General features: G+C 43.9%; 51 protein-coding genes and 1 pseudogene (2 of these 52 running past the window's edge). 16 read left to right on the top strand and 36 right to left on the bottom strand.

What is annotated here, in order from left to right; translation table 11 throughout:
• Positions 1-5,890: the 5' portion of an S-layer homology domain-containing protein gene (locus tag MKY99_RS12770; protein WP_339270862.1), read on the bottom strand. 2,174 nt of this gene lie to the left of the window's left edge; only the first 5,890 of its 8,064 coding nucleotides appear in the window; it begins with the start codon at positions 5,888-5,890; its stop codon lies off the left edge, out of view.
• 774 nt (positions 5,891-6,664) lie between these two features.
• Here MKY99_RS12770 and MKY99_RS12765 point away from each other — a divergent pair.
• Positions 6,665-7,501, top strand: a complete 837-nt coding sequence (locus tag MKY99_RS12765) for a sulfurtransferase (protein ID WP_339270860.1) — start codon at positions 6,665-6,667, stop codon at positions 7,499-7,501.
• A 763-nt stretch (positions 7,502-8,264) separates the two neighbouring features.
• Here the strand turns inward: MKY99_RS12765 and MKY99_RS12760 are convergent.
• Positions 8,265-8,948: a hypothetical protein gene (locus MKY99_RS12760; protein WP_339270858.1), complete on the bottom strand. Its 684-nt coding sequence runs from the start codon at positions 8,946-8,948 to the stop codon at positions 8,265-8,267.
• Between the two features lie 636 nt (positions 8,949-9,584).
• Between MKY99_RS12760 and MKY99_RS12755 the strand changes: the two genes are divergently transcribed.
• The 5 genes from MKY99_RS12755 (at position 9,585) to MKY99_RS12735 (ending at position 15,124) form a co-directional block, all read left to right on the top strand.
• Positions 9,585-9,767, top strand: coding sequence for a hypothetical protein (locus MKY99_RS12755; protein WP_339270856.1), 183 nt, complete (start codon positions 9,585-9,587; stop codon positions 9,765-9,767).
• 611 nt (positions 9,768-10,378) lie between these two features.
• Positions 10,379-11,038 carry a response regulator transcription factor gene (locus MKY99_RS12750; protein ID WP_234532949.1) on the top strand — a complete coding sequence of 220 codons (660 nt, stop codon included), beginning with the start codon at positions 10,379-10,381 and terminating at the stop codon, positions 11,036-11,038.
• Between the two features lie 2 nt (positions 11,039-11,040).
• Positions 11,041-12,444 (top strand): HAMP domain-containing sensor histidine kinase, encoded by a 1,404-nt coding sequence (locus tag MKY99_RS12745; RefSeq protein ID WP_339270854.1) that lies wholly within the window; start codon positions 11,041-11,043, stop codon positions 12,442-12,444.
• A 61-nt stretch (positions 12,445-12,505) separates the two neighbouring features.
• Complete coding sequence (locus tag MKY99_RS12740) at positions 12,506-13,588, top strand: hypothetical protein (protein ID WP_339270852.1); 1,083 nt, start codon at positions 12,506-12,508, stop codon at positions 13,586-13,588.
• Positions 13,589-13,735: 147 nt separating this feature from the next.
• On the top strand, positions 13,736-15,124 hold the full coding sequence (locus MKY99_RS12735; protein WP_339270850.1) for a deoxyribodipyrimidine photo-lyase: 1,389 nt from the start codon (positions 13,736-13,738) through the stop codon (positions 15,122-15,124).
• Here the strand turns inward: MKY99_RS12735 and MKY99_RS12730 are convergent.
• Positions 15,119-16,129 (bottom strand): phosphotransferase, encoded by a 1,011-nt coding sequence (locus tag MKY99_RS12730; RefSeq protein WP_339270848.1) that lies wholly within the window; start codon positions 16,127-16,129, stop codon positions 15,119-15,121. The genes MKY99_RS12735 and MKY99_RS12730 overlap by 6 nt on opposite strands.
• Before the next feature lie 335 nt (positions 16,130-16,464).
• Between MKY99_RS12730 and MKY99_RS12725 the strand changes: the two genes are divergently transcribed.
• Complete coding sequence (locus MKY99_RS12725; RefSeq protein WP_339270846.1) at positions 16,465-18,741, top strand: DEAD/DEAH box helicase; 2,277 nt, start codon at positions 16,465-16,467, stop codon at positions 18,739-18,741.
• Between the two features lie 23 nt (positions 18,742-18,764).
• Here the strand turns inward: MKY99_RS12725 and MKY99_RS12720 are convergent, their stop codons facing one another.
• The 7 genes and pseudogenes from MKY99_RS12720 to MKY99_RS12690 all read right to left on the bottom strand — a co-directional run.
• Complete coding sequence (locus MKY99_RS12720) at positions 18,765-18,950, bottom strand: hypothetical protein (protein WP_042187647.1); 186 nt, start codon at positions 18,948-18,950, stop codon at positions 18,765-18,767.
• A gap of 115 nt (positions 18,951-19,065) precedes the next feature.
• On the bottom strand, positions 19,066-20,319 hold the full coding sequence (locus MKY99_RS12715; protein ID WP_339270844.1) for an MFS transporter: 1,254 nt from the start codon (positions 20,317-20,319) through the stop codon (positions 19,066-19,068).
• A gap of 233 nt (positions 20,320-20,552) precedes the next feature.
• On the bottom strand, positions 20,553-21,317 hold the full coding sequence (locus MKY99_RS12710; RefSeq protein WP_042187644.1) for an ABC transporter permease: 765 nt from the start codon (positions 21,315-21,317) through the stop codon (positions 20,553-20,555).
• Positions 21,314-22,258, bottom strand: a complete 945-nt coding sequence (locus MKY99_RS12705; RefSeq protein WP_339270842.1) for an ATP-binding cassette domain-containing protein — start codon at positions 22,256-22,258, stop codon at positions 21,314-21,316. The genes MKY99_RS12710 and MKY99_RS12705 overlap by 4 nt, the downstream gene beginning before the upstream one ends.
• An 11-nt stretch (positions 22,259-22,269) precedes the next feature.
• Positions 22,270-22,623 (bottom strand): DUF1048 domain-containing protein, encoded by a 354-nt coding sequence (locus tag MKY99_RS12700; protein ID WP_052404266.1) that lies wholly within the window; start codon positions 22,621-22,623, stop codon positions 22,270-22,272.
• Positions 22,616-22,945, bottom strand: a complete 330-nt coding sequence (locus tag MKY99_RS12695; protein WP_042187640.1) for a PadR family transcriptional regulator — start codon at positions 22,943-22,945, stop codon at positions 22,616-22,618. The genes MKY99_RS12700 and MKY99_RS12695 overlap by 8 nt, the downstream gene beginning before the upstream one ends.
• Before the next feature lie 276 nt (positions 22,946-23,221).
• Positions 23,222-23,569, bottom strand: a pseudogene (locus MKY99_RS12690) (BlaI/MecI/CopY family transcriptional regulator); the annotation flags it as partial.
• Positions 23,570-23,752: 183 nt separating this feature from the next.
• Between MKY99_RS12690 and MKY99_RS12685 the strand changes: the two are divergent.
• Positions 23,753-25,243 (top strand): 4-hydroxyphenylacetate 3-hydroxylase N-terminal domain-containing protein, encoded by a 1,491-nt coding sequence (locus MKY99_RS12685; RefSeq protein ID WP_339270839.1) that lies wholly within the window; start codon positions 23,753-23,755, stop codon positions 25,241-25,243.
• 169 nt (positions 25,244-25,412) lie between these two features.
• On the opposite strand, the gene MKY99_RS12680 is transcribed toward MKY99_RS12685, so the two are convergent.
• Entirely contained in the window at positions 25,413-26,576 is a 1,164-nt protein-coding gene (locus MKY99_RS12680) for an MFS transporter (protein WP_339271616.1), read from the bottom strand.
• A 325-nt stretch (positions 26,577-26,901) separates the two neighbouring features.
• Here MKY99_RS12680 and MKY99_RS12675 point away from each other — a divergent pair, with 325 nt between their 5' ends.
• A complete protein-coding gene (locus MKY99_RS12675; RefSeq protein ID WP_339270837.1) occupies positions 26,902-27,483 on the top strand; it encodes a TetR/AcrR family transcriptional regulator in 582 nt (193 codons plus the stop codon).
• Between the two features lie 119 nt (positions 27,484-27,602).
• Positions 27,603-27,980 (top strand): PilZ domain-containing protein, encoded by a 378-nt coding sequence (locus MKY99_RS12670; RefSeq protein WP_339270835.1) that lies wholly within the window; start codon positions 27,603-27,605, stop codon positions 27,978-27,980.
• 112 nt (positions 27,981-28,092) lie between these two features.
• Here the strand turns inward: MKY99_RS12670 and mnhG are convergent, their stop codons facing one another.
• From mnhG to MKY99_RS12635, 7 genes are all read right to left on the bottom strand, one after another.
• A complete protein-coding gene (gene mnhG / locus MKY99_RS12665; protein ID WP_339270833.1) occupies positions 28,093-28,497 on the bottom strand; it encodes a monovalent cation/H(+) antiporter subunit G in 405 nt (134 codons plus the stop codon).
• Positions 28,472-28,765, bottom strand: coding sequence for a Na(+)/H(+) antiporter subunit F1 (locus MKY99_RS12660; RefSeq protein WP_042187626.1), 294 nt, complete (start codon positions 28,763-28,765; stop codon positions 28,472-28,474). The genes mnhG and MKY99_RS12660 overlap by 26 nt, the downstream gene beginning before the upstream one ends.
• Positions 28,765-29,238: a Na+/H+ antiporter subunit E gene (locus MKY99_RS12655; RefSeq protein ID WP_042187625.1), complete on the bottom strand. Its 474-nt coding sequence runs from the start codon at positions 29,236-29,238 to the stop codon at positions 28,765-28,767. Before MKY99_RS12655 ends, MKY99_RS12660 begins: the two co-directional genes overlap by 1 nt.
• Positions 29,239-29,243: 5 nt before the next feature.
• On the bottom strand, positions 29,244-30,722 hold the full coding sequence (locus MKY99_RS12650; RefSeq protein WP_076282806.1) for a Na+/H+ antiporter subunit D: 1,479 nt from the start codon (positions 30,720-30,722) through the stop codon (positions 29,244-29,246).
• Complete coding sequence (locus tag MKY99_RS12645; RefSeq protein WP_076282807.1) at positions 30,719-31,057, bottom strand: Na(+)/H(+) antiporter subunit C; 339 nt, start codon at positions 31,055-31,057, stop codon at positions 30,719-30,721. Before MKY99_RS12645 ends, MKY99_RS12650 begins: the two co-directional genes overlap by 4 nt.
• Positions 31,057-33,921, bottom strand: a complete 2,865-nt coding sequence (locus MKY99_RS12640; RefSeq protein WP_339271614.1) for a Na+/H+ antiporter subunit A — start codon at positions 33,919-33,921, stop codon at positions 31,057-31,059. The genes MKY99_RS12645 and MKY99_RS12640 overlap by 1 nt, the downstream gene beginning before the upstream one ends.
• 126 nt (positions 33,922-34,047) lie before the next feature.
• Positions 34,048-34,686, bottom strand: coding sequence for a universal stress protein (locus tag MKY99_RS12635; RefSeq protein WP_256716289.1), 639 nt, complete (start codon positions 34,684-34,686; stop codon positions 34,048-34,050).
• 343 nt (positions 34,687-35,029) lie between these two features.
• Between MKY99_RS12635 and MKY99_RS12630 the strand changes: the two genes are divergently transcribed.
• Positions 35,030-35,362: a metalloregulator ArsR/SmtB family transcription factor gene (locus MKY99_RS12630; RefSeq protein WP_339270830.1), complete on the top strand. Its 333-nt coding sequence runs from the start codon at positions 35,030-35,032 to the stop codon at positions 35,360-35,362.
• An 18-nt stretch (positions 35,363-35,380) separates the two neighbouring features.
• Positions 35,381-35,914: an SRPBCC domain-containing protein gene (locus tag MKY99_RS12625; protein ID WP_339270828.1), complete on the top strand. Its 534-nt coding sequence runs from the start codon at positions 35,381-35,383 to the stop codon at positions 35,912-35,914.
• A 100-nt stretch (positions 35,915-36,014) separates the two neighbouring features.
• Here the strand turns inward: MKY99_RS12625 and MKY99_RS12620 are convergent, their stop codons facing one another.
• From MKY99_RS12620 to MKY99_RS12600, 5 genes are read right to left on the bottom strand one after another with little or no spacing between them, the layout of a single operon-like run.
• A complete protein-coding gene (locus tag MKY99_RS12620; protein WP_339270826.1) occupies positions 36,015-36,758 on the bottom strand; it encodes an alpha/beta hydrolase-fold protein in 744 nt (247 codons plus the stop codon).
• 20 nt (positions 36,759-36,778) lie between these two features.
• Entirely contained in the window at positions 36,779-37,579 is an 801-nt protein-coding gene (locus tag MKY99_RS12615) for an alpha/beta hydrolase-fold protein (protein ID WP_339270825.1), read from the bottom strand.
• Between the two features lie 19 nt (positions 37,580-37,598).
• Positions 37,599-38,636, bottom strand: a complete 1,038-nt coding sequence (locus MKY99_RS12610) for an iron ABC transporter permease (RefSeq protein WP_231573437.1) — start codon at positions 38,634-38,636, stop codon at positions 37,599-37,601.
• The gene (locus MKY99_RS12605; RefSeq protein ID WP_156113104.1) at positions 38,629-39,645 is read right to left on the bottom strand and encodes an iron ABC transporter permease; all 1,017 of its coding nucleotides are present in this window, start codon (positions 39,643-39,645) and stop codon (positions 38,629-38,631) included. The genes MKY99_RS12610 and MKY99_RS12605 overlap by 8 nt, the downstream gene beginning before the upstream one ends.
• Before the next feature lie 13 nt (positions 39,646-39,658).
• Positions 39,659-40,672 carry an ABC transporter substrate-binding protein gene (locus tag MKY99_RS12600; RefSeq protein WP_339270822.1) on the bottom strand — a complete coding sequence of 338 codons (1,014 nt, stop codon included), beginning with the start codon at positions 40,670-40,672 and terminating at the stop codon, positions 39,659-39,661.
• A 210-nt stretch (positions 40,673-40,882) separates the two neighbouring features.
• Here MKY99_RS12600 and MKY99_RS12595 point away from each other — a divergent pair, with 210 nt between their 5' ends.
• Positions 40,883-41,035, top strand: coding sequence for a hypothetical protein (locus MKY99_RS12595; protein ID WP_339247634.1), 153 nt, complete (start codon positions 40,883-40,885; stop codon positions 41,033-41,035).
• Between the two features lie 608 nt (positions 41,036-41,643).
• Here the strand turns inward: MKY99_RS12595 and MKY99_RS12590 are convergent.
• The 4 genes from MKY99_RS12590 to MKY99_RS12575 form a co-directional block, all read right to left on the bottom strand.
• Positions 41,644-43,716 carry a M56 family metallopeptidase gene (locus tag MKY99_RS12590; protein WP_339270819.1) on the bottom strand — a complete coding sequence of 691 codons (2,073 nt, stop codon included), beginning with the start codon at positions 43,714-43,716 and terminating at the stop codon, positions 41,644-41,646.
• Entirely contained in the window at positions 43,716-44,078 is a 363-nt protein-coding gene (locus MKY99_RS12585) for a BlaI/MecI/CopY family transcriptional regulator (protein ID WP_339270817.1), read from the bottom strand. The genes MKY99_RS12590 and MKY99_RS12585 overlap by 1 nt, the downstream gene beginning before the upstream one ends.
• Before the next feature lie 141 nt (positions 44,079-44,219).
• Positions 44,220-44,669 (bottom strand): hypothetical protein, encoded by a 450-nt coding sequence (locus tag MKY99_RS12580; RefSeq protein ID WP_339270815.1) that lies wholly within the window; start codon positions 44,667-44,669, stop codon positions 44,220-44,222.
• Positions 44,670-44,697: 28 nt separating this feature from the next.
• Entirely contained in the window at positions 44,698-45,036 is a 339-nt protein-coding gene (locus MKY99_RS12575; RefSeq protein WP_042187604.1) for a winged helix-turn-helix transcriptional regulator, read from the bottom strand.
• Positions 45,037-45,210: 174 nt separating this feature from the next.
• Here MKY99_RS12575 and MKY99_RS12570 point away from each other — a divergent pair, with 174 nt between their 5' ends.
• Positions 45,211-45,939 carry an SDR family oxidoreductase gene (locus MKY99_RS12570; RefSeq protein WP_339270813.1) on the top strand — a complete coding sequence of 243 codons (729 nt, stop codon included), beginning with the start codon at positions 45,211-45,213 and terminating at the stop codon, positions 45,937-45,939.
• Positions 45,940-46,031: 92 nt separating this feature from the next.
• Here the strand turns inward: MKY99_RS12570 and MKY99_RS12565 are convergent, their stop codons facing one another.
• Complete coding sequence (locus MKY99_RS12565) at positions 46,032-46,853, bottom strand: DUF2785 domain-containing protein (protein WP_339270811.1); 822 nt, start codon at positions 46,851-46,853, stop codon at positions 46,032-46,034.
• Between the two features lie 214 nt (positions 46,854-47,067).
• On the opposite strand from MKY99_RS12565, the gene MKY99_RS12560 reads away from it, so the two are divergent.
• Positions 47,068-47,856, top strand: a complete 789-nt coding sequence (locus MKY99_RS12560; RefSeq protein WP_339270809.1) for a tyrosine-protein phosphatase — start codon at positions 47,068-47,070, stop codon at positions 47,854-47,856.
• Positions 47,857-47,942: 86 nt separating this feature from the next.
• On the opposite strand, the gene MKY99_RS12555 is transcribed toward MKY99_RS12560, so the two are convergent.
• The 6 genes from MKY99_RS12555 to MKY99_RS12530 form a co-directional block, all read right to left on the bottom strand.
• A complete protein-coding gene (locus tag MKY99_RS12555) occupies positions 47,943-48,665 on the bottom strand; it encodes a sensor domain-containing protein (RefSeq protein ID WP_339270807.1) in 723 nt (240 codons plus the stop codon).
• Between the two features lie 126 nt (positions 48,666-48,791).
• The gene (locus MKY99_RS12550) at positions 48,792-49,931 is read right to left on the bottom strand and encodes a toxic anion resistance protein (RefSeq protein WP_339270805.1); all 1,140 of its coding nucleotides are present in this window, start codon (positions 49,929-49,931) and stop codon (positions 48,792-48,794) included.
• 24 nt (positions 49,932-49,955) lie between these two features.
• Positions 49,956-51,644, bottom strand: a complete 1,689-nt coding sequence (locus MKY99_RS12545; RefSeq protein ID WP_339270803.1) for a VWA domain-containing protein — start codon at positions 51,642-51,644, stop codon at positions 49,956-49,958.
• Between the two features lie 13 nt (positions 51,645-51,657).
• Positions 51,658-52,443 (bottom strand): hypothetical protein, encoded by a 786-nt coding sequence (locus MKY99_RS12540; protein ID WP_339270801.1) that lies wholly within the window; start codon positions 52,441-52,443, stop codon positions 51,658-51,660.
• A 186-nt stretch (positions 52,444-52,629) separates the two neighbouring features.
• A complete protein-coding gene (locus MKY99_RS12535; protein WP_339270799.1) occupies positions 52,630-53,865 on the bottom strand; it encodes a molybdopterin-dependent oxidoreductase in 1,236 nt (411 codons plus the stop codon).
• A gap of 45 nt (positions 53,866-53,910) precedes the next feature.
• Positions 53,911-54,789, bottom strand: coding sequence for a LysR family transcriptional regulator (locus tag MKY99_RS12530; RefSeq protein WP_339270797.1), 879 nt, complete (start codon positions 54,787-54,789; stop codon positions 53,911-53,913).
• A 113-nt stretch (positions 54,790-54,902) separates the two neighbouring features.
• Between MKY99_RS12530 and MKY99_RS12525 the strand changes: the two genes are divergently transcribed.
• Positions 54,903-56,192: an adenylosuccinate synthase gene (locus MKY99_RS12525; protein WP_339270795.1), complete on the top strand. Its 1,290-nt coding sequence runs from the start codon at positions 54,903-54,905 to the stop codon at positions 56,190-56,192.
• A gap of 117 nt (positions 56,193-56,309) precedes the next feature.
• On the opposite strand, the gene MKY99_RS12520 is transcribed toward MKY99_RS12525, so the two are convergent.
• Both MKY99_RS12520 and MKY99_RS12515 read right to left on the bottom strand, forming a co-directional pair.
• Entirely contained in the window at positions 56,310-56,498 is a 189-nt protein-coding gene (locus MKY99_RS12520) for a hypothetical protein (RefSeq protein ID WP_076121390.1), read from the bottom strand.
• A 189-nt stretch (positions 56,499-56,687) separates the two neighbouring features.
• Positions 56,688-57,671, bottom strand: the 3' portion of a protein-coding gene (locus MKY99_RS12515) for a stalk domain-containing protein (RefSeq protein WP_339270793.1). Its footprint extends 204 nt past the window's final position; only the last 984 of its 1,188 coding nucleotides appear in the window; the start codon falls outside the window, past its right edge; its stop codon occupies positions 56,688-56,690.

Genomic DNA, 57,671 nt, shown 5'->3' with positions numbered 1-57,671 from the left:
TACCCCTAATGGCTTTGGCCACTGTATCGGCTAAAGTCCAGGCTCCCTTCGGATTCGGATGAATCTTATCCGGGAAGTCGCTGCGGCTTCCGGCTGTGGCCGCGTTCACGTCGATCAGGGTTGCGCCTGTCGCTTCAGCCGCCTGCCGGATCAGAGGAATGACCCCGTTTTGCAGGACGGAGTTGACAATGCCATAAGCCTGGTTCGGATCATCGTTGAACACTGCCGGTGGCAGATTGACAAAGACCTTCGGATGACTTGGCAGTGCCTGATACAATTGAATCAGCTCTTTATAATTGCTCAGAAACTGGTTCTGCCCCTCCTTCCAGTTCCAGGATTTCGTGTCATTGGTACCAAGCTGGATAACCACGACGTCTGGAGCATAAGTCTGGCTGGCCGCAAATGCTGATTCGTTCCAGTATGGATCGTCGCCGTCCTTTAGCAGCGTGCGGCCGCTGACACCGAAGTTCTTGACTACAAAGTTGCTCCCGAGCAGCGACTGGAGCTGTGCCGGATAACTCGTTACCCCGGCATATTTCAGCCCAGCACCCGCTGTGATGCTATCGCCGACCGCCGCCACCTTGTGTTGACCTTCCGGACGGTTCTTCTCCGGAATTTTTTCCGTATACGTGGCGGGAATTTCATCCGACGGATATTCGGCGAAGTACAGATCGTCAAAATAATAAGTGCCGGGATTCCACTCCGACAACCGGATTTCCTTCAGACTACTGATATCTGCAGAGGTCTTCATCAGCGGAAGAAACACTTTCGTCCACTGCCCCTTGACTGAACCGACATCGGTCCAGTTATTCACGGAGACCGTGCCGTCTGTATCCACAAAGGTAACGTGGACGGTATTCGACCCCTGCATATCCTTAACATAGAAGGCCAGATAATTGAAGCCGGAAGCATCTATGGAAGCTGCGTCGCCCTGGGGCTTAATGATGACAGATTGCTTATCCGCTCCCGGTGAGCCGCCGTCTCCAGTGACTTCCAGCTTCACACTTCCCGTTCCTCCAGGATTGACCCCGAATGTCCGGTCCACCATCGCGGTGGCATTCACACCCTGGCCGACCTGCACATCTGTCTCCTCAAAAGACTGGAACCAGCCACTGGAACCTATAGGATACGAAGCGGGCTCCGCACCGGTCTTGTAGGTTGCTGCGAAAAAGTTGTCGACCCATAGCTGCTCAGAAGCGTTCATTCCGATCCTGATCTGGGTAATCGCCAGCGTATTCAACTTCCGGCCGGACAGTGGAACGCCCTGCGCCTTCAGAAGCGGAACACTCAGCCGCGTCCATGCATCTTTCACCGTCTTCCCTTCCGTCTCCGTTGTCCAGGAACGCCCCTCGGCATCCACGAGCGTAATGGAAAGAGGTCTGTCCCCCACGCTGTCCTTGGCGTAGAAGTTCAGGTAATTGTAGCCTGTCAGATCGCTGTTGATCGCGCCGCCCTGCGGAACAAATGAGACATAAATCTCGTCCGCTCCGGAACCGGCTGTGATCTTGAGACTCTTCGTGCCGTTGCCTGCCGCGCTGTCTGCTGCTGATTCCAGCTGCAGCTGAGCGGATGAAGATAAATAACCCCTGCCCGACTCAAAGCTCTGGAACCAAGTCGAAATCCCAGCCGGCTTCGGCTGCGTTCCAGCCGAAATCCGGTTATACCTGTTATACCGATCCGCCAGAATATCTTTCACCTGCTTCGGCGTTGTCCGGTCCATATGATACAGACCCATCGTCTGCAGGCCCGTAATATTGGTATACCAGTTATATGCGGTCCACCAGGCCGCGCCGCTCAATAGTCCGTCTGGGTTCGGTGTTCCGTCCTCCGCCCGGGTAGCTGTGCGGGCAAAGGCATTGAAGGTGCCGGTGAACAGCGTCGTCTGCCTTGTGTCCGAGGCGGTTTCGTCACCCGACCAATAGCCGTACTCTGTGGCGATAATCGGCTTACCCGGATGCAGCGCATGTATGGCCTCAATTTCCTCCTGTGTCTCCAAGTCAGTATTCGCACCGTAGAATGCGCCGAAATACATAGTCATTCCGATGATATCCGCCGGGGAATGCGAATGGTCGCTCACGCCTTTGTACGGATTCGCCACAGCCGACTGGCCAACCAGTCTTGTTCCGTCGATAGCATGTGCAGCGTCGCGCAGCTCTTGGATAAAGTTGACACGCTCCAGTTGCCCGCCTGACTCATTGCTGACTCCGTCAAACCAGACGGAAGGACGGTTATAATTACTGAAGATCATTTCCTCCATCATTTGCTTGGCCTGGCCCCGCTGCCGCTGCAGGTCGAAGGCTTCTCCACTGAACCAATAGGCCGGAATTTCCTGCCAGATGGCCAGGCCGATCCGGTCGGCATACTGATAGGTTGGCAGGCTGTGCGGAAAATGTCCAGTTCGGACGAAATTGGCTTTCAGCTCCTCCCTGATCTTCAGCAGGTCGCTGTACCGGGTAGCATTATCCAGCGAAGGTCCTTTGTCACTACTGTCCTCCGTATAACCGACCCCGGTGAGGAAAGGTGCCAACTCTCCGTTCAGCTTAAGCTGTACACCTTCCGCTTCCAATGTACGGATACCGAACTGGGTATAGAAGGTGTCCGTTACTGCTCCACCGGTCTTCTGCTCTACCTTTAAAATATACAGATTCGGTTCAGACGGACTCCACAGCTTCGGCTCAGGTACTTTCACCTCGATTGTTTGTACCGCCTGCCCGTTGACCGGAACCGTAAATATGCTTCCTTGTGCCGCGACAGCTTCCGTACCCGTCAGGTCCTGCGCATATTCGCTGAGCTGGTTACCCTCTCCAATCTCCGCTTCATAGACTGTATAGGACAGCTGAACCTGCTTCAACGTTTTTCCCGTATGATTCAGAAAGGTGCGGACCGACAGTTGTCCATCCGTATCCAGCGTACGCACATCACTGCGCACCACATAGGTTTCCGGCATAAATTCAACATAGGCGTCCCGCAGAATTCCTGTGTAGTTGAACCAGTCAGACGTCGCGTACGGCAGTATTTCCCCGTTATTGAACGTGTCCCATTTCGGATTGTCGACCCGCACAGCGACTACATTGTCGCCGCCGTAGTTCAATAAACCGGAAACGTCCAATGCGAATGGTGTGTAACCACCCTGATGCCCGCCCGCATATTGTCCATTGATCCACACATCCGCAAAATAGTTGACGCCAAGGAAAGTAAGCTGTGCTGGCTGCCCCTTAAGAGAGCTACTCACCTCAAAATGTTTGCGGTACCATACACCTCCCTGATAACCCGATTTGTCACTCTTGTTTTCCGGACCACTTAGTGATTCGTAAACCACACCCTCATCCTCCGGGAGAGGCAGCGTCTTGCCGGTCCAGCTAGAGTCGTTGTAACCAATCTCCTGTCTGCCGCCCGCCTCTTCCTCAAGACCGGCAGTTCTGGCGCTGTCCCGGGGTGCTGCTGACAGCTTGGAATCCAGGGTGGTTCTTTCTTTTTTCCAGTCCCCGTTTAAAGAGAGATACGTTCTGTCCTGCTGCTTCTCGAAAGAACCCAACGGCAGATTGCTAGAATAGGGCATCGCTTCGCCGTTCACATCCTTCAGTACCAATTGCGTAAAGCCGGCATTCGGGAAGCCTGCGCTTTCGTTTTTACTGAAATAAAATTCATCCAAATAATAGGTCCCCGCTTTCACCGGTGTCACCGTCACTGCACTAAGGCGTGCAAATTGGAAATTCGCGCCCTTGTCCAAAGGTATAACGATCCGATTCCAGCCGTCTGCTGTCGTCTCTCCCGTCCGCCAGTCTACCGTTTTGCCGCCAGCATCCTTCAACTGTACGGACAGCGTCTGACCGCCATGCTCATCCCACACATAAAAGATCAGATGGCTGAAATTAGTGGCGTCGAACTCCGGCTGATAGTCGTATGGCAGGTTCTTGTCCGGAGACTCTTCGAGCGCCTGCGGCCTGACGGCTATACCATTCATGGCAGGGTTGGACGAATCCTGGGACAGCACAGCCCGAATGCTGGCTGAGTTGTATGCACTCGCCGACTTCTCCATGCTGAGCGCAGTATTCACCCCGGTACCGGCCGTAATCCCGTACCGTCCGTCCTGCCCTCTCGTCTCGAAACTCTGATACCAGACCGCTCCGATATTCTGAGTTCCGCTGATGAAGCCTGCCAGCACATCGTCTTCGGCCATGGCAAAATACATATCATCGAGATAATATACTCCGGCATTGTAAAAGCCGACTTCGACCGATACGATCTTTGTCAGATCAATCTTCGAGGCTCCTTTCAGCGAAAGCTGCATTTTGACCCATTTATTCTTGGTCGAGCTGGAGGTTCCCCACGTATCCCAAACGCCCCCGTTGGCATCCTTGATCCGGAATTCCACTCCATTACTTCCCTGGGTGTCCTTCAGATAGAAAGCAAGATATGAATAAGCCGACGCATCGAACGTACCGCCTTCTTTAGGCTGTACGCTCAAATAACTTCCGGCCGTATAAGGCCAGTCATTTTTGCTCGTTGTGACCATGACACCGGCTATGCCCGCTGCGTTGGCTATTTCACCTGAGGCTTCGGCGGTGGTGGCACTACCAGCAGAGTAGCCGGTTCTGCTCTCGAAATCATTGAACAAGGCTGTGCGCTCCGGCTTAAAGGCAGGCGAAGGATCTGTTTCGTTCTGGGCCAGATAAAGATCATCGTAGTAGTACACATTACCGTAACCCCAGTACGTTCCGAGCTCAATCTGCTCCAGTCTGGACAAATCAATTTTCGATTTGTCCAACTTTACGGTCATTTTCACCCATTGCTTCGACTCCGTCTTGACCGCTGCGTTTGTTTCCGTATCCCAGACCCCGCCTTCGGCATCCTTGAATACAACATGAATACTGGATCCGGCTGCCGCTGTCGTATCCTTGACGTAGAACAACAGATAACTGAAGGGGGAAGCATCCATATACGTCGCACCGGATACGGTCAAGCCGCCTTCAGGTTTAATTCCGGCTCCATAAACGCCGGTGTTCCAGGCTTCGTTCCGTTCCTTCCCTTCCCCGTCCATATAGGTGTTCTGCATCATTTTAAGACTGCCGGAGCTTGAGGAATAAGCAGCAGCAGCAGTGACACGCTGGGCGACCGTCGCGGTTCCCTGACCTGCCAAGCCATAGCTGCCATCACTGCCGGGTTGTTCGAAGCTCTGGTACATGACAGGCGCCGATGGCTCCACGCCATCATCCGGATAAGCGGGCGGCGGAGCGGTAGCAGAGTTAGCAAAGTACAGCTCGTCAAAATAATAGATGTTGCCCCAGCCCCAATACTCGCCCAGCGAAATGGAGACAATCCGCGAAAAATCGAGTTTTGTCTTATCGAGTGGAATCGAAAGCCTCGTCCACTCATCCTTCACGGACAGCGCCTGGTCCGTATTGGCATTCCATTCTTTCCCGTCTGCATCCCTGATGACAACATTCGGGTTATGAACATCGGCGTCCAGAATGTAAAAATTTAAATAGTTATAGGCAGAAGCATCATAATAGGTCTCTTCGGTAACTGTATCCTTCTGCGGCGATACCGTGAATCCGTAAACAGCGGTGTTCCAGGCTCCGCCGCCTGGATTATTGTCGTTCGTCTGGATCAGGCGAACACTTCCCCGACTTCCGCCTCCCGGTGTCCGATTTGTAACCGACGCTGTTGAAGAGATGCCAACGGCAGAAATTCCATAGGTCCCCCCCTCTCCTGCATGCTCAAAGTTCTGATACCACTTGCTGTCTGTCTGCGTCTGCGTCTGCGTTTGCGTCTGCGTCTGCGTCTGCGTTTGCGTTTGCGTCTGCGTCTGCGGTAGCTTCTCCTGCGCGTAAGCTATATCTTGTGCCATTCCCCCGAACACGACTGGAAACAGCAAAACCAGTGCCATGGCCGCCGCGAAATATTTGTTAAACCCCCGCTTTCTATTTACCGATGTACTTATGGACTGCATAGATGACTCCTTTCGACTCTCAATAATTGAAATCGATTTCATTTTCAAGATAAAAAAAGAAAATAGAATTATGTTTCATTCCTTCCTCTTTCAAAATATATAAAACAGTTTGAGCGAATAAGGCATCCAGTGCAATATGACTCATTGGACTTTTGTTTATCTTGAAATCGATTTCATTTTCAAATAAAAAAAAGATAACCTCCTTTCCATTCCTTCCCTCACTATAACCTGTATACAGTTGAAGCAAATAAGCAACGATTGTAATCGATTTCAAATCTATTATAAGAAGGCTCCAATAAAAATGTCAACGCTTTCTTTGATGTTTTCATACATACACTTTTTGAGCCAAGTGGATCAGCTTCCTTATGGATTTCCTTAATTTAAACCCGAAGTATTGGACTACTTTCGGCAACTTCTATTAGCGCTGAGTTATTCTTCGTTTTATAGTTCTGAAAAATCTAATAATACTTGTAAAACTGAGTTTATCTACAGATATAAAGTGATTTGGTTTTGTTCAGAATCTAGCACTAGAACCCAACCATGACTCACCCCGGCGCAGGTTCACACCATACAGCGCACTGGTAGCTTGCCTTCAGGATATCGTTTGATCTAATCACTTGAGGACGCAGTTTAAGCTATAAGCTTAAGGTGCGTCCTCATTTATTTTCCGCTATAATGACTCCATACATATTAATAGAAAGAAGGTATCTTATGGAACCAATCGTTTCTACCCGTTGGCTGCTTGCTCGGTTATACGAACCTGAACTGGTTATAGTCGATTGCCGTTTTTTACTTACGGATCCGGAAGCTGGGCGTAAAGCCTATACGGAAGATCATATTCCGGGCGCAATCTATTTTCATCTAGAAGAACAACTCTCCGCTCCAGTAAGCGCACACGGTGGACGCCACCCACTGGCTGAGATCTCGAAGCTAACCACCGTTCTTAGCAAGGTTGGCATTAACAGAGATAGTATTGTCGTTGCTTATGATGATCAAGGTGGTGCCTACGCTTCCCGTCTGTGGTGGATGCTTAAATATTTGGGGCATGAACGTGTGTTTATAATGGATGAAGGCTACTCTGCTTGGAAAAAAGCATCCTTCCCCGTCAGTGATCATCAAGCGGTTAGGATTCCTAGCCAGTATGAAGCAGATGTTCAGAAGAAGATGCTTGCTAGCATGGAAGATGTGCAAAATGTAGTTAACGACGGTCGCGCACTATTGATTGATTCCCGCGAGTCCCGTCGCTATGAAGGGCTGGAAGAACCGATTGATCCGAAGGCAGGTCATATTCCTGGGGCGATCAATAAGTTCTGGAAAGAAGTGCTGGATGAGCAAGGACGCTGGAAATCAACTGAGGTGCTGAAAGAGCATTATGAGGGAATTGATCCTGAGCAAGAAATTATCGTGTACTGTGGTTCAGGTGTAAGTGCCTGCCCGAATGTGCTCGCGCTCGGAAAAGCTGGGTATAGGAATGTGAAATTGTATGCGGGTAGTTGGAGTGATTGGATTTCTTATGAGGAGAATCCGGTGGCGATAGGAGAAGAATAGAATAAGAACCCGTTCGCGGATTCTTGTGATTCCCTGGAAATCAAAAACCCGATTTACCAGACTGGAAAAATACATTTGCCTCGTTTATGGTACCGTTGGCACATGTATGCGGTTTTTCGCATACATTTGGCTCGTTCAGCTTGGCAGTGGCACATTGTATTTGGTTTTCCGCATACATTTTCCTCGTTTACCTACCGTCGGCACATTGTGTTCGGTTTTTCGCATACATTTGGCTCGTTCAGCTTGCCGGCGACACAATGTGTTCGGTTTTTCGCATACATTTGGTTCGTTCAGCTTGCCGGCGACACATTGTAATCGATTTTTCGCATACATTTGGCTCGTTTACCTACTGTCGACACATTGTAATCGATTTTTCGCATACATTTGCCTCGTTTAGCTTGCCCGTGGCACATTGTATTCGATTTTTCGAATACATTTGGCTCGTTTACCTACCGTTGGCACATTGTGTTCGGTTTTTCGCATACATTTGCCTCGTTTACCTACCGTCGGCACATTGTGTTCGGTTTTTCGCATACATTTGGCTCATTTATGTTACCTTTGGCACTTTGTGTTCGGTTTTTCGCATACATTTGGCTCATTTACGTAACGGCGGCACATTGTATTCACTTTTTCGCATACATTTGGCTCGTTTACCTACCGTCGGCACATTGTGTTCGGTTTTTCGCATACATTTGCTCATTTACGTTACCGACGGCACATTGTATTCGATTTTTCATTCACATTCTCACGACGGCCTTCATCTTCAAACTAAATCTGGACTTTGTAGCGTACCAATATATTCATAGTAAATGATCCGCTGAGATGAACCTCTTGCCACCGGGCGAAATTTTCCTTTATCCACCAGCTGACGGCAGTATTTAATGATCGTCATCGTGTGCAATTCCAGTTCTCTCGCGGCATCAGCCGGGCGAAGGACTCGATGGTGCCGGATGGCTGCCCGCATCAGATCGCGCTCGATTCTGGAATAGGCTCTCTCAACGGTTGTCTTCGCAGACTTTTCTGCTAACAAATAAGAAAAGAGAATGTTCCGCAGCGCGGAGAGAATGAAGGATGGATTTTCTTTTAGCTCATCCAGCGAGATATAGAGCACCGTGCAGTCTTGAGACTGTAGAAAAAGCCCGCGGTTCAAGTCCATCCGGTATTTGCTACGATCCGTTCCATGTGAGCCATAGTCCATGATCTCAAATGCAATACGCGAGGCTCCGATCTCCCACAAAATATCCACAAAATAGGATCTGCCGCGCCAGTCCTTAACTTCATATTCTGGGTGTAATCCGTGAAAATGTCCGGCTAGAGGCCACCACACCCGCTCGACAAACAAGCGGTTTCCGTAACCATGACCGCGTTTAAGTGCATCGAGCCGCTCTCCCTTCCTTTGTTTAAGATGATTACATAACCATTCATTATGCTCCCTCTCGAAACCCATTACCTATCCCCTCGCTCTGCAACGAAATATGTTTTTAATCATACAAAACCCCGCCTCTATTCCAAAAGGAAAGGAGACGGGGCATTCTTTGCCTCGTTTGGTTTTATCTATACATAGTGTGCCACATTATCATTAGAATGCACAATAGGAAATCGGCAGGTCCCTATTAATACATTTTCACATGGAATATTTTTACTGTTTTTGTGTTTTCTTTCCGTTTTCATCAACTCGCCGCCCGAGGGTAATATCGCTGGAGAAGGCCCGATACACGATTATACAACGGCATGCAGTAAGTTAGAGTGATTGGGTTTCGTATGGGGATTACTGTTACTCTTGAGGAAGATTAAAGTTAAAAGCGCGTGCTTGATTTCTGGTTAAACGTTTATAAGAAAGAGAAGCAACTGTCAGCATACCGGAGTATCTGGCCGCACTTCTGCGAAACGGTCCGCTGAGGACTCCCGTTCCATTCTAAGTAGTGCTCACCCTATCTGAGGACGGTTGGTCCGCGTTGGGTTCGACCAGGATTTTCTGTATAATGGTAAACGTTACGTCGGATGTGATGTTAAACGCACGAAATGACAAGTAAACAAAGTCCATCCGGCGTTTGAAACCACGAACTGGAAAGGATGAAGTAAATTGAGTTATACGGAACTGCTGGAACGGAAGAGCGAAATCTTGAAGAAAACGGTCGAGAACTGGGTTTTGAAAGAAAATCGCGACGGACTGAACCTTCAAGAGGCTCATATTTACCAGAATATACTCAAGGAATTTCATCAGAACGAACATGAATTGAATGGTACGAGACGAGGAAGCAGTTAAGCGTCAGGCAACGGATCCACGGAAAAAGAAGACACTGTAACAGCTCGCAAACATGAGGCGCAAACGGCTTGATCTCAGAAGACGTACGCGTATGAATATGAGAGGCTGCCCGGGAAGTTTGGGCAGCTTTTTACGTACAATCAATTCGCTGCCCGCCTCCGAAGCAAACGCTCTAAAATCCAGACGTTCGTATAATCCAGCAACCTGAGGATATCGCTCTATGACATTAGCCTTTTCTGTGCCAAGTATAAATTAGAGTACAGAGCTAGCTCCTGTGCGTCACGACTGCCCGTATGTGCTGGCGGTCCTGGTGGTGGCCCGTATACCTCACACTGGAGTTTCTCAGATATATTCGATATCAACAATTTATATTTGTAAATATTTTCATGATAGATGGAAGACACAATACAACAGTTTGTTAATTTTGTTAAGGTAACGGTTCGTAATGTATGGATTCATTTCTTTCTTTTTTGACCACATAATTTTCTATCCTATTAGGTATTAACGCTTGATGAAACTACCAACCTTCTGGACAATCCTTCCTCTAGTTGTATATAGTGTATAACGAAAGTGGCACTTAGTGAGCAAGGTACTAGGAGGAGAAATACGAAATGGCAAACATATTGGTAGTAGAAGATGAAAGAGCGATTAATGATTTAATTACAATGAATCTCAAGCTGGTTGGACATACATATAGCAAGGCTTACCGTGGACCGGAGGTTTTCGAAATTCTGGAGCGTGAAAAGACTGATTTGATTCTGCTGGATGTTATGCTTCCGGAATTGGATGGTTTTGAGGTGATGCAGCGGATTGCACATATGCAGGTTCCAGTGATTTTGATCACCGCCAAGAATTCTTTGGCTGACCGCATTAAAGGCTTCGAGCTGGGCGCGGATGATTATATCATTAAACCCTTTGAAATCCTTGAATTGCTGGCAAGAATCAATGTAGTCCTGCGCAGGGGTGAAAAAGGCACTTCCAGCTTCATTTGCGATAATGTTGAGGTGCGTTACCTGGAACGGCAAGTTTTAGTAGATCAGACACCGGTTGATTTGACCGTTAGGGAATTCGAGCTGCTTGAGGTATTAATTCGTAACCGGAATATTGCATTGTCGAGAGAAAAGCTGCTGGAATTGGCGTGGGGCTATGATTTTGAGGGCGACACCCGCACCGTGGATGTTCACATCCGGCAGCTACGTAAAAAGCTGGGCTGGGAAGAACGGATCAAAACCATTTTTAAGCTAGGCTACCGCCTGGAAGTTCAGAGCTAATCATGAGATTCTGGCATAAGATTCTGCTGTCGGTACTCGCTCTCTTTATTGCCGCTCTGGATGTAAGTGTCATTATGGTGATGAAAAAAAGCTGGCAGCTAAACATGGACAGTGAAATGCAGAGAGCATCCAGTGAGCAATTGTTAATTGCCAACAATATTTATGAGAACCTTAATTCTATTCAAGCGCGGGGAACGGCATTGACCCCTATTCTACTGGCCAGCGTCTCTGAGTCCTATGGAGATTACTACCGTAAGCAGGGAATCTATTTGCAGCTATGGGAGAACGACCGAATGATTTACCCTCCCCAAAAAGGACAATTCGGGAAATCTAATTTGGGAAAAGGCGATCAGCCTGTATCCTCAGACGAACGCTCTATTCAGCTCTCCACTCAGCTTCCTGCTCCTTACCAGCATTTGCTGCTTGTCTATCAGCGTGATATCAGTGAGCTCTTCAACAAGCAACAGGAACTGAACCGCTTTTTTGTAATGATTAACTGGATCGTGGGACCCGTTCTGCTGCTTCTTCTTTATCTTCTAATCCGGCATCTAAGCAAGCCGCTAAAGCTCCTGTCAGAGACCAGCAAAACAATCGCCGAAGGCGACTATACGAAACGGGTGCAGCTGCGCAGCAAAGATGAATTTGGCGAACTGGCCTTGAACTTCAACCGGATGGCGGAGGCCGTGGAGCAGAGGGTTACGGAACTCTCAGACATGGCTGAAGAGAAACAAAGGATGGTAGATAATTTGGCCCACGAGTTGCGCACGCCTTTGACCAGCATGCAGGGGTTCGCCGAGTTTCTGACCACGGCCAATATTGGACAGGAAGAACAGCAAACTGCGGGTGGCTATATTCTTAGTGAAACCCTTCGTCTCAAGAATCTGGCCTTCAAGCTGCTGGATTTGTCTGTCCTCCGGCATCAGCCGTTGGCACTTCAGCAGGTGAATATTTCGGAACTATTTCAAGCTATCCAACAGACGGAGCGCCCAAAATTGACGGATGCTGGCATAAGATTTCATATCCAACATACGATTTCAAATGTCTGGGGAGATCCCGATTTACTAGCTTCATTATTGGTAAATCTGGTTGAGAATGCGATTCATGCCTCCAAGCAAGGCAGCGAAATCCACATGCTGGCCTATGAGCTGGATGGAGAAGCCGTGCTAGAAATCCGTGATACGGGAACCGGAATCACCGCAGAGATGGCTAAACGTGTGTTTGAACCTTTCTATCGGGGAGACCAGGCTCGTTCACGTGAATATGGCGGCGCTGGCTTAGGATTATCCTTATGTCGGCAAATTGCTGAAGCGCATAAGGCCAGACTGTCCTTAAACTCTGTCCTCGGCGAGGGAACTAGCATCAGACTCTTTTTACAACTCTATAACAACTGCCCTCCTACTCTATAACATCTTTGGATTAAGGTTAGGAAGATTCATCATCATCCGATCCCAATGGAGGTTAAATTAAATGAAGAACAACAAGATTTCCGCTACACTCGCTGTACTCTTGTTCTCTGGAAGCGTGCTGGCGGTGAGCGCAATGATTGTCCCAGGATTTGTGAACACCACCGCTGCCAAGAGCATTTCTGCAGTACAAGACTCGGGCAATCTAGCCTTGAACAGCAGCAAGGCACCCGTACTAAAAGTAGAAGCAGAAGCACCGGTATCTACTGTGAACAGAGATCTAGAGCAGCTGATGACCCAAGAAGAAATGCAGCAAATTTATGATTTTGCGGACAAGCCCAATAACGAAATTATCACCATCGGAAGGGAGATGACCGAGGATGAAATAAACCGGAGGCTGATATTGGAAGACCAGTATGTGTATGACGGCCTTCGTCCCAAGCAGCTGTTCCCGTTAAAATCGGGACAAGCGGAGTTTTATTTTGACTTGGAGAAAAACACGCTCAAGTATCCCAATCGGACATTGACTGACGAGGAACTGTTACAATATATTGACTGGTTCTACCGAGAGGCCTATGCCTTGTCCAAGCGGAATATTGTAACCCCTCCAGACACAGGGAGTTTGAGCCAGACCAACGCCGTTACCATGGCCGCTTCAAGTGTGCGAAAAATATTCGGAGCTGACGTCTCCAAGCTTGAAGTAAAAGCAAGCCAAGGAGAATCCATGCTATCTAAGAAAAAGACCTGGATGGTAATATTCACCCCTTATAAAACCAACACCTTAAGAGGACAAGGTAAGGAATTTTGGCAATATACCGTAATAATTGATCCCTCCACCCGGACGGTAGTAGATACGACAGCAGCTAATTTTTCACTCACAAGAACCCCAATCAATGCTGAAGCTGCCATCGCTGTCCAAAAGGATGCAACCTGGATTAACGAGGCTACAAAAATAGTTACAGACAGACAAGGAGAAACCCGGAAAATCGCCACGGCTTCCCTTACAGACACTGACGTAAATAATAAGCGCGGTATGGTAGCAGTCAAAATGTTGCTCGAAGATGGCAGCAGTTATACTGCAGAGTTACGCTACCCAGATCAGACTCTTCGGTGCCTCATCTATGAAGAAGCAGAAGCTGCCAAATAGGGTTATTTTAGCGGTTCAAGCAGCTCTACAACATATTAGCAAGATCATATTTCCGATGTTAATTATTCTGATTTTGAGCAAGGACGATGGGAAATCCTTATAAACATGCGATTTTTCCCCTCTGATAATAGAAAGGAAATATTTCTAATGATTCTCTTCATTCACCGCAAAGATCTGCGGACTAGCGATCTTCCAGCCTTTGAGGCTATACGTTCTTCTGGCACTCGCAGCCTACATCTGTTGATTTTGGAGCCTTTTCTACTGCGAAAACAACGCTATCTTGAGCATAGCGGGGTAAACTTTCTGACGCAGGTCTCAAGACTTCAGCAGGAATACGCCACTGAGGGCAAGCAGCTACATATTCTTTATGGCGAGCCTGATATTATTGTCAAGAGGCTGAGCGAAACCTACCCAATTCAGGAATTGATGGTTCATGCCGATTACACCCCTTATGCATTAAAAAGAGACATGAGCCTGCGTGATACATCGGCTGCACTCGGCATCCATTTCAAAATTTTTCACGACAGCATGCTTTGTGATCTGGAAGACTTCATGGATTGTTGCGGGCGTCGAGAGCCCTTCAAGGTATTCACACCGTTCTACCGCCGCTGGCGCAGCTACTTGGCTGAGCGCTTTCATCCGCCTTATTCTTCGACCTTGGCTGATCTGTCAACGTCCACACTGGACGATAAGATTGCCGAAGATTTCAAGATTCCTGAGGAGATTACACTTCAGTTTGAAAAGCTAGTGCCTTCAAGAAAAAAGATGGATGTACACGATACTCTTGAGCAATTTATAGACTTGCATTTACGGGATTATCATGTGAACCGTGACAGGTATGCACAGGTGGGCACCAGCCAGATCAGCCGGCACCTCAATACGGGTACCATTTCAGCGCGTACTGTGTATACTCGGCTGGCGGAAGAAGAAATCGGCGGGGAAGAATGGCTGCGACAGCTGGCCTGGCGGGATTTCTATCTGTATCAGGCCCGGCTCGATGCTGATTTCTTCAGCTATGAGAAGGTGTATGATTTGAGCATGCTGGGTACGAAATACTTTGAGGCTTGGTCTTCGGGCAGAACTGGCATTCCTGTAATCGATGCCGCCATGACCCAACTGAACACAACCGGATGGATGCCGAACCGGCTGCGAATGATTACCGCAATGTTTCTTACCAAAAATCTGGGCTGTCCATTTATTTACGGAGAGCGTTACTTCAGGCTGAAGCTTAGCGATTATGATAATGCGCTGAACCGTGGCGGCTGGCTGTGGAGCTCCTCGCTCGGATTCGATGCCTCCCCTTACTTCAGGATCATGAATCCGGTGACCCAGTCCCAGACTCATGACCCGAGCGGAGATTATATACGCACCTGGCTGCCAGAGCTGGCAGTTTTGTCCGATAAAGCTATCCATCTGCCTAGACCATATGCCATCGTTGATCTTAAGCAGTCACGGGCGCTGGCGATTGAGGTGTATAAAGAAATCCTGAACAGCAAGGGAGCGGCGGTTCATCCTAATCACGGAAATGAGCTATAGCCTGCATGCGCTTCCCTGCTCTTCTTGCAATATTACTAGAATTTCTGCAGTTCCTGCAGACAGCTGGACTAAATCTACGGACAGCCGTTTTGTCTGCTCATGAAGTACCCGGGATTCATCGGTACCCTCCAGATAACGGGTGACAAAATGAAGAAAGACATCGATTTTTCTCAGCAGCATTAACACTGGAATGGCGTTGATTTCGGCTGGGGTGAGGCGGATACTACGGCTGAAGCCCCGGCAGAACTCACGAATCATCTTCTTCTCCTCCGCATGCCCAAGCAGCCCGGATAGAATAACCGCTAACTCCATGACCCGCAAATCATATGTACAGAACTCAAAATCAAGCAGCGAGGATACCTGCCCCGTGTCTTCTATATTTACCAAAAGATTAGAGGCATTCAAGTCACCGTGTACAAGTTGGTGAGGCAGTCCCTCCAGTTCATTCAGAGAACCTGTAATATTTCTATAAGCTCTGTAGAGCATCACTAGCTCAGCCCCCAGATCCTTAAAAGGTTCCGGCGGATTCAGGCACAGCTCCCGGATGACCTCTCCACTGCATAATGGATAGGACGTCCGCAATTCATAATATGGCCGGTACACCGGAGTAAGACCGGGATCAATAACTGATAGGACTTCTGATAAAATACCCGTCACCTCTCCAAAGGATTCTAGGTAGGAAACCTCTTCCTCCACAGGTGAATCACCATCGATATATCGGAACAAGCAGGCGAATTTGCCACTCTCCCTTAACTGAATCATAGTTTCACCGGTAGTCGTTAGAATAGGAACAGGTACTTTGAAAGGCAAAGCTCGTGTTCCAAGCTGCTCCAGCACAGTATGCTCGAACTCAATCTTGTTTCTGTCCTTATGTGTATCATATATTCGAAGGACCGCGCGTTTCCCGTTATTTTCCACAAAATAAGTTGTGTTGTTCCAACCTCCACTCCGCTTCTGTAGCGTACCACTCCATTCTGGCCAAGCTTGACTTACTATAGTTTCCACAGCATATGCCTCTCTCTCATAAGTCTATCAACTCATAGGCAATTGTAAAAGCAGCGTATGCCTGTGTCAAATCCCCAAAATCGGATTCAGGAGCCTGTATGCACCTCTTGTACTTTTCTGCTAGAGAATTGAAATTATCCACCTAATAACAACTTAAATAAGTTGGCGATGAATGCTTAGAGTTTTAAGTTTTACGTTATGCTATTCATGATTTGTCCAAATTGCATTTAATAGAATATTTTGGTAGATTGAATCCAGGAACTTGTTAACCGACTGATCAGCGCAAATATTGTTCAAAACTAAGCGTATTTCTACCGAGGGGAGATCAGATTTCTATGAATATAGCCGTCAAATTGATGCAAAAATTCAAAGACCGCGATACCCAGAATAAGCTGAAAGTTTATCAGGACAAAGTGGAGCTTATCAGAAAACGGAATTTGGAAGCATGGGACGATGGGCAGCTTCTAGCGGAATCCCTCCGGCTACAAACGGAAGCAAAATCAGGTACACCTTTGGATGAGCTGCTTATCGCTGCTTATGCGTTAGTATGCGAGGCAGCGAAGAGAAAGCTTGGATTAAATCCTTACGATGTCCAGATCATGGCTGCCATCGCTCTGCACGAGAGATTCTTGATCGAGCAGCATACCGGTGAAGGAAAAACACTTTCTGCTGTTATGCCTGCATATCTAAATGCACTGACTGGCAAAGGCATTCATGTGCTGACTTTTAACGATTATTTAGCCAAACGGGATGCGGAATGGATGGGCCCGATCTATCGTTTTCTCGGATTAACGGTAAACTCGGTTCAAGCGGGCATGAGCCTGTCCGAGAAACAGGAAGCATACGCCAAGGATATAACCTATGTTACGGCCAAAGAAGCGGGATTCGATTACTTGCGCGACACAATTGCACTCAACGAAGCCGATACCGTGCATCGTCCTTTCCACTACGTCATCGTCGACGAAGCGGATTCGCTGCTTCTCGACGAAGCTCGGGTGCCGCTAGTCATCAGCGGTGATTCTCCCTCTTCCAGGAGCGACGGCTTTCGTTTCGCAGAAGTAGCTCGGCAGCTCAAGCGAGATGAGCATTACGACTTCGACGAGTTCCAGCGGAACGTTTACTTAAATGAAACAGGCGCTGCGCAAGCGGAATCGCTGTTGGGATGCGGCAATTTGTACGATAGCCATAACAGTCACTTGCTGACATCATTAAATTGCGCGTTGCATGCAGAATCGTTATTAAAGAAAGACGTCGATTACATCGTCCGGGACGGAAAAATCGAGCTGATCGAAGAATATACCGGCCGAGTGGCGGAGAACCGGTATTTGCCGGACGGGCTTCAAGCCGCGCTTACGGCAAAAGAAGGGCTGTACTCCATAGCCGGCGGGAAAATTCTCGGGACGATCACCATTCAACACTTCATCAGCCTGTATCCGCAGATTTGCGGAATGACGGCTACCGCTCATGCATCCGCAATGGACTTCGAAGATATTTATGCGCTGCAGGTGCTGCAAATTCCGCCGAACCGGCCAAACATCCGGATCGACCATCTGCACCGGATTTATACCCATAAAGAAGCCAAACTTATGGCACTCGTACAAGAAATCTCATCCGTCCATAGGACGGGACGTCCAATTCTCATTGGTACGTCAAGCGTCGAAGAGTCTGCCATACTGGCAGAGGCACTAGCGGTTGCTGGCGTACCTTGCCATGTTCTAAATGCGAAAAACGATGCGGAAGAGGCAAACATCATCGCCAAAGCGGGAGAAACCGGTGCAGTGACGGTGTCTACAAATATGGCGGGACGCGGGGTCGACATCCGGCTCGGCGGCGTCGACCCCGCGCAAGCGGAGGTAATCGCCAAGCTAGGTGGGTTGTACGTAATTGCCACCCATGTGAACGAAAGCGTGCGGATCGACGATCAGTTGCGCGGGCGTTCCGGACGCCAAGGCGACCCGGGAGCTTCCGTTTTTTATGTAAGCTTGGAGGACGAGTTACTGCTTCGCTTCGGCATCCATAAAGCTGTTCGCGCTCCCAGACAGGATGAGGCTCTTGAAGAGTCGGGGCTCAGCAGCAAGATCACAAGTATTCAGCGGATTGTTATGGGCCAAAACTTCGATATCCACAAGGAACTGAACTGTTATTCGGATATGGTGGAGGATCAGAGGCGAATTCTATACGCGGAGCGGCTGCGAATTTTGAAAGGCGAGCAGCCGTTGAGCCCAGCGGAGCAGCGGGTACGGCTTTTTTATATCGACGAATTCTGGGCTGACCATCTTGCATACGTTTCTTACCTTCGTGAAGGCATTCACTTAGAGAGCCTTGCCAGCCGCAATCCAATCGATGAATTTCATGCGCAAATCACTGAAGCCTACGAGCAAATTCCTTCTAAAATAAATGTCGCGTCACAAAATATGCTTGAAAAGCTCGGAGGTTCAAATGATCCGGCAGAGTGGGAAAAGTTCGGTCTGAAAAGCCCTGCTTCCACCCGGACTTATATTATCAACGATCAATACCTACAGAGTAAGCGAACCTCATGGACCGGAACGACCGTATTTGCTTATTGGCTTCGCACGGTTGCGAGGCCGATATTCAAGCTGTCAAAATATTGATGCAACGATGGGGCGGTTAGCCCCTACTCCTCTAGCTCATCCAGCTTCGCTTCCAATTCAGCCAGCTTGCGATTCGCTTGATCCAATATCTCCTGTTGTTCTGCGGTTTTTGCTCGTTTTATTTCTTTTTTGATGGCCATAATCTGCTGTTCCAAATAGAGAATTTCAGCTTCATTTCCTGCGTTGTTCCACATCTGTGAATAAGTCATTGTCGGTCTCCTTTTTTCTAATTAAGAAAAGCCTTCCACAAAGTTCAATCGAACTTTAGGAGAGCTTCTTTTTTTATCTACACAAGGGTTTCAAGTTCTCGCTTCTAGCAAAATTCTACTCTTGTGATGCTTCCTGTATTAAAGGCATCCCAGCTTCAACTAAACGTTTGTTTCGAATGAAGATAATGGACAGTATTACAGTTAACACCCCTGTTCCAACAAGGAGCCATTCAATCTCAATTACATCCGCGAGCGGACCAAATATCAGCATTCCGATTGGCATCATGGAAGTCGATATCATACCAAAGACTCCGAATATGCGTCCCAAGTAATCCGGATCTACCTTCTCTTGTAGCATTACGGTTGTCGGTGTATTAAAGACGGGCATAGCTACGCCGAAAATAGCCATCATAACCAAGTAGATCCAAAAAACAGGTACAATACCCAAAGCGAACGTACATACACCCATAATTAAGCTAGCAAAAGTCATCGTATATACTTTGTTTCGAAAGCCGCCCCATGAAGCAATAATTGCTCCGCCAGCCATCATACCGATAGAAAAAGCAATTTCAATGGCTGTTAATCGCCAATAATCATCTCCGAAGCTGCGTGTCACTTGTAGCGGTGTTAAAAATGCAGCCGGTGCCATCAATACGAAGAAAAAGGCGAAAAAAATGAAAAAAGTTTTGAGAAAGCTGTGGTTTTTAATATAGCTTAAACCCTGTTTAAAATCGTCCAAATAACTTGTCGTTAGTTTATCAGTCGCTTTTTTATGCAACGGTATTTTCAAAAAGAAAGATAATGTAAAGATCGCTATCGCCGCTGTGATAACATCGATAAAGAAAATGACCTCAATTGTTGCCAATGAAAGCAATGACGCGCTAACGATAGGTGCAACAAACATCATTAGTGCTTGAAGACTTCCGTTAATCCCATTTACTTTCGTCAGCTTATCCTCTGGTACAATTTGAGGTAATATTGCCCCAACCGCAGGTGATTGAACCCCAGCTCCGAGCGCACGAACTGCAGCAATGGCGAACAACAACCATATCTCATCATAACCAAGCAAAAATGTAATGGCTAAAATCAGTGTAACAAAGGCAATCATGGCATCTGCTATCATAATAAGATATTTCCGGTTGAAACGGTCCGCCCATACACCTGCAAACGGTGATAATAAAAAGGTAGGAATGAATCCACAAATAATAAATAATGTCATCATCATACCTGATTTTGTTGTAAGCGTAACGTACCACATAATAGCATATTGAACTAAAGCAGAACCGAATAACGAAAATGTTTGACTACTTAGAAAGATAATTATATCCCGTTTCCAATGTTTTTTGTTTTGTGCTTCGTTTGGTATCACTATAACTTACTCCCCCATTTTTAAAAAATATCATTCATTCCCCATTCGCCTATTAAAATTAATTACCAAATCCGGTACTTCTAATTCTATGTACAAAAATTTTATATAAATCACATTTCTAGAATAGCACAGAAATATTCACCCCACCATTCAGCCAGCATCTTAAAATTAGCCTGTGCACACAAAGAGCCGGTATCCCCCTCTTTCGAGAAGCCACCGGCTCTTTTTTACGTCTATTTCATTCTCCGTTTATACACTCGCATTGCGGAAGCCCAGAAAAACGCAAGTATTGCTAAACTCCATAATACCGCCACAAGCGTAGTTTTATCTGCCGTTCCTCCGAGTAAAAGAGAACGAATACTCTCGATAAGCGGTGTCATGGGCTGATATTCTGCGAATACGCGTATAGCCGAAGGCATGCTGTCGGTCGGCGCAAAGGCAGAACTAACGAATAAAAGTAACATCAAAATGTAAGAAAACACTCCTGCTCCTTCGAATGATTTAGCAAGCAAGCCGAAGGTGACGGCAATCCAAGTAAACGCAAGTACGCTAAGCAACAAAATACCAATGGCTAATACCCAGCCGAGCACATCCGCTTTCGGCCGAAATCCCATTCCGAAGGCAACAAGGAAAATGGCAAGCAAGGAAATGACGTTAAAAACTAATGAAGCAACCACATGACCGCCTAGAATAGAAGCTTTTGCGATCGGCATGGAGTGGAAACGCTCGAATATGCCTTTCGTGAGATCGTTATTGATACGAAGAGAAGAATAAGCCACGCCACTAGCAATGCAAAAGAGCAATATTCCGGGCACAATATAATTGATATAGCTTACATCACCGGTGTTCATCGCTCCGCCAAAGATGTAAACAAAGAGCAGCATGATCATGATTGGCATGGCTATGACGGTAATAATCGTGTCGATGCTACGTGTGGAATGGCGAATGACACGCCCACTCATTACGGCGGTATCGCCTAGAAAATGAATGAATTTCATCGGGAGTCCTCCTTTTTGCTAGTGACGATCGCGAGAAAAACATCCTCAAGCGAGGGCAGTTTCTGCGCAAACTCGGCAATTTCTATGTCAGCTTCCGCTGCTTTCGTTAGCAGACGCATCATCTGTCTCGTACTTCCGTCTGTAATGACGGATAGCGTGAGATTGTTCAAATCTGCAGTCGCGTTAAATTCCTTTAACAGATCTTGTGCTTGATTTAGCGTTGTTTCATTGTCGAATCGAAGCTCGATATGACCCTTAGGCAATCTATTTTTTAGCTCTGCGGGACTGCCGCTTGCCACGATATGACCTTCGTGTAAGATCGCGATTTGATCGGCTAGATGGTCAGCTTCCTCTAAATACTGTGTAGTTAAAAAAACAGTGACACCTGATCTCGCTAAATCCTTGATCATATCCCACATAGCAAGACGCGCTTGCGGGTCAAGTCCGGTGGTCGGCTCATCGAGAAAAATGACCGAAGGGTTACCCAGTAAGCTCATGGCCAAATCCAAGCGCCGACACATCCCTCCGGAATACGTGGAGATTCGGCGATCAGCGGCATCGAGCAAGTCAAAACGACGTAATAACTCCAAGGCTTGTTTGTCAGGATCGGGCAAATGGCGGAGTTTGGCCATCATTCGCAGATTCTCGCGTCCGGTCAGGATATAGTCAGCGGTGACGCTTTGTCCTGTCAGGCTGATCTCCTTACGTACTTGCTCTGGTTGCTTAGTTACGTCGTCTCCATTAATCTTTGCGCTTCCGTTGTCGGGCTGGAGCAGGGTGGCAAGAATTTTGATCATAGTGGTTTTACCCGCGCCGTTGGACCCTAGAAGAGCAAAAGTTGAACCCTTCTGAACAGTGAAGTCCACCCCCCGCAACACTTCCACGTTCTTATATGATTTTTTGAGGCCTAATACTTCAATCGCCCAATTATTCGATGTCATCCTAATCCCCCCTATCTTCCAAGTTTTTTGTGAATGGACTCGTTCATTTTGGCTCGCATTTTCCCTGTCCAAGTCTGAGCGGAAACGTCCTCGAGCAGCCCGTCACAGAACGCCATTACGTCATTCCCTACGATCTCCAGAACATCTCGACCTTCAGCAGCTCCCATCTCAAACATGTCAAGCATTTCGGGAAACAGGTTAATAACGCTAGAATCGTTAGTTGAAAAGTTCAGCATGTAGCGCGATGCGATATTGTAAACTTCTCGGTAATCGTTCGGGAGCGCTTTTGAACGTTTTACGCACTCTTTATAAGCCTTTTTTTGTTCACGTAAATCTTTAAATTTAGCGAGCATGTTCTTATACACGGCTATCCTCCTTCAGTTGGGTAAGTCTTGACGAAACATATCCCCATTTCTCCCAAAACATGGACAGTTCCCGCCATCCCTCTTCATTTAAACTATAAAATTTCCTTGGTGGTCCTATTTCGGACGGTTTTTTCTCGATATCGACGAGTTTATTTTTTTCTAACCGTATCAAGATGGTGTAGACCGTTCCTTCAACAACATCTTCGAAACCGAGCGCATTTAGCGTTTTTACGATTTCATACCCATAGGTTTCTTTCCGGCTGATGATTTCAAGTACACAGCCTTCCAAAACTCCTTTCAGCATTTCTGTTAGGTTATCCATTAAAATCCTCCAATGCTACTCTGTATTGCTTAGTACCACTATATAGTAACACCGAGTAGTGGAATTGTAAATAGGAGGAAAAGCGGATTACTGAAAATAAATACGACAGTAGTAGGGACTGGATTTGGTATGAGTGGAAAGCATTTGCTTTTAGTCAGTAACAATAAAGAAAGCCCGCGCTGGGCACGGGCTTTCTTTATTGTTACGAGGTTCTTCTACATCGACATAACTATTTATACGGATCAGCAATTTCTTCCCATTGACCAGTGAAGACATCAATTCTTCAATATCTTCTCGGGACAGCTTCTCATTCTGTAAAAAGTTGACTAACATCGGGCGCATCGTTCCACCGTAGATCCGCTTCAGAAAAGATTGTGTCTCCGATTGGACGCATTCCTCTTCCCGCACCAGTGGGTAATATGAATACACTCTTCCTGTCTGGTTGTAACCGATAGCCCCTTTCTCCGTCAGACGCTTAATCAGCGTCCGAACCGTTTTTGGGTTCCAGTCCCGGTTGCCCTCCAGAGCTTCAACAATCTCTCCTGCCGTACGCGGGGCTCCAGTCCACAGCACCTTCATTACTTCCCACTCGGCATCCGAGATTTCTGGAATTTCCGCAGACATAATCCTATCCGCCTTTCTTTCCATTGTATGACTATTTTGGGGAGATAATTGTGAATATCCTCTTTTTTATAGTTTAAATTAAGGTTGGCCCCTTCACTGACCCGGTGTATGGACAATGTACAAGAAGTATTATGATTACGTACATTAAAAATATTAATACAACTCTCCAAAGAGGTGGAACGTGTGCCTATTAAAAATGGTAATCAATACATCGAACGAATCGACCGGCAAAATATCAATATCTGGTACAAAGGGACGCGTATCGAAGGACCATTATCCAAACATCCTGCATTTCAAGGCCTCATACAAACACAAGCCGAAATGTACAACATGCAGTGTGACGAACGTTATTTAGCGCAGATGACCTACCCTTCGCCTGATACTGGAGAGCTTGTTGGTCTATCTTTTCTCCCACCCAAAAGTGTTGATGATTTAGAACGTCGAAGAAAAATGATTGAACTCTGGTCAAACAGACATCACGGTTTTTTAGGACGCTCCCCAGATTATATGAATACAGCAATCATGTCTTTGTTTACTGCAGCCGATATCCTTGAGGACCTTCATCCGAAATATGCTGAGAACCTCAGGAGATACTATGCCTACTGCCGAGATCATGACATTACTTTATCCCACGCATTCATCCAGCCACAAGCAAGTAAAATATCCGGTCAGGTTGATGCCACAGAGGATTCTATCGCTGCTAAAGTCGTAGAACTCAAGGACGAAGGGATGGTTGTGACTGGTGCTTTTATGATGGCAACACAAGGGGCTACATGCGATGAAATGCTAGTATTCCCTACGCCTTCACCATCCCTTGTAGATGATGATAATCCCTTCGCATTTGCCTTTGCAGTACCTAATGATCTGCCTGGGATGACTTTTTTTTGCCGTGAAAGTTACTCAGCCCCATCTACTTACGACCATCCCGTAAGTTCTAGATATGAAGAAATGGATACACTTGTTATATTTGACCGCGTACTCATCCCTCATGATCGAATATTTTATTACGGAGATGAGATCTACTGTGCCCGATTGTTCGGTGAGAGTCACTTTCATACCCATATTGGTCACCAAATCATCACCCGCTATATTGCTAAGACTGAGTTCTTTCTCGGTGTGCTAGAATCTTTGGCAGAAGAACAAAATGCTGAGCTCGAGTCCTTCACCATTCTGCCGATTTCAAGAATACTGACGTTTCTAGAAACATTCAAAGCGTTAAGACTCGCTTCTGAAGTAGGAGCATCCCACGATAAATTTGGATTTCTTGTTCCTGACAAAGGCCCCCTTCTAGCTTCAACCATTCACTTTTCAGAGTTTTATCCGAAGATGGTTGAAATGGTTCAAAATCTCAGTTCTAGCGGGCTTATCATGATCATCTCTGAATCGGACTTCAGTTCAAGTGCCGGTTCATACCTCCATCAGTATTTGAAGGGTAATGTCTCGGATGCGCGGTACCGAAATGCCTTATTCCGGGTCGCATGGGAACTGGGAGCGGGTGCATTCGGTGGCCGCCAAACCCAATTTGAGCGGTTATTTTTTGGGAATTCAGAAACAATGGCCTGGCGTATGTACAATAGCTACGATAATCATGAATACTTCCGTCAAATCATTCACGAATTTATTTCACCAGAAGACCCCCTCCCTAATTCAACAACAGATGTAGTTTCTAATTGAGCTTTCTTTTTGTATATTTTTCATGTTGAATTGAACTTTTCGAATTGCTCCCACGGCCAGGTGACATGAAATACTATAGCCCTGGCTGGAGCGTTAAGACTTAGAAATCGCACCTAATTATACGAGATCAGTGTTACAATTTTTTCAGCACGAATACTCCTCCCTTCAGTTACTCCTTTGTTAATAACCAAAAAAGAAGAGCCAGAGCACTCACAATTGCACCTAACAAACTCACTCCGTTCCAGCCAAAGTAAACATAGATACTCGTAGATGCGATCGACCCAGTGGCGCTGCCAATGGAATAAAAAATCATGTAACCGGCAGTAAGCCTACTGCGTGCCTCAGGTCGCAAAGTAAGGATCATGCTCTGATTGGTGACATGCACGGCTTGTACTGCAAGATCAAGAAGGATAATACCAACGATTAATGCAATAAGAGAATGTTGAACATAACTTATTGGCAACCATGATATGAGCAAAAGAATCAAGGCTACACCTGTGGTCTTCTGCCCTAAACCCCGATCGGCGAGGCGACCTGCTCGCGCTGCTGCTAACGCGCCTGCAACACCTGCGAGACCAAACGCTCCAATCGCAGTATGTGAAAGAGAAAACGGTGGGGCGCTGAGAGGTAATACTAGAGATGTCCATAATATACTGAAAGCAGTAAAAATCATCATGGCTAGTGCAGCACGGATTCTAAGAGTTCGTTCCTGAGCAAACAACGTGAACATTGAACGAATCAGCTGTAGGTAAGATAATGATTCTCTTTTATGCTCATAATGTGGCAACACCCGAAACAATACACATGCCATGATTAGTGTTAATGCCGCGGAAACAAGGTAGACAGAACGCCAACCTGCTAAATCCATTAATACGCCAGCGAAAGTTCGCGCCAGTAGAATACCAATTACGATTCCACTTGTCACAACACCAACGACACGCCCACGTTCGGCTGGAGCAGCCAAAGTTGCCGCGAATGCAACGAGCGTCTGTGTCACTACGGCTAGAAACCCAACCGCTGCTATACCTATGAATAACACTTTACTGCTGGTGGCAGTACCAACGACAATTAAAGCCAATACGGATAGAAGCATCTGTCCAGCGATCAGCCAACGCCGATTTAATAGATCACCAAGAGGCACTAGTAATAACAGTCCAAGTGCATAAAAAATTTGAGTGATTGTAATAACAAGTCCAACGAATGAATGAGAAATACCAAACTCGTTCGAAATAGCGTCCAATAAAGGCTGAGCATAATAAATGTTAGCAACAACTATTCCGCAGGCGATGGAAAATAAAAGTGCCACATTACGAGATATTATTGATACAGGCACTGGTTCTGACGCTCTAAGCCCCCCTCGTACTTTTTCAGTTTTTTTGACTGTTTGATCCGCTATAATAGCTTTCGATTCCTCAACAGATTCCCCCAAAGATAACGCCTCCTGATTAACTTTTATCAAATTCATACATTACATACCAATCAGTACGTAAATACGTTTGACAAATATAACTCTAAAAAAAGATAACTGTCAAGAGATTAACTTATAGAACAACCAAAAATTAAAATCTGACTATTTATACGTTCATTTCTTATTGACATAATAATATTCAAACCATAAAATAATATCATACTGTTCGATATGAAAAGAGGGAGTTACTATGGCTCGACCACGTGAATTTGATGAGGAGAAAGCATTGGATGCAGCTATGCAAGTTTTTTGGGAAAAAGGGTTCGAGGCTACCTCTTTAAGCGACCTGACATCAAGAATGGGTATTCAGCGGCCTAGCATCTACTCTACCTTCGGAGATAAAAAAGGACTATTTGAAGCTGCGTTGCGGAAATATACGAGTTCTCATGCTGCCTATGTTCGTAACAAGCTTCAAAACAATTCTTCTGTTAAAGAGGCATTCCGTGACTTTTTCGAAAATATAGTGGCAAAAGAATATGGACAACATCCGAACTGGGGATGCTTTTGCATTAATTCGATGGTTGAACTTTCACCCCACGATGAGAAATTTGAGCTCCTGACAAGAGAACACCAGATGTATCTCTCGGTAATATTTCAAGAAACGATTGATCGAGGTTTGCGCTCAGGTGAGCTTGATTCAACTATTAACGCAAAAAGTTTAGCGCAGACACTAGTCATATCATTAATTGGACTTACTGTGATCATGAAATCCCGTCCTGAAAGATCATTTGTAGATAATTCTGTAAAAGAAATACTTACATTGTTACGATAGAATCAAAAATTAGGTATGCAGCTTTTGTAACTTCGAAACTTTAATATGTTTAATAACTCTTCACTAATCCTGTTTTCCTGTCGATAATTTATAGTAGATGGGAAAGTATGGAGGAGCATATGAACACTAATCGCAGAACTGAACCTTTTCGATATACCCTTAAAGAACCTGTAACCCTTGATCTTCATATTCTTAGTATTAACGGAATCCAGGTTCCTTCTAAGCCTGTAAGAGCTGTACTGTTCAACATTAGTCGAACAGGCTGCCACTTATCGTTACCCCTCAACATTAATCCAGAAAATAACCTAGTACGGATTGGTATGGAAATGAATCTTACGGATGAATCTATTTACTTAGAAGGAGTTCTAAAATGGAATAGAGAACAGCAGGACTGTTTCCATTACGGTATTCAATTAGACATACCTGAAGCAGACATTGAGTGTCTTCCGAGGGTGCTACGTAGGCTCGCTGGAGAAGGTAAAATATTGGTTCGTTGAGATGTTAACAAAAGAATAGTACTCCATTAATAAAAAACAAACCCGCGTGTAGACGCGGGTTTGTTACAGTTTTTGCTGCTGTTATTGAAAATCAAGATAATTTCTAACACTTCTACATTTGTTCTTGAGGTATATCTCGTTCAGGGGTTACCGGTATAACTTGCTCTTTCTCCAGCACCTCTTTTAAATCATCCTGAATTCTTCGATCCCAATGAGGAACACCCGAGCGATATGCCGCTCTGCCTGTTAGGTGGGCGGATAAAGGTGCAGTTATAAATACAAAGACAATTCCTAGTAATAGCTTTGCACTAATATGATTCTGAAAAAATGCAAAATATAGAAATGCCCCAACCAAGACACATAAAACACCGAGAGTGGCACTCTTCGCGGCAGCATGTGATCTTAGATAAACATCAGGTAGCCGTATCAAACCAATAGCACTAACGGCGCTAAGCAATGCCCCTACAAGAATTAACAAGGCAAACAGCAACTCACCTGTAGTCTTGATCATTTCCATTTTCTAGCACCACTCCCTTTTCGATATATCTGGCAAAGGCTGTCGTTCCAATAAAGGAAAGAATTCCAATCAATAAAATAATTTCTATAAAAGCCTGCGTTTGGAGAAAGACAGATAACACGGCCACCATTGCTAGCAGATTAATTCCAATCGTATCTAGTGCAGCGACTCGGTCAGGTAAAGAAGGTCCTTTCACCAAACGCCAAGCACATACGCCTATAGCTAAAGCCATGATCGTAATGGATAGCATAAGAATAAAATGAATCATTAGCGGGTCACCTCCAGTATCGCTCGCTCAAAGGTATCACGGATATTTGCTCTGAACTGCGCAGGGTCATCAACATCCATAGCGTGAATATACAATGTCCGATTATCATCCGACACTTCAAGCACCACCGATCCAGGAGTGAGGCAGAGCATCGTGATTAACGTTGCCACTTCCCAATCTGATTTCAGCTCTGTAGTATATTTGAGGATAGCTGGACGTATATTAAGCTCCGGTCTTAGAACGGCTTTTACCACTACATAACTAGAAACGACCAGCTCCCGCAGCAGCAACAGGATTAGCTTAATGATCGCCCACACTTTTCCAAGATATAACCTGGGCCAAAAGCGTCGCATTCCGAGCAGAATGAGTATACCGAGCAGGAAACCAATGACGAAACGTGGCCCAGTCCAATCATTGTGCAGAAACATCCACAGGAATGCTATCATGAAATTCAATAATAGTTGAAAAGCCATAGTATCTACTCCTTCATGACAGCGTTAATGTATAATGCTGGATCGGCCAGTACGGCTCCGGCTTGGCTGACATATCCGTTTACCGTCTCAGCACCTACACCCATCAGAATTACAATCGCGAACAGAACAGCTGCCGGTGCCATCATAGCTTTATAATGAAGCGGTTTGACTTGTTCTTCCCTTTTCTCGCCACCCCAGAATACCTGCTGGAATACCTTGATCAAGGAATATAACACTATGAAGCTTGATGCAAGTGCAATTAGTGCCAGAGCCACATGATTCTGTCCAAATCCGCTACGTACCATCATCACTTTTCCAGCGAAACCACTAAGTGGTGGAACACCAACCAACGCCAAAGTCAGTACGAAGAACATCCAGCCGGTCCACGGATAGCGTCGAATTAAACCACCCATTTCTTTTAAGCGGTCGGTTCCCGATGCTGAGATAATCATCCCGCCCAGGAAAAATAATAATGCTTTGGCAACCATGTCATGCATTAAATAAAACACTACACCATTTAACGAATCCTGAGTCGCGACAGAAATCCCAAAAGCAATAAATCCAACACTGATGATGATATTATAATTAAAAATCCGCCCCAGATCGTTGTAAGCCAGTGCACCGATTGCACCAAGGATCATCGTCGCTCCCGCCATCCAGGCAATCAGTGAATGGGTGAGTCCCGGTTCTTGAATAAAAATCAATGTAAAGGTACGTGTAATGGCATACAATCCCACTTTCGTTAACAATGCTCCAAACAGTGCTCTAACAGCCACAGGTGGTGCACTATAAGAATCCGGAAGCCAGAAAAAGAGCAACAAACCTGCCTTTATCGAAAATACGATCAGCAGCAGGACCGCAATGACGTTCATTACACCGCCTTGTCCCGCCTCTGCTACACGCATAGATAGATGTGCCATATTCAGTGTTCCTGTCGCGGCATATAAATAAGCAAGCGTTGCTACAAACAAGGAAGAGGAAATCACGTTAACTAATACATATTTTAACGTCTCTCTCAGTTGACCTTTGGAGCCACCAAGTACAATTAAAGCGTACGAGGCAACTAACAGGACCTCAAAGCAGACGAACAAATTAAACAAATCTCCGGTGAGAAAGGAGCCAAATACCCCAGTTAATAGAAAATGGAAAAACGGATAGTAATAAAACCTTTCTCTTTCTTCCCCAATGCTGGCGAAGGAAAAAAATAGACATGCCGCACCAACAATAGCACCGACTAGCACAAGTAAGGCCGCAAACATATCGGCAACAAACACAATGCCATAAGGTGGAAGCCATCCACCCATATATAGGGTCTGGATGCCCTTTGTACTTACCTGGTACACAATGATTCCAGAAACCAAGATATTTAAAAACACACTGACGGCACTGATAATACGTTGCAGATCCACTCGTTCTTTTAGAAAAATCAGTATAACTGCCGTAAAGGCCGGAATCAGCAGAGGCAGCACTAGCAAGTTGTTCATTGTTGTCTCTCCTCCTTGGTTCCTTCCACATCATCCGTGCCCGTCGAACGGTAAGTCCGGTATGCCAAAACAATGAAGAATGCTGTTACTCCAAAACTAATTACAATAGAGGTCAAAATGAGCGCCTGCGGTAACGGATCTACATACGCCTCCGCTTTTTCACCTAGCAAAGGTGGAGCACCTGTCTTGAGACCCGACATTGTCAGTAGCAGTAAATGAACACCATGGGTAATTAAATTAGTACCCAGCAGGATGCGTAGCAAGCTTTTGGAAAGGACTAGATAAACACCTACGGTAAACAATACGCCGATCGCCAAGGCAACAACAAGCTCCATTAGTTATCCCTCCCGATCGTAAGTATGATATTCATAGTGACACCAATAACAGCTAGATAAACACCAAGATCAAAGAACATTGCAGTGGTTAATTCTGTTTTGCCCATAAGCGGCAATTGGAAATATCCAAACGTTTGGCTCAGGAAGGGTACGTCGAATATAAATGAGCCAACCCCGGTAAGAAAAGCAATCGAAATCCCGATCGCAATTAACTTACGATAATTAATAGGCAGCACCTTCTCAACCATATCCATCCCAAAAGTAATAGCAAGTAGCACCAAACCTGCAGATGCCATCAAAGCCCCAATAAATCCGCCTCCCGGATTATTATGACCGGCAAAAAACAAAAACAACGAAAATATCAGAATGATAACGAATGCTACTTTAGCTACCGCTTGCAGTAACACATCATCACTTCGGGAATAACGAGGCTTATTATAGGGAACAACCCTCTTCAGTTGGTCTGCTGTACCCTCTCCATCCAACTGCAGCTTGATCATGGAATAAATAGCAAGTGAGGCAAGGCCTAGTACTGTTATTTCAAACATGGTATCAAAGCCGCGGAAATCAACGAGCAGAACATTGACAATATTTTTACCGCCACCCAAAGTATAGCTATTCTCCACATAATATTTCGAGATGGATTCGAACGGACTACTGCCTAGAGCAGCAAGTGCAACCAATGTCATCGTTACGCCCATCCCGATGGAAATAATTAGTTTCAGGAAATGCGCACGAGGTTTGAGCTTCTCTTTTTCCAGCCTAGGCAAATGCCTGAAACATAATAGGAACAATGTAACAGATACCACTTCAACAATCATTTGCGTAAGCGCCAGATCAGGAGCTCTGAACAGAACAAAGAGCAAAGTAACCATATAACCAACCATTCCTGTTAACAAAATGGCTGTTATTCTGGAACGCACAAACGGAATAGCTAAAGCACCTAGAAGCAAAACCATTACAGCAATAACCTCAAACAAAGAAAAAGGAGTATACTCAGTCGTACCAAGTGTAATTCCATCTGAATACCAGACGACACCGCAAATCGTTACGATCAAGAAGGAAAAAATATACATTAAATAATGTCTCATGGAACCAGTCATATAAGAACTAGTCACCCATCTAGACAATTTCTCAACCAGCCGGATTACTCCGTCATAGACTTGATTTAAAGTGTAGCCACTGCCCCATTCTTTATCGACCAGACTTAAGCGGCCATAGATTCGGTATACAGTAATACCAAGAATCACAACACCAAGTGTCATCCATACTTCTGGTGTAAAGCCGTGCCAGAAATGGATATTCACAACAAAAGGTTCCCCGGTCTGCAAGATAGGGTGAATAGCATTCATTGCAGGGATAATAAGTGTATTAGATAATATATTCGGGAAAAAACCGATAAATATAGACAGCACTGCTAGCAGGCACGGGGCAAGCAGAAGTCCAAATGGGGCTTCATGCGGTTTTTTGTCCAGCTTCTCAGGCTGATATTTTCCGAAAAAGGTGTGGAATACCAAAATCATACTGTATGCAAAAGTAAACACGCTGGCAATCCAGGCCAAAACCGGGAAGAGCGTAAACAACGAGGGAATAGAGAATATATCCAAGTTTCGGATATTCAGGACAGCTGTAAAAAACATCTCTTTACTTAAAAATCCTGAAAATGGCGGCAAACCAGCCATGGAGAAACTGCCGATCATCGCTACCGTAAAGGTAACCGGCATAATGGAAATCAGTCCGCCCAGCTTTCGCAGATCGCGGGTACCCGTCTCATGGTCAACTATACCGACCATCATAAACAAAGAGCCTTTAAAGATGGCATGGTTAATAAGGTGAAAGATAGCCGCTGTTGTTGCAGCAGTGTAAAAGACTGAATCTTCCCCTGCATAAAATGCCGCTGCCGATCCCATTCCTAGCAATCCCATAATCAGTCCAAGTTGACTAATCGTTGAATAGGCTAATAGAGCCTTCAGGTCCGTCTGCTTCATCGCCTGGATAGAGCCATAAATCAAGGTGATCAAACCGACGCCTGACACAACCCAGAACCACTCATATTGCCCCGCAAAAATAGGGCTGAAACGGGCGACAAGATACAATCCAGCTTTAACCATCGTTGCTGAGTGAAGATATGCGCTGACGGGTGTCGGTGCCTCCATGGCATCCGGCAGCCAGATATGGAACGGGAACTGCGCTGATTTGGTGAATGCACCTAATAGAATTAATAGCATCGCTGGAATAAACAACGCATGCCCACTAATATCGCCAACCTCGCTCCAAATTTCCCGAATACTAAAGGTGCCTGTCATCACATACAGCATTAAAAAGCCGGCAAACATCGCTAAACCACCAAATACGGTAATCAACATAGATTTAAGAGCACCATACCGCGATTTTTGCCGCCGATGCCAGAAAGCAATCAGCAGAAATGACGAGACACTTGTTAATTCCCAAAAACCGTATAGCACCATCAAGTTATCCGAGAGCACAACGCCAAGCATCGCTCCCATAAACAACATTAAATAAATATAAAAAGGGGTCAACGCTTCTTTTCGCTTGTCTAGATAATAAATCGAATAGATAATTACAAGACTACCCATTCCAGTGATTAACAAAGCGAACAGTAAACTTAATCCATCCAGATGGAAAACCAAATCAATGCCTAGGGAAGGAATCCATGAAACGGTTTCATATCCCAAATCCCCTCCCTTAATAACGGGAATCCGGGTTAAAAAATATACAAACAAAGCGAGTGAACCGGGGAAAACAAGCCATCCTCTATGAAGGTTGGATGCTCTCTTGGTCAAAAGTGCGATTACTAAGGCCATTAGAAACGGAACAAGTATGATTACATGCAGCAAAGGCAGTCCTCCTTTTCCACTTGAGCTTATCAAGTTGTGAACTTTAGTACTTACTTTTTTACCAAAAGCCAAAGATCATATGATTGGAAGGGCCCTTAATAATAGGCCCTCATGAAGATAAGGGCACGCCGATTATAAAGAATCGGTCAATGTGCCATCACAAATATGCAAATATCTAGTCTTTCCATCCTCTTGCTCAATTCTGAATAAACCGTTCTCAAATTCTGTGTGTAATTCGTGAAAGAACTTTCCTTTAAGCGAATACTCTCCCTTAGGTTCGTCACTGAGCTGATACTCATCCCCGATTTTGACCAGGTAGGCGATTACGCCTTCCTCATGGGTTTCTTCCAGCCCGGCGCGCATCCGTTGAACGGCGACTACATGCAGATCCATCATTTTCATTTTACCAATGAGTTCATTGATGAAATTGCGTTTGGTAAGCTCCTGCCATCGAGTCTGAGCAGATTGTCCAATGACGATCTGTGTAACCTCATTCTTTTCAGCTACTTCTACAATAATATCAGTTGTTTTTCGGCCTTCACGTTTCCGAATGATAAATTCTGCGCCAGCTTCATCGGCAAGACGTTTCCAAACCGTCATATACATTTCTTTGCTCTGATTATATTCATCATTGTCCGAACTATCGACATTTAATACAAACAATGGGGCCCCTATTATTTCAGATAGTTGCACACCACGCCGGATTAAACGCTCCCCATGCGGACCATAATGAACACAAACCATAATCTTTTCATTGTGTATGACCTTCACCCTCCTGTAACATGGCCAAGAAATACAAAAGGAGCCTACTGGCGTTAGGCCCCTTGCGTAAATCTAAAACCGATAAGTTATACTTAATTATATCTATTCCTATGTTTTTTGTAAAGTTTAATGGTTATCATGGAACATATTTCTACGTAATGCTTGTACTATGCCCATCTTTTGAAGTTATCATACAATGAAAATTTTAAATATCCCTTTACAGGAATATTCACTTAATGGTATATTTTAAAAGCAAACAGGAAATACAAGGAAGTAGGCCTGTTGAGTCGCTCCATCATGGCCCGTCATATGAAATCCGAATCAAATCAATGAATCGAAGTGATGATTGTTTATGAATACTAACGTAATGAGTGCTTTAGCAGAGCCTAATCGTATGCAGATCGTTGAACTATTACGCGAGAAACCCCTAACCGTTGGAGAGATCGCAGAAAATCTTCAGTTGCGGCAGCCTCAAGCGTCCAAGCATTTGCGTGTTCTCAGTGAAGCAGGTCTTATTGAAGTTCAAGCTGTTGCTAATCGGCGCATTTGCAAGCTCCGCCCTGACCCTTTTAAGGAATTAGACACTTGGTTAGAATCCTACCGTCATATGTGGGAGGAACGCTATGATCGACTGGATGATTATTTGCAGAAGCTACAAAGCAAGGAATTAGATAATGAAAAGTAAACGAGGAGGATTTATCCAATGACAAATTCTAACCAAACCAACCAACTAGTATCCAAAGTCGAAGGCAGCACTCTAATATTAGAGCGTATTTTTAAAGCTCCACGTGAGCTAGTTTTTAAAGCTTTTTCTGAGGCTGAGCATTTGAAGCATTGGTGGGGGCCAAAAGGCTGGACACTTCCCGTATGCCATGTCGATTTTCGGCCAGGAGGTACTTGGCATTATTGCATGAAGTGCGAGGATAAGAGTCAGGGAGATTTCTACGGTATGGAGTCTTGGGGTAAGGCGATTTATCGGGAAATTTCGACTCCAGAGCAAATTATTTACACGGACGGGTTCTCAGATGCAGAAGGTAATATTTCAAAAGATCTGCCCGAGACACTAGTCCAACTAGATTTTATCGAGCTGAATGGTCAAACGAAGCTGGTTAACACCGGTAAATACGCTTCTCCAGAAGCGTTACAACAAGTGATTGATATGGGGATGCTACCGGGTATTTCACAAACCTTTGATAATTTGGACGTACATCTTGAGAATATACAGAAGAGTAACTAAAGTAGATATGCTCGGACCGCAAGACTAAATTATGGTTATCTAACCTATATGTAAAAAAATAGGACGATGCAAAGATACTCTATCCTGCTCGTCCTTTTATTCATTTTGCGGGAAATAAGAACCTGATGCTACTCGGAAAATATTGCAGAAAAAACGTGTCATTATGCGTGCCTAATGGATCTGTCTCAAACATCACCCGCTGATCAGCTCCATCTATCTTCTCTTTTAAAATATCAAAAGCACGTTTACTATTTGGCACCATGTCCTTCTGTGCATTAGTCTTCTGGATACCTTCCTGTTCACCTACATACATATAGACTTTGCATTCTCTATCTAACTTTGAAGTCTCCATATAATGTATAAAATCTTTAAACCACACAGACGCGGATATGAATATAAAATTATCAAAAACAGACTCTGTCTTGTACATCGCGTACATACTTATTAACCCACCTAGTGATACACCGCCTAATGCCAATTTGCCCGGCTCATGAGAGATGCGAAAGGAACGAATTATATGCGGGACCAGTTCCTTATATACGTAATCCAAATAATCATCCCCCTTGCCCCCAAAGGACCAATCCTTAAAAAGTGCAGGCATTTCCCAAGGTGTATATTCATCATTACGAAGCTGAGAATCAATCCCGATAAAAATAACCGGCTCTGTAATCCCCTCCTCCACATCCCTTTCTATATCAGCAATCGACTCTTTGAACAAGAAATCGCCATCCTGTAAGAAAACCGCCGGGAAGCTTCGCTCAGTAAACAAATGATATGCTTTAGGGAGATACGCGATAATTTGTCGCCCCATATGTTCAAAAGTAGTAAGTTCTCCTAACATCATCCTGCATCATATCCCCTTCCTTAACAATTCAACATACGGAACGCTCTGCTCATGATGGTCGGTACTACTGACGCGTGGTTTTCATCTGGCGCTATGTAATGTTCAACCTGCAAATCAGGCAAAGAATACTCACACAATTTCGAAAATAATCCTTTAGCATCATCGACCATAAACGCCTCTTCACTGCCCACTGTGATCAATAGCTTTCGTTTCTCGGATCTTATCGTTTGCCCCTTCTTATAAAACGCCTCCGCATACGCCAAGATTTCATGATCATTCCACCAAATCGAAGGGCTAGAGGCCAAATAATACTGGAATAGCTCGGCACGAGTGAACAGCGTCCAGAGGACAAACAACCCGCTTAATGAGTGACCAAACAAAACTTGTTTATGCTGATCGATATTATATTTTTCAGAGACCAGGGGCATTAACTCTAACTCTAAAAAAGATAGTAACTTTTCAGCACCACCATGTGGTCCTATGTCAGCACTTTTCAATCGATCCGGATATACATACTGCTTCGCAGGAGGCGTGAAATCATAAAATCTTCTTTTGGAGACCTCATCATCTGAACCATAATGCCCAATGCCAATCACGATGGCTGGTGCAATCAAAGTTTTCGGCGCATTTCTTGACTGCAATTTCACGACATCCCGGCCCAATTGAAAATATGAATTACCATCGAGCATGTAATAGACGGGAAATCCATGCTCAGGGGCCTCTTCTCTCGGAATTGAGACCTTTATATCATACGTGTAGCCCAAATACTGAGATTCTAGCTTCCATGATTCTGTGCGTTCGAGTTCAACTTGTGTTGACATATGTGCTGCTCACTCTCCCCTACACTCTTGACTTGGCTAATAAATATAAGAAATAGGGAATGCCAATAATGGAAACGACTATTCCCACAGGCAACTCTGCTGGCTGAAATAATGTTTTGGCAAAATAATCCGAGATCACAAGCAAAAACATCCCAACCACTGCACTGGATAACATAATATAGCGGTGATTAATCCCTACTAATCTTCTGGCGATGTGAGGAGCCATCAATCCTATAAAACCTATAGAACCGGATACAGATACACAGACACTTACAATCCCCACACTGCATAACAGAAAGATTAGCTTTTCTTTTTCTACGGAGATCCCCAAGCTTTTTGTGCTGGAATCCTCCAATTGAAAATAATTGAGCAAATAGCTTTTTCGATACATCACAAATCCTAAAATCAGTACCCAAGGTGTGATCATTATGATATAAGTCCAATTCGCGCTGTAAATACTTCCGACACTCCATACCGCAGCCATTTCATAATCACTAGCATTCATTTTTAGAGATAGATACAACGACAACGCCCCAAAACCACTGCTTATCGCGATCCCTGTCAATATCAAACGTTGCATATCAAGTGCACCATTCCGCCAAGAGAAAATAAAGATAACCACAACTGCGGCAAGCCCCCCCACAAAACCAAAGAGTGGCATGGCTAGTATCGAAAACCAGCTTTCTTTAAAAAAAGTAACCCCTGACATCTGAAAGAAAAACATAAATGCAACGATGGCAGCTCCGGCACCGGCATTAATCCCAAGGATACCTGGATCAGCCAGTCCGTTTCGGGTAATACCTTGAATGACCGTTCCAGCCATCCCCAGACCTATGCCTACTAATGACGCAATAATGATCCGTGGTAGTCGAAATTGAAAAATAACCAGGTCAAATTTAGGATTGGGATCTATTCGCAGCAGCGTTTTTATCACATCCATGACAGACATATCAAAAGCGCCATTCGTTAGATGAAAATACCCCGCCACAAGTGTTAGCAGGATAAAAGCTAGTAGCGTCAAAATATAGCGACTAAACTGTATTCTGCCTCTATCCACGTTGCTCTCCCCCTTTAACCCGAATTAAATAAAGGAAGAACGGGATTCCAATAAAGGCTGTCACAACGCCAATTGGCGTCTCAAACGGAAAGTTTATATACCGGCTTAAGACATCACAAAATGCTAAAAAAACAGCCCCAATGACTGCTGAGCAAGGAATGATGAAACGATAGTCGATACCAACGATAAAACGTGTAATATGAGGAATGATTAGACCTACAAAGGCAATCTTACCTACTAAGGCCACTGCTGTCCCGGTCAAACATATAACAGATAAAATACTGATAATCTTCACCCATTTTGTCCGTTGACCCAAGCTAATCGCCGTTTCATCCCCAAGGGAGGCAACCATTACAGATTTAGAAATACTAACCGCCAAGAGCAGACCAACGATTATAAAAGGAATGGACAATATTAGCATATCTGGATTTACGGTATGTATTTTTGAGCTATACCACACGCTAACATTTTGTGAGACTTGAAAAAACATCGCTACTGCTGAGGCAATACTACTTAAAAATGTACCAATTACAGTACCAATAATGGCTAGTCTGACTGGAGATAAGCCGTTTTTGACCAATGAGCCAAATCCGAAAACCAAACCCGCTCCGATAGCAGAACCCACCATGGATAAAAGAATCATATGAACATTCGATAATCCAGGATAAAACACCATAGCCAACGTAATAACAAATGCCGATCCGTCATTTACTCCCATAATTGATGGTGATGCAAGATAATTCCGTGTAACGCCTTGCATTAACGCCCCTGAAACAGCTAGGGCCGCTCCAACTAATAAAGCGGCGATTACACGCGGTAATCTAGATGTCATAATAATGTTGTGGTCCACATTATTTGCATCGAAGTGTGTAATCGCCTGCCAGATTGTTACTATTCCAATATCCTTAACACCATATAAGACGGATACAACCATTGCTAATACGATGAATAATGGAGAAGTTGATAGGATCAATATAACTTTCCAATTTTTTGTATTCATCTTATTCATCGCACCTTCGGTTTTACTTCAAGAGATTTTCAATTGCAGCATCCAGGAATCTTACTTTAGACCAAGCTGTACCACCTTGCGCCAACGGATCAATTGCATTTACAAAGACATGATTGTTTTTGACTGCATTTACGCTTTTGAAGATCGGATTCTTAAGTAAATCATCAAGTGCCGTTGCATTATCCGTATTCTCGCTGGTCTCAAACTGCAAGAAAATATAGTCCGGATTAATTTCCGCTAAAGCTTCTAGTGAAAGCTCAGCTTGAGCTTTAGTAGTTGTTATTACTTCGGGAATGGTAGCACCTAAATCTTCGTAAATAACCGGATTCAGGTAAACACCCGCTGGATACACACACATACTACCCTCACGAATACGAATAACTAGAATTGATTTATCTTTCAACTTTTCTCCAACGTCAGCCTTTGCACTAGCAGCTTTTGATTCATAATCGCTAATAATCTTTTCTGCTTCTGAGGTCTTTCCGGATAATTGACCTAGTAAAAGCAGATTATCTTTCCAATTCGTTGATATATGTGAATAAGGAATCATCGTTTGAATTTTATTAAGCGCACCCGACACATCTTCACCAAACTTGGAAGACCCTAAAATAACATCTGGATCAAGCTGCAGGATCGCCTCATTGCTTGGAGCAAATTTATCCCCCACTAAAGATGCACCAGCTAATTCCGTTGACAGATAACCTGGAATGGCATTTGCTATAGCAAGTACGCCTACAGGCTTCACTCCTAGGATTGCAGCATCTTCCATAGATTCAAGACTTGCAGCTACGATATTGTGAATCTCTGCAGGTACTACATAATCCTTACCTAGATATGTAATGGTTTGTTCAGTGGCAACTGCCTCCTGAGCCGCATTTCCTTTGTTATTTGCATTTCCCTCAGCTGCTACTGCTGCATTATTTGCACTTTTTGAAGCTGCGTTATCCTTTTCATTGTTACCGCAAGCCGCCAAACTCAAAGCTAAAACCGCTGATACCCCTGCTAATAAAACTTTTTTCTGATTCATTTTCTATCTCCCCATCTATATTTTATTTATCATTCTTTATAGCAAAGTAATGATAATGAGAATCGTTATCATATTAAATCATATGAGAATAATTATCAATAGATTTCTTTAAATATATGAAATTTTGTAAATTGTCAGATCATAATAAAGGGAGAAATTTCCGCAGATGACGTAATTGTTAAAAAAGGAAATGGAGCTGGCGGTGCATCCGTGTCACATGTACTGCATCTAATGCAGGTTGGTCTTCAAGAGGCGTACGCTCTGGCAGAGCTTGTCGAGCTAGATGCACTCTCTGTCGTAGTTCGGAATAAGTTTCGTAAACAGTTGGGTCTGCCAGTGGCCAAGACTCTACCGTCCTATTAAGAACACCGAAGGCGTTTATGCTTGCTATAATAGAATTTTTAAAGTTTCTAGATTGCGGAGAAATGTGAAATGAACTCAAGGGATGGGCCTATATTCAACTGTTGGCCATGGGGAGCCCTGTTTTTAATTAAGCACACGCCTCTTTGGGATGACGGACCGAGCGGACCATAAATCCTTAGAATACATGTTTTAGTCGAGCTTACGGACAAATGTATGCGAAAAACCGAATACAATGTGCCGAAGGTAACGTAATCGAGCCAAATGTATGTGAAAAACCGAATACAATGTGCCGAAGGTAACCTAAACGAGCCAAATGTATGCGAAAAATCGAATACAATGTGCCGAAGGTAACGTAATCGAGCCAAATGTATGCGAAAAACCGAATACAATGTGCCGAAGGTAACGTAAACGAGCCAAATGTATGCGAAAAACCGAATACAATGTGCCGAAGGTAACGTAATAAGCCAAATGTATGCGAAAAACCGAATACAATGTGCCGGTAGTAACGTAAAGGAGCCAGCGCCGATACACATGCTGAAGAACCCTCACTAAATGCGGGTTCTTCAGCGCTTTAAATATAAGTTCATCTTTTTTCATCAGCGTATAAATTACGGCATATATTTCTCAGCAATGCTGGTGACATATCCGTCTTTTTTAGTAATCACACACGGGGGCACAAAATCAGTATATTGCTTGAAATATTCAATAAACTCCTGCTTGCTTACTTCTTTTAGAGCACCCGTATTAGCATCAACTATAGAATATCTCGTATCCTCTGTAACCTCTAATGGATCGGTATACGTATATTTGTTAAGGATATAAAATCCATTGGGCATATCCTCATCTGGATTAATATTCAACCCTTTAAAGCGAGCGGAATCCTCCATTGTTAGCCATTCAATGTTATCAAAATCAAAGGAATGATTCTCCAGGCTAAGATTAAAAACATAGCCCATTAATATACTCTCGGGCGTGATCGCAAAATCATCAGCTGTAGCCTCATTGTCCACCACAAGCTGATCCAGCTTAACATGCTGACCCATTCCAATATCATTGCTTATATAATTCATGGCGACCTGCAAAGGATCAAGTAGTGCTGGCTCCTCACCCTGATCCGCTAATGTCTGCAGACGGGCATAATATTCAGCTATCGTAACATCGGTTTGAGGTGTATTGTAATATTCATTTCCATTCGAATCCTTCCAGCGTTCTACGCTCCAAATTCCTGAATCTCCTTGAATAACAGGTTGGGATAACAACAGTTGGCTTGTTTCGCCTGTCGTTAAGGGGAATTTCACTAGAATATGCTTCCCACTATAAGTTTCATGCGGAAGGTGATGGTTTACTTCAAGAAACATACGCACTGCCATTTCCTGACCGGCTGGTGTGGATATGTCATTCTCTCCACTCCTGATTACGCCCAAATATTGTGGTGTTGAATTCATAATAGAAAAAATAAGTATCGGTTTCCCCATGCTTCCTTCTTCGGTGATAAATCCATCAACCACATTTTCCGTCATCGTCAGCTTAGCTGGATCATCCGGTTTCAAGCGATATTCTAAACTCCAAATTTCCAAGGGTGTTGCAAACAGATCGTCGAATGACGCTATTTTTTCAAGCTTAGTAATTTTACTGTCAACCATCTTAACATTTGTACTATTCTCATAGCTCGTAATGTTCTGCTCCATAAATTGCTCGGCATAATCCTTTACGGTTAATGGATCATTTTTCGGATTACTTATGAGTCCGACACACAGCGCAGCCACGACTAAGATTGCGACTAAAACAACCCAAAAGGCTGGTTTTTTGTAATTCAGAATATTTTTGATTCGTCCTTTTGTATTGCTCTCGCCAAAGGCAAGCGGTGAACCACCCATAAATCGTCTTCCAGTAGATAAGGACAAAAGTGAGGTCGAGTATTCCTTTTTGATTCCACTGCCCATCTGTCTTATGACGCTTTCGTCACAGGACTGCTCCATATCATCACTCATCAGATAAAAAGCAAGCCAAACCACTGGATTAAACCAATGTATACACAGAACAACGAACGCGAGAAGTTTTATGATGTGGTCGCATCTGTGTATGTGCACTTGCTCGTGTTTGATGATATAAGCTTTTTCATGATCGGACAGACCGTTTGGAAGGTATATTCTAGGCTTAAGGAAGCCGAATACAAAAGGTGTGGAGATGCCGTTATGTTCATATACATTTTCGAAAAGAGGGGTTGCGGCTCTTAAGTTTCGTGAAAGTCGAACAGTGGCAGCAATGCTGTAGATGAGCAGCAGCCCAATCCCGATCAACCATATATATTGGCCTGTGTTAATCCACGCGTCTGAAGGATTTGAAGGGATTATACCACTTGGTGCAGCAGGTGTAGAGGGGATAGGTACGGGTGATATATTATTTACAGCTTGCTCGGATGTGTTGATTACATTTTGGATTTGAGGCATTTGTGTGTATAGCTTATTTAGAGGTGAGTTCTGTACTTCAGATGGGATAAAACTAAATATACTCTCAATCGAGAACGGACACAGGAGTCGGATCAAAACCACAGACCATAAGGCATAGGAGAATATTTTGGGAACTTTTCTTAAGAACAGCCGTGCCACGATGATAAACACAATCACATAACTTCCCGTAATGCTCATGTTTAATATATGTTCAAACAGCTGATCCACCATTACTCCTCCTTATGCTCATGGATTAGTCTTAGAACATCATCAATTTCGCTATCGCTTAATTTTCGGCTCTTTGTAAAAGCAGCCAAAAATTTGGGTAACGAACCGCCGAAGGTTTCCTTGACAAACGCATTGCTCTGCTCTGCATAAAAGTCATCCTTTTTGATAAGAGAACCTACTACCCCATTATCATTTTCAAAAATCTCTTTAGCCTCAAGTCTTTTCAACATCGTATACGTCGTAGATTTCTTCCAGTTGAGCTCGGATTCACATAACTTCACCAGATTCCCTGACGGAATCGGTTCATGATCCCATATTAATTCCGCAAATCTCCCTTCCATTTCGGTCAGTCTGAGATCCTTCAACCTTGCGCCTCCCGTTGGTCTACAATTCCTAGACCTTTCATTTGGATTAGAGTTTACAACTTGTAGACCGTTTTGTCTACAAAAAATTTCCAGCACAAAAAAAGAGACTATGTCTTTGCAAACATCGTCTCATTGTTATCTTTATAAGGGATAAAACACAGATAAGTCACGGAACAATAGTCCGTTCTCTTCTAGTCTGTTAAGCTCCTCTTCTACATCCGTTACAATATGGCTTTCTCGCTCATGAGCTGTATTGATTAACCACGGTTGCCCCTGTCTTAAAAAACAAAGATCATCGGGCACCCTAGTCTGCATCCATGAGTACAAGCACGTAGAATAGGATAGTAGGATATCGACCGCATCCGGTGAACATCTAAAATAATAAACATCTGCATAATGTCCCATAAGCCGAGTTCCCGGCCAATAATCATCTTTGACGATCTCTTTGAGAAAAGGCTGTAACCGTTCCAATAGTTCATATCCTTCTGGCTCTAACTCCATCTCATCACGTTTGACCAAAATAAATTCATCACACACTTCCATAGCTACCTGTATCAGCGTCTTATAGGCCTGGCCCGTTGGGTCCTGCAAAATAGTATTTATAATAATGTCCGCCCCCCTACTTATTTGTATTATTTAAATATTCCTGATGCATCCTTCCCCAGCCACACATGCTATCCAAAACAGTAATTAATGATTTGCCATGTTCGGAAATACTATATTCCACCCTCAATGGAAGCTCATGAAAAATCACACGATCGATAAGTTGATCCTCTTCAAGCTCCCGTAGTTGCTTCGTTAATGTCCCTTGAGAGACATCTGGAATGATCCGTCGCAGTTCGCCAAATCGTTTGGTACCATCTATCAATAAAATAAATAAAATGAGCGGCTTCCACTTTCCACCGATCTTATCAAGCGTTGTAAGCACTCCGGCCAATCTCGGCTCCAGTAAATCCATGTGATCATCTCTTTCGATAGTTAATCTATTTCACAGCTAGTACGAATAATCGTACCTAGTACGAACAATCGTACCTAGTACGAAAAAAGTGCGTACTGTGCAGAATTTCTTTTATACCTAATAATAAAAAAAAGAACTTAAAAGTCCATTTAACTATGAACGGAGTAGATAAAAATGTCCAGTATTTCATTAAAAAACCAGCGAATCGTCATTATCGGAGGAAGCTCCGGAATAGGGCTCGCGACTGCCAAACAAGCGGTTGAACAAGGCGCATATGTCATAATCGCTGGGCGTTCACAAGATAAATTAGAAAAAGCTCAACAAATTCTAGGGTCCGAATCTACCGAAACTCATTCGCTTGATAATCAAAATGAAGAAGACTTAAAGTCTTTTTTTGAAAAAATCGGCAACTTCGATCATTTGTTCACTCCTGGCGCCTCTTATGTTAGAGGACCGATTACTTCAAGCTTAGAGATTGCGCATAGCTGCTTTAATGCAAAGTTCTGGCCTCAATATAATGCTGTGAAATGCGCGATCCCATATATAAGTCCAACTGGCTCTATTGTTCTGATGGCTGGCGCATTCAGTCAACGACCACTTGCAGACGGTGCCTCCTATGCAGCATGTAACGGCGCGATTGAGAGTCTAGGAAAAGCATTGGCTGTTGAGTTAGCTCCGATTCGAGTAAATGTCATCTCCCCAGGTACCATTCATACCAACTTTAATTGGGTTGGAGCAGAACAAGAGACTAGAGACAAGTCTTACGATGAATATACGAATATGAATATCCTTGGCAGGGTAGGACATGCCTACGAAGCAGCACATACAACCATTTATTTGATGACTAATAACTATACTACGGGAAGCACCCTATTTCCTGATGGGGGTTATATTTTGCGATAAGAAACAAAAAAAGCCCATATATCTTTTGGGCTTTTTTTAAATAAACTTAATCCTATGCAAGCGCCTGAATCCGTACCTAACTTTTTTCTTAATTAGGAATAGTATACTTTTTCTACTTTATATAATGTATGCTCGATAGTTGGGCAGAGATTGGCATCTACTTTATAAAACTTAACTCGAAAGTATAAACTTTTCAGAAAGTTCTTTATATTATTTTTTTGTCTAAAGGCAGGAAGAAACTCTGAATTTTTCTCCACATCACCAAAACCTTGAATCCATTGCTCTACATAAGTCTGACTAAGTATTTTTCTATTTAAAACACTAATTATGGGTCTTACCATTCTCTCATCTTCCCCATCGGAGTAAATTCGATCTGTTATGATCATCTTTTCATAAACCAAATGGAGAATCGTTATGAGGTCATTGTTATCCAGTTCGGAACATTGAGCTAAATTGTCTAAAGCATCTGCTGCATGGGCTATGGCATGAGCCCAGCCTTTTTCTTCATCATACCCGCGGTAATCTCGCTCTTCTTGTACATTGTAAAATACTTTCTCTTTTATCTGATGAATTTGCGCTCTTGAGAGAAATGGTGATTCTCTATGTCTCTCTAAGACGAGTGTTATGACTAGCATTGAGAAAGATCGAGTAAAGACAGTGTCTGTATTTGTTTCACCAAGCTTAAAATGCAAATGGTTATGATCCAAAATAACTGGAAGAAGTTGTTCTAGTTCATTTGCAGTTAGAGAATTACCAGGAATCCAATGTGATAAGATTGTATAAATCAGGTCATCACGCAGCTCGGCATCCACAGAACCGATGTTATGTATCATTTCTTGTATCAACTGGTATGTATCGGGAGGTGCTTGGTAGCCATTTTCTTTTATTACTATCAACTTTTCTTTTAAATTCATTTTACACACTCCTACTAGAATTTTTCCGTAAACAGCGCAATAACGCGACAATTAACAGAGATATTAGTTTATAAAATGTCACACTATCCTTTCGGGTTGTCGGCATTTATCATGGTACTATATATAGTATTAAGGGCAAACTTTTATTGTTAAGCGACACCCTTTCTACATTTTAGAATAGCCTATTCAATAACCAACCAAAGGTGGTACGAAAATGAACCAGAAACTAGAAACAACAGATTCTAAGCGTCGTGTTCTCCCCTTTAAAGGCGTCCTCAATTTCCGAGATATGGGCGGATACACCACCTCAGATGGCCGTAGAGTCAAATACGGTTTGTTTTTTCGATCAGCCGAATTAACAGGAATGACCGATCGAGATATAAAGCTCTTTAAATCACTTGGAATTAAGACCATATTTGATTATCGGGGAATAGAAGAAATTCGTTTAAAACCAGATCCAGTCATTCCAGGAGTTAATAACATTTGTGTACCTGCGCTAAAGCAAGAGGTGCCTGGAGACATGAGAGATGTGGTTCGTTCTGGATTCCTTGAACATTTTACGACAGACTTCTTGGTTAATATGTATTTGGATATGGCCTTTAATAACCCTTCCTTTAAGCGACTTATGGCAACCATTATGCTTCCAGATGAATTCAGTATCCTGCATCATTGTGCCGGCGGAAGAGACCGCACTGGCGTAGGATCAGCATTCATCTTCCTAGCACTTGGGGTTTCAAGAGAGACGATTATAGAAGACTATTTGCTCTCCAATCAGACACTTGGTCCTTTGAATGAGCAAATAAAAAAGCAAGCCTCACAGCATCTGTCACCGAAGGAAGTCGATACTGTTATGGCTGCGCTTATATTACGCAGAGAATTCATGGAAGCCATTTTCTCTGCCATTGACGCGCGTTATAAAAGTGTAGAGATTTTCCTCGAACAGGAATTCGGCATGACTGCTGATAAGCGCAAGCAGCTACAAGCCTACTGTTTAGAAGCTTGATAACTTATTGAGCTGTGGACTAATTCATTAAGATAGCGATAAAAGTATAAGAAGCGTAGCTCTTTAAGAGCTACGCTTCTTTCCATTTAATACTGACGTTCTTCCTCGTAGGATACAAACAACATTCTACGCTGTACATCCATCAACGATTTAATCACCCAAGTTGCGATCACAGAAACGACGAGTCCCGCTACAACATAGGAAATGTATTGCTGAGATAATGTCCAGTCGATATTAAATAAGGCAAACACACTATTCTCCAAAATATTCAAATCCATCGTTTGCAAGAAAATCTGATGTAGCACAGGTAGTGTGATCAGACCTAGCGCTGCCGCTACCACAGTTATCGTTAGTGAAAAGAAGATAATACTGGATACGAATCGTCCCATAATCAGCATGATGTTACGTGCAAACTTTGCACCATCAAAACCTAACTTCATTCGTTGCAGGAAGCCTGCTCCCTCTTGCTTCATATCTGTTCTACGCTCTTCACTCGGTCTAGGGATATCCAGCAGTGATCTCACTAGGTCTTGCTCAAATTTCACAATGTAATCTAACCCTTTAGCTACTGCGAAAAACAAGGGTATACCGATGAAAACTGGTGTTAAAGCAATCGATAATGCTAATCCTGTCACCATAAACACGAAATATACAATCGTAATTGGCAAAGAGATTATAAAATACAATATACTCCGATAGGTCTTGGGACTTGATCGACGTTTTCCGGGTTTAGATTGTGATTTCGATTCTACAGGAATCTGCATGGAATCTACCGCTCCGATCGGCATTGTATACAACTTATCGTTCATTTCTTATGTCCTTCCTCTCACGTTATCAATTAATCTCATTATACGTGAGAAAGAGAAGGCTCAAAACAGTCTTAGGACCGGAGTCTTACCAGACTAAAGGCTAGGATGGGTTTAGACTGGAAATAGCTACAAGCCCAGCTTATTCCCCTTCTCGAGCCGCACGATCTGCTGTTCTCCGCTATCTGCCAGCTCTCTAAACTGGTTAATGGTTTCACGCATTTTAGGAAGAGCTTCCTGCTTATACGTACTTATCGAATCTAAAGCGGATAGCACATCTGTAAATGCCTGTTTTAATGTATCGACTGAAATGCTAGATTCTAGGGATTGCTTATGGATCGCCGCCCCCTGATCTTTCAACATTTTTGAGGTGCCGCTTATTAGCGTGTTGGTTGTTTGATTTAGGAGTTCAATCTTTTTCAAAACAATTCGTTGATTATAGAGTGCACTGGCCACCGTAACGGAGATTTTCAGGGCAGAAACCGTAACATTTCTAGCTCTGTCCACCCCTCTAATTAGCTCTTTATTATTTCGTATAACCACTTCAATCGCCATAATTCCCTGCTGATTTACTACCAGCATCTGTTGCAGATCCATCACACGCTGCCGCAGAGGAAACAACACCTCCTCCGTTATGAACTTTACTCTTTCTTCAGACTCATTACGTAGCTTGGCTGCATCTAGCTGAGCCTCAATCTCCTGATCCATCAGCATTCCTAGCTGAATTTCTTTCTGCAGTTTTTTAGTGAGCTCTCTAAGCGATTGCTGCTCAAACTCTAATGTAGTGTTATCATTTTTCAATACGGTTTTGCCTTTATCTAAAGAAATGATAATATCTGAGATTACAGCATCTGCTTTTTGATACTTCGCAAAATAACTCCGCAATGGGTTAAAGAACTTCCCTAGAAGACCACTTTTGGCAAAATCCACTGCGCTTGGGTCTAAATCTTTCAACTGGAGGTTTAGTTCCGTTAATCCTTTAGCTACTTGCCCGCCTTCATCCCCCGTTTTTGATAAATTCCCTACAGAAACTTGCAAAAGAGAGTTCTTGTCTGAAGACGATCTCATGGTGCTCATCCCGAAGCTGTCTATGGATTGCAGCACTTCTTTTCGCTTATCCAAAGATTCTAAATCCAGCTCCAAAATCGTCGAGACATTGGTTATCGCAATTTCCTTCAGTTGTGTTACTTCCTGTGGCTCAGGTTTAACCTGTTCTTCAATCGCTGATTTCAATTTCTCCGGACTTACCACTTCCATCGTAAAAGACATAGAACCCCTCCTAAAAGTTGTAACTTACATTTGGACATTGAGCAGGTTTCCGATTTTATAGACTACGTCATCTGTATCCGCGTTGATGTTAGCCGCTTCATTAATACTTGAAATGCTCTCCAGTGCTTTAATATTTGCGTTGTAGCCAATGGTGTAAATCGGAATTTTGTAGGTTTCAATTAAGCCCCTGATATCATTCAGTGAATGTCCTTCATTCGTCTCTCCATCACTTAATACAAAGATTAAAGGTTTGATTTCCGGGTTTATCTTCATTTCGTCTTGAAGCATTTTGAGTGCCACCACAATTCCATCAAAAGTCGCTGTCCCCCCATTCGCCTGAAGACTATCTATTGCCCCAACAAACATCGACTGCTGATTCGTGTCATATTTGCCAATTGGAAGATTTATCGTAACGTTATCGGAGTAGGAAACAAAACCAATACTATTATCTTTGCCTAAGTATTTCTGTCCTGTTAATAATGATTGCTTTAAACGATTTAAAGGCTCACCGTTCATGCTACCTGAGACATCAGCTACAAATACTGCCGCAATGGGTTTATTGCCGTTTTTCTTCTCCTTCCACAGCTTTTGAGCCGAGGATAAAAGACTGCCATCCACTGGATTCACCTCCGAATGATAGTCATTCAGTCCATTAAAACCTTTTTCCTCACCCAAACGCTGATACTTATCCTGTTCAACAAACTCCGCGAATTTCTTAATAATGTCCAGCTTCTCTTGTGGAAGATCACCTAATGCGTAAAGAGGGCTGTCATGCCTTACACCAAAAGGAGTAAATACATAACTACCCTTTAGTTCGGGGGCATTTGCGTATATTTGGTACTCTAATACAAAAGCATCCAGCTTCCCAGTTTTAGCCGCATCACGCATTTGTAAAGTAGTCGATGCGATAAAAGGTACATTCGCTTGGAATTTCTCAAAGCCCTGAACCGCTTGCGCTCCAAGCAAATCAGAGCTGTCAAACGTCCCAAGTGCAGTCACAAGAAAGTTCAAACCTGTTGAGCTGGCAAAAGGATCTGTGTAACCCATAGATAATTCATTATTCGCTATAGCATCAGTAATCGTCTTAACGTTTAAAGAACCATACTTTTCTACTAACTCATCATATTTCGTTTTATTCGTGACAATACCGGCTACATTACCAATAAGACGATTGGTTATAAGCTGCGTATTCATTCCGTTCGCTTTTACCATCTCACCCCATAACTCATTGGATGGTGTAAACGCATCTGGTATATATTTACCAGACCTTATGTAATCCGTCGCTGTTCCTGAAGCAATATTGCGAATTTTTACTGAAACAGGTAATCCGTTCACTTCTATATTGGAACTATTAAAGTCTGTCGCCACTTCATTAAGCCATCCATCATTACCCGTTCCTGATTTCTCTGTGGATGAAAAGATTTCGACAAAGCTATCCGTTGTATTGGTTACTGATATAGGGAATTTAGAAATATCCGGTAAGGAATCACCAATCGCTACAGGATCAAGGTCGATTTGTCCTTTAACTTGCTCCGCGATATTTACGTTAATTTTTTTATAAAGTTTTTCCAGCCGCTTTCCTGCATCTTCTGACGAAACCTCAGTAGTGGTTTTACCTAAATTAGATGTTAAGGTGATCCCAAAGTACACAAGAGCAAAAACTACAACTGTTATAATCCCAAGGACTAAAAATGTTCTCCCTTTCCTAGCCATTCGCATCTTCCTTTCATTGCTTATAGAATTTCGTCTGTTTGATCAATTCATCGATCTCCTTCATACAAGGCATATCTTCAACATCTTTATAATTCGTACTGTCTAAAAGCGATATTTCGAGAAGTAATTGATCTAACTTCAGCAAAATCTCTTCGTTTGCACCGAGATAACCTGTTACATAAGCCAAGTATTCATTGTATAGCGCTGTTTTTTTCTGCACCAATTTATCCGAGAACTGCGCAGGTCTCTGCTGACTGGCAAAAAGGGAGAATTCCGAAGCGTCAAAAACACTTAACTTATTAAGTATCCCTCGAATGTTCAGATAGAAAAGCTTCTCTACTTCATAACTGACCGCACCAAACTTCTTGAAGCTTAGCTCCGACTGCTCAAATCTCTGACCAAGGACAACCATTAACGTGTTTTTCTTCTTTTCCATTCGAATGACCTGATCCAAAGCCAGTGTAATGTCCTTCTTCAGCACCTTTACATTTTTGTATTGCGTGAGCGCTGCTATATAATCCTCATGCGTCTTTATCTCTTTTACAGGTGGAACCACCGAAGCTTTAAACAGCAAATTATAACTTCCATAAAGGACAACAAGTAGACTGATCACTACTAATGTCACGCCAAAGGAAGTCTCTAGAACGCTTACTCCCCCAATTTCGACCCCTAATAACCCTGGTGACAAAACGATAATATTCAGTAACATCACGGCAACTATAAGTCCTAATAGCTTTACGGATCTCGCACCGTTCAACATAAACACCTCCCTAACCGATCCGGTAACTTTTTCCATCATTTGCTTTATTTTATCAGAAACCAACTCACCATACTCCTTTTATTTACAAAAAAACTAATTTTCCGCAGATGATCTCTGCCCCTCGTTGATTCACTTCTATATATATGGAAATATTTCTGTGATTACATCCCTAATCACAAAAAAACCTTAACAGGCCCAAAGCCCATTAAGGTTAAGTAAACTCATTTATACCCAAGCATCATTCGAATAGCCTCGTTGCTCCCAGTATCCTGTATGCTCTCCCTCGATTAGTTCAATCCGGTTCAGCCACTTCACTGACTTGTAAGCGAACATTTTGGGGACAATTAGCCGAACCGGTCCACCGAGATCGCTCGGAATCGGTTTCCCATCATGCATCACCGCGACCATAACATCGTCCATATCCGCCTGCTCCAGCGTAAGGGTATCTGTATATACTCCATCCCCTGAGTAGAACTTCACTGTCTTTGCAGTGGACTTCACACCAGCCAGTTGTAGAAGATCCTTCAGCTTGATGCCCTCCCAGGTATTCTTATAGACGGACCAACCTGTCACGCAGTGAAAATCACTCACTTGAACCGTCCGTTGCAATTGAACGAATTGCTCCCAATTCCATGTAAAGCTCTGATCAACAAGACCATCCAACTTAAAGGACCAATTATCGTTCGTGAACTCAGGAATAGGGGTTACAGTATAAACACGGAATTGACCCTGCGACCCACCTCCAAGAGGCGGTGACGATGCCGCCAGTGGCTGCGGTGCTGGCAACAGCTGATTGCGGTCATTCTCGATTAATTTATCGATCGTTTCGCTGCCACCGATGTTTCCAATCGAGCTGCCTAACCATTTTACAAATGAGGGTCCGATTGTAAGGGCAAGCCCTACACCGATCGTCCCTCGAATAAAAGCTCTACGTGTATAGACTGGCTGCGGAGTATTCTGAGATGTTGTAATGGCACTTCCCTCGCTCTTGATGGTCCGACGATTCGGCTCCTTCAACCACTTCACACGAGTCAATGAGTGATAGATAATGTATGGCAGTCCAATCCATGTCAGGACATCATGAACGACCAATGCAAGATTAGATACTTGCGGTCCTACCGTACGAAACTGCCATAACAATACACCAGAAACGAACCACCCAAGCAACAGGAAGAGCACAACAAGTACATTGAACCGCTGCCAAGGCTTTTCCTTTAGCTGTTTCCAATGTTTACTGGCCAGCAGAAGATAATAGATCACTGGAAGGATAGATGCAATTCCTACCACAATATGCAAGCCTTTAATCCATACCCTGCCTTCACCAAGGAAACCTCGCCAGAAACCGCCTACTAGCACAAGCCCAGTCAAGACCAATATCACGACGATCCAGCCGTTCCAGGTGTGAAGTGCACGCAGCTTTTTCCCGTATCCCTTACGTAGCCGACCAAGCAAATCACTCATAGCTTAGCCTCCTCCTCATGTGTATAATCCCGCACCCGATTTAATTTAGTCCAATAAGGTTAGAAAGGACTTTGATGCAGCAGAGAGTGGAACCCCTCGAAGAGTCGCTATCCCGATGTTACGCTCTGGAAATGGCGGATCTAAAGGGATTTCTACAAGCTCCCCACTTTTTAATTCTTCCCTTACATAATCACGAATAACAAAAGCTAGACCAAAGCCACGCAAAGCGAACTGAACAAGAAGATCCACACTGCCTAGTTCAAACTCTGGTGTTATCGTCACATGATTGGAGGCAAGAAACCCATCTATGTACTTTCTTGTGCTGCCTCCTGGCTCCAGGAATAATAATGGGTACTGCTTGATGTTTGCAAGCGGCATCGTATTATCTGCTAAATGACGGAAGCCCTTGCCTCCTACAAGACAATCTTGGAGCCGTGTACTCTTACGAAATTCAATCTGCTTGTCAGATGCCGGTAAGCTTACGATGCCGAAATCAATTTTGCCTTCTTTTAAAAGCGTGAGCGTTTCCGGTGTTGTTCGATTCGTAATATGAATACGTACGTTAGGATATTGTTCATGATATTGCTCGAGATAAGATAACAAGTAATGTTTGCAGAGGGTATCGCTTGCACCGATATGAATCTCCCCACTATTTAAATTGTTCATTTCTGCAATCGCTCGCTCACCCATCTCCACATTCTGAAAGGCTTGCTCAATGAATCGCAGCAGTACTTTTCCTTCTGTTGTTAGATCCACCCCTCTAGAGGTACGGAAAAATAAGGGGCCGCCCATCTTTTCTTCCAATTGCTTAATCGTGTGACTCACCGCGGGTTGTGTGATATTCAGCCGTTCTGCTGCCGCAGTTAAGCTGCCTGTTTGTGCTACCCAATAAAAAGAGCGATACCATTCCAAGTTGATGTCCATCCCCAAGTCATTACCTCACCTTATAATAGATATTACATATATCAATTTTTCTAATGTTATATCTAGCATTATACTTAGACCTGTAGCCAATCACAAGCTTGGGAGGTAATCACGTGACCGTAATCGCAATTGTAGGAGCTAACTGGGGAGATGAAGGCAAAGGAAAAATGACAGATGTACTAGCCGCTCAATCATCCTATGTAGTTCGTTTTCAAGGTGGAAGTAATGCTGGGCATACTATCATTAACCAGTATGGAAAATTTTCGCTTCATATGCTGCCTTCTGGTGTATTTTACCCTTCAGTTACAAACATTATTGGACCAGGAACAGCTCTTGATACAGAAGTATTAGTAAAGGAATTACAAGCATTAGCAGATAGAGGGGTTCCACAGCCGAAGTTGTACGTGTCTGAGCGTGCTCAAATCGTACTCTCGATCCATCGTTTGTTTGATGAGCTGGAAGAGGAACGACTTGGGTCACAAGGGTTCGGTTCAACCAAACGAGGAATAGCGCCATTCTACGCGGATAAATATGCGAAGCTCGGGATACAAGTTGCAGATTTGTTTGATCCCGTCCGACTTGAGAAACGTCTCGAACAATTACTTGCTTCAAAAAATGTATTGCTGGAGCATTTATATAAGAAAGCCCCTATCCAAGTCTCAGAATTAATGGCTCAGTTGCAAAAGGAAGCTGCGCAATTGGCACCATATGTTGCCAATACAACAGAAATACTACAAGAAGCTTATGCAAAAGGAGAAACGATTCTACTTGAAGGGCAATTAGGCGCTCTGCGCGATCCTGATCACGGTATATATCCTTACTCTACCTCTTCATCGACACTTGCCGGATACGCACCTGTCGGCGCGGGTCTACCTGCGGCTGCCATCACGAATGTTATCGCTGTAACGAAGGCATATTCCAGTTGTGTTGGTGCCGGACCTTTTGTATCTGAATTAGAAGGCCCGGTAGCGGATGAACTTCGCACACGAGGTGGCGATGCTGGGGAATTTGGAGCAACAACGGGTCGTCCTAGACGTATGGGTTGGTTTGATGCAGTAGCTACACGCTATGGTTGCCTGATGCAAGGTGCAACGGAGGTTGTGCTGACCAATCTGGATGTTCTTGGTTATTTAAATGAGATTCCGGTTTGCGTTGCCTATGAGCTTGAAAATGGGGAAATCACCGACAAGTTTCCAGCAACAAATAAGTTAAACACAGCAAAACCGATAGTAACGCATTTATCTGGCTGGAACTGCGATATTTCCCATATCACGAACTTCGACGAGCTGCCAGAGCAAGCTAAAAGTTACGTAGACTTTATTGAAACGTCTATTGGAATACGTATTTCTACTGTTTCTGTGGGACCTAGACGTGATCAGGTCATTCATCGTACGCTGAAATAATTTCATACCCAGCATAGTGTGAAATGTATACTTTCTTATATTTCAAAATAAGGATGCCTAGTTGTACCTACATGCAAAATGCATATAGCTGCAACTAGGCATCCTTGCGTTACTCTTTTACACCAACACTGCATCCACTTTCGTCTGAGGCGCCTTGTCACAACGCTTACAAACCTTAACGACTGATCCGTCCGTTTTTCTTTTTGGATAAAGCAGTTTGATCCGTGTACTCTGACAGACCGGACAAGTACCCCGACCCCTGGATGGTAAACTCCACAGTGCATGTCCACGTTTTGACTTTGCCATGAATAAACCCTCATTTCGGTCAATAAATAGTCAACATTTCATTCTGAAAGTGCTTCTTTCAAAAGATATGCTTCAGAGACAGGCTCTATGACTAAATCAATGATGAGGCGTTCGAATATATGAAAAGGACGCCCGGTAATGAACCTGAAGACGTCCTTTGATTTAAAATGAAGTTATAGTTCCCTTACATTAATTTGTGTAAATCATAGAGACAACACCATTTGTAAAGGTTACGTAATTATAATTTCTATACTGCCAAGTCTCAACTGTAATTCCACTGCCGGATAGACTTGATTTATCAATTGGAGTGCCCCAGCTTAATTCTACTTGCTGCTTCGTCATCCCTGTCGAAATTGTACCCGCCTTGATTTTGGCCCAAATCGCATTAGACCATTTATAGATTTTGGTAGGATCAGACGTAAAGAAATACTCTTTGTTTGCTAGAACGCGAGTGACCTGATCATATTCCATATCATAAGTCTCCACAACTTTACCTGATGCCAATTGAAAAGAAATCGCAAACTCATTATCGTCGTTCACTAGAATATCAACAATCGTTGCTTTTTGGAATTTATAGTCAGAGTCAAACTGGTTGAACCAATAAGTCTTTCCGATTAGCTTAGCGAGATCCCCTTGAGATTCTCTTTTAGCTATTTTTAACGTATTTTTCGTATACGCAAATAACTCCGCTTTACCCAAATTGATGTTCAAAGACTCATAATGAGCACCAAAATCCAACACTGCTCCCAATGAAGTTTTTAAGAGGGTTGCAGGGAATACAGCTCCTCCATCCACGGTTTGCACTTTACCACTCATTTTCACCTTATTCCCATTCACCATAGCAATATCGCTGCCCAGTTGAAGCTGAATAGGCAAATCCCCTACACGAATACTAAAAGTCTTAGTGGCTGTATTCGTCTGAATAGTTGCACCTAAACTCTTAAAGGTAGTTTGTACAGGCAAATACATCGTGCCATTGATTAATACACCATTTTCGATGTCCTTATCAGCACTGATAGATACCTTTAACGTTTTGGAATTAGTTCCTGAACGTACGGTTACATTTGTTTCACCAACGGCTAATGCTTTCATTGAGCCATCTGGCAGCTTTTGCAATAAGTAAGGCTTCTCGATCACCATATCTGCTTGAGACAGTGGAACACGTTCCGATGA

Origin of the sequence: Paenibacillus sp. FSL R5-0470 (assembly GCF_037975205.1) — a bacterium.
Classification (GTDB): Bacteria; Bacillota; Bacilli; order Paenibacillales; family Paenibacillaceae; genus Paenibacillus_AQ.
This window is presented reverse-complemented; position numbering and strand designations above follow the sequence as displayed.

What these genes read in the sequence shown, in the direction of transcription:
- MKY99_RS12765 (WP_339270860.1), top strand. Translation starts at nt 6,665, where the DNA reads ATGGAACCAATCGTTTCTACCCGTTGGCTGCTTGCTCGGTTATACGAA.
- MKY99_RS12760 (WP_339270858.1), bottom strand. Translation starts at nt 8,948, where the DNA reads ATGGGTTTCGAGAGGGAGCATAATGAATGGTTATGTAATCATCTTAAA.
- MKY99_RS12750 (WP_234532949.1), top strand. Translation starts at nt 10,379, where the DNA reads ATGGCAAACATATTGGTAGTAGAAGATGAAAGAGCGATTAATGATTTA.
- MKY99_RS12745 (WP_339270854.1), top strand. Translation starts at nt 11,041, where the DNA reads ATGAGATTCTGGCATAAGATTCTGCTGTCGGTACTCGCTCTCTTTATT.
- MKY99_RS12740 (WP_339270852.1), top strand. Translation starts at nt 12,506, where the DNA reads ATGAAGAACAACAAGATTTCCGCTACACTCGCTGTACTCTTGTTCTCT.
- MKY99_RS12735 (WP_339270850.1), top strand. Translation starts at nt 13,736, where the DNA reads ATGATTCTCTTCATTCACCGCAAAGATCTGCGGACTAGCGATCTTCCA.
- MKY99_RS12725 (WP_339270846.1), top strand. Translation starts at nt 16,465, where the DNA reads ATGAATATAGCCGTCAAATTGATGCAAAAATTCAAAGACCGCGATACC.
- MKY99_RS12720 (WP_042187647.1), bottom strand. Translation starts at nt 18,950, where the DNA reads ATGACTTATTCACAGATGTGGAACAACGCAGGAAATGAAGCTGAAATT.
- MKY99_RS12710 (WP_042187644.1), bottom strand. Translation starts at nt 21,317, where the DNA reads ATGAAATTCATTCATTTTCTAGGCGATACCGCCGTAATGAGTGGGCGT.
- MKY99_RS12705 (WP_339270842.1), bottom strand. Translation starts at nt 22,258, where the DNA reads ATGACATCGAATAATTGGGCGATTGAAGTATTAGGCCTCAAAAAATCA.
- MKY99_RS12695 (WP_042187640.1), bottom strand. Translation starts at nt 22,945, where the DNA reads ATGGATAACCTAACAGAAATGCTGAAAGGAGTTTTGGAAGGCTGTGTA.
- MKY99_RS12675 (WP_339270837.1), top strand. Translation starts at nt 26,902, where the DNA reads ATGGCTCGACCACGTGAATTTGATGAGGAGAAAGCATTGGATGCAGCT.
- MKY99_RS12670 (WP_339270835.1), top strand. Translation starts at nt 27,603, where the DNA reads ATGAACACTAATCGCAGAACTGAACCTTTTCGATATACCCTTAAAGAA.
- mnhG (WP_339270833.1), bottom strand. Translation starts at nt 28,497, where the DNA reads ATGGAAATGATCAAGACTACAGGTGAGTTGCTGTTTGCCTTGTTAATT.
- MKY99_RS12660 (WP_042187626.1), bottom strand. Translation starts at nt 28,765, where the DNA reads ATGATTCATTTTATTCTTATGCTATCCATTACGATCATGGCTTTAGCT.
- MKY99_RS12655 (WP_042187625.1), bottom strand. Translation starts at nt 29,238, where the DNA reads ATGGCTTTTCAACTATTATTGAATTTCATGATAGCATTCCTGTGGATG.
- MKY99_RS12650 (WP_076282806.1), bottom strand. Translation starts at nt 30,722, where the DNA reads ATGAACAACTTGCTAGTGCTGCCTCTGCTGATTCCGGCCTTTACGGCA.
- MKY99_RS12645 (WP_076282807.1), bottom strand. Translation starts at nt 31,057, where the DNA reads ATGGAGCTTGTTGTTGCCTTGGCGATCGGCGTATTGTTTACCGTAGGT.
- MKY99_RS12630 (WP_339270830.1), top strand. Translation starts at nt 35,030, where the DNA reads ATGAATACTAACGTAATGAGTGCTTTAGCAGAGCCTAATCGTATGCAG.
- MKY99_RS12625 (WP_339270828.1), top strand. Translation starts at nt 35,381, where the DNA reads ATGACAAATTCTAACCAAACCAACCAACTAGTATCCAAAGTCGAAGGC.
- MKY99_RS12620 (WP_339270826.1), bottom strand. Translation starts at nt 36,758, where the DNA reads ATGATGTTAGGAGAACTTACTACTTTTGAACATATGGGGCGACAAATT.
- MKY99_RS12615 (WP_339270825.1), bottom strand. Translation starts at nt 37,579, where the DNA reads ATGTCAACACAAGTTGAACTCGAACGCACAGAATCATGGAAGCTAGAA.
- MKY99_RS12605 (WP_156113104.1), bottom strand. Translation starts at nt 39,645, where the DNA reads ATGAATAAGATGAATACAAAAAATTGGAAAGTTATATTGATCCTATCA.
- MKY99_RS12600 (WP_339270822.1), bottom strand. Translation starts at nt 40,672, where the DNA reads ATGAATCAGAAAAAAGTTTTATTAGCAGGGGTATCAGCGGTTTTAGCT.
- MKY99_RS12590 (WP_339270819.1), bottom strand. Translation starts at nt 43,716, where the DNA reads ATGGTGGATCAGCTGTTTGAACATATATTAAACATGAGCATTACGGGA.
- MKY99_RS12575 (WP_042187604.1), bottom strand. Translation starts at nt 45,036, where the DNA reads ATGGATTTACTGGAGCCGAGATTGGCCGGAGTGCTTACAACGCTTGAT.
- MKY99_RS12570 (WP_339270813.1), top strand. Translation starts at nt 45,211, where the DNA reads ATGTCCAGTATTTCATTAAAAAACCAGCGAATCGTCATTATCGGAGGA.
- MKY99_RS12565 (WP_339270811.1), bottom strand. Translation starts at nt 46,853, where the DNA reads ATGAATTTAAAAGAAAAGTTGATAGTAATAAAAGAAAATGGCTACCAA.
- MKY99_RS12560 (WP_339270809.1), top strand. Translation starts at nt 47,068, where the DNA reads ATGAACCAGAAACTAGAAACAACAGATTCTAAGCGTCGTGTTCTCCCC.
- MKY99_RS12555 (WP_339270807.1), bottom strand. Translation starts at nt 48,665, where the DNA reads ATGAACGATAAGTTGTATACAATGCCGATCGGAGCGGTAGATTCCATG.
- MKY99_RS12550 (WP_339270805.1), bottom strand. Translation starts at nt 49,931, where the DNA reads ATGTCTTTTACGATGGAAGTGGTAAGTCCGGAGAAATTGAAATCAGCG.
- MKY99_RS12545 (WP_339270803.1), bottom strand. Translation starts at nt 51,644, where the DNA reads ATGGCTAGGAAAGGGAGAACATTTTTAGTCCTTGGGATTATAACAGTT.
- MKY99_RS12540 (WP_339270801.1), bottom strand. Translation starts at nt 52,443, where the DNA reads ATGATGGAAAAAGTTACCGGATCGGTTAGGGAGGTGTTTATGTTGAAC.
- MKY99_RS12535 (WP_339270799.1), bottom strand. Translation starts at nt 53,865, where the DNA reads ATGAGTGATTTGCTTGGTCGGCTACGTAAGGGATACGGGAAAAAGCTG.
- MKY99_RS12530 (WP_339270797.1), bottom strand. Translation starts at nt 54,789, where the DNA reads ATGGACATCAACTTGGAATGGTATCGCTCTTTTTATTGGGTAGCACAA.
- MKY99_RS12520 (WP_076121390.1), bottom strand. Translation starts at nt 56,498, where the DNA reads ATGGCAAAGTCAAAACGTGGACATGCACTGTGGAGTTTACCATCCAGG.